The 57671-nt window shown below is 44.1% G+C and carries 53 protein-coding genes and 2 pseudogenes (1 of these 55 only partly in view); 45 read left to right on the top strand and 10 right to left on the bottom strand.

Annotated elements, in window-relative coordinates; all coding sequences use genetic code 11:
• Window positions 1–151 precede the first annotated feature (151 nt).
• Genes MKY75_RS13095 through MKY75_RS13080 form a run of 4 tightly spaced genes read left to right on the top strand, consistent with a single transcriptional unit; the run spans window position 152 to window position 2208 of the window.
• On the top strand, window positions 152–865 hold the full coding sequence (locus MKY75_RS13095) for a hypothetical protein (protein ID WP_029517468.1): 714 nt from the start codon (window positions 152–154) through the stop codon (window positions 863–865).
• Window positions 816–1364 carry an accessory gene regulator ArgB-like protein gene (locus tag MKY75_RS13090; RefSeq protein WP_029517469.1) on the top strand — a complete coding sequence of 183 codons (549 nt, stop codon included), beginning with the start codon at window positions 816–818 and terminating at the stop codon, window positions 1362–1364. Before MKY75_RS13095 ends, MKY75_RS13090 begins: the two co-directional genes overlap by 50 nt.
• On the top strand, window positions 1337–1468 hold the full coding sequence (locus MKY75_RS13085; RefSeq protein WP_256026089.1) for a hypothetical protein: 132 nt from the start codon (window positions 1337–1339) through the stop codon (window positions 1466–1468). The genes MKY75_RS13090 and MKY75_RS13085 overlap by 28 nt, the downstream gene beginning before the upstream one ends.
• A gap of 5 nt (window positions 1469–1473) precedes the next feature.
• Window positions 1474–2208 carry a hypothetical protein gene (locus MKY75_RS13080; protein ID WP_340885614.1) on the top strand — a complete coding sequence of 245 codons (735 nt, stop codon included), beginning with the start codon at window positions 1474–1476 and terminating at the stop codon, window positions 2206–2208.
• Between the two features lie 269 nt (window positions 2209–2477).
• On the opposite strand, the gene MKY75_RS13075 is transcribed toward MKY75_RS13080, so the two are convergent.
• Window positions 2478–2693, bottom strand: coding sequence for a helix-turn-helix transcriptional regulator (locus tag MKY75_RS13075; protein ID WP_016820733.1), 216 nt, complete (start codon window positions 2691–2693; stop codon window positions 2478–2480).
• Window positions 2694–2781: 88 nt separating this feature from the next.
• Here MKY75_RS13075 and MKY75_RS13070 point away from each other — a divergent pair, with 88 nt between their 5' ends.
• From MKY75_RS13070 to mobB, 3 genes are all read left to right on the top strand, one after another.
• On the top strand, window positions 2782–3021 hold the full coding sequence (locus MKY75_RS13070) for a helix-turn-helix domain-containing protein (protein WP_029517471.1): 240 nt from the start codon (window positions 2782–2784) through the stop codon (window positions 3019–3021).
• Between the two features lie 195 nt (window positions 3022–3216).
• A complete protein-coding gene (locus MKY75_RS13065; RefSeq protein WP_029517472.1) occupies window positions 3217–4494 on the top strand; it encodes a molybdopterin molybdotransferase MoeA in 1278 nt (425 codons plus the stop codon).
• Window positions 4491–5039 (top strand): molybdopterin-guanine dinucleotide biosynthesis protein B, encoded by a 549-nt coding sequence (gene mobB / locus MKY75_RS13060; protein WP_340885613.1) that lies wholly within the window; start codon window positions 4491–4493, stop codon window positions 5037–5039. Before MKY75_RS13065 ends, mobB begins: the two co-directional genes overlap by 4 nt.
• A gap of 4 nt (window positions 5040–5043) precedes the next feature.
• On the opposite strand, the gene xerS is transcribed toward mobB, so the two are convergent.
• Window positions 5044–6144 carry a tyrosine recombinase XerS gene (gene xerS / locus MKY75_RS13055; protein ID WP_340885612.1) on the bottom strand — a complete coding sequence of 367 codons (1101 nt, stop codon included), beginning with the start codon at window positions 6142–6144 and terminating at the stop codon, window positions 5044–5046.
• Window positions 6145–6260: 116 nt separating this feature from the next.
• Between xerS and MKY75_RS13050 the strand changes: the two genes are divergently transcribed.
• The 3 genes from MKY75_RS13050 (at window position 6261) to MKY75_RS13040 (ending at window position 11632) form a co-directional block, all read left to right on the top strand.
• The gene (locus tag MKY75_RS13050) at window positions 6261–6770 is read left to right on the top strand and encodes a GNAT family N-acetyltransferase (RefSeq protein WP_029517475.1); all 510 of its coding nucleotides are present in this window, start codon (window positions 6261–6263) and stop codon (window positions 6768–6770) included.
• 169 nt (window positions 6771–6939) lie between these two features.
• On the top strand, window positions 6940–8112 hold the full coding sequence (locus tag MKY75_RS13045; RefSeq protein ID WP_209947445.1) for a M20 metallopeptidase family protein: 1173 nt from the start codon (window positions 6940–6942) through the stop codon (window positions 8110–8112).
• A 448-nt stretch (window positions 8113–8560) separates the two neighbouring features.
• Window positions 8561–11632, top strand: coding sequence for a X2-like carbohydrate binding domain-containing protein (locus MKY75_RS13040; RefSeq protein WP_340885609.1), 3072 nt, complete (start codon window positions 8561–8563; stop codon window positions 11630–11632).
• A gap of 339 nt (window positions 11633–11971) precedes the next feature.
• Here the strand turns inward: MKY75_RS13040 and MKY75_RS13035 are convergent, their stop codons facing one another.
• Window positions 11972–12889 (bottom strand): AEC family transporter, encoded by a 918-nt coding sequence (locus MKY75_RS13035; protein WP_340885608.1) that lies wholly within the window; start codon window positions 12887–12889, stop codon window positions 11972–11974.
• Between the two features lie 251 nt (window positions 12890–13140).
• Here MKY75_RS13035 and MKY75_RS13030 point away from each other — a divergent pair, with 251 nt between their 5' ends.
• The gene (locus tag MKY75_RS13030; RefSeq protein WP_340885605.1) at window positions 13141–14142 is read left to right on the top strand and encodes a copper amine oxidase N-terminal domain-containing protein; all 1002 of its coding nucleotides are present in this window, start codon (window positions 13141–13143) and stop codon (window positions 14140–14142) included.
• 203 nt (window positions 14143–14345) lie between these two features.
• Window positions 14346–15134 (top strand): SDR family oxidoreductase, encoded by a 789-nt coding sequence (locus MKY75_RS13025; RefSeq protein WP_029517480.1) that lies wholly within the window; start codon window positions 14346–14348, stop codon window positions 15132–15134.
• A gap of 94 nt (window positions 15135–15228) precedes the next feature.
• Here the strand turns inward: MKY75_RS13025 and MKY75_RS13020 are convergent, their stop codons facing one another.
• Window positions 15229–15957, bottom strand: a complete 729-nt coding sequence (locus MKY75_RS13020; RefSeq protein WP_340885603.1) for a DsbA family oxidoreductase — start codon at window positions 15955–15957, stop codon at window positions 15229–15231.
• Window positions 15958–16169: 212 nt separating this feature from the next.
• On the opposite strand from MKY75_RS13020, the gene MKY75_RS13015 reads away from it, so the two are divergent.
• The 11 genes from MKY75_RS13015 (at window position 16170) to MKY75_RS12965 (ending at window position 28278) form a co-directional block, all read left to right on the top strand.
• The gene (locus MKY75_RS13015) at window positions 16170–17198 is read left to right on the top strand and encodes a LacI family DNA-binding transcriptional regulator (protein ID WP_069011760.1); all 1029 of its coding nucleotides are present in this window, start codon (window positions 16170–16172) and stop codon (window positions 17196–17198) included.
• Window positions 17191–18069 carry a ribokinase gene (gene rbsK, locus MKY75_RS13010; protein ID WP_340885601.1) on the top strand — a complete coding sequence of 293 codons (879 nt, stop codon included), beginning with the start codon at window positions 17191–17193 and terminating at the stop codon, window positions 18067–18069. The genes MKY75_RS13015 and rbsK overlap by 8 nt, the downstream gene beginning before the upstream one ends.
• Before the next feature lies 1 nt (window position 18070).
• Window positions 18071–18505 carry a D-ribose pyranase gene (gene rbsD, locus MKY75_RS13005; protein WP_340885599.1) on the top strand — a complete coding sequence of 145 codons (435 nt, stop codon included), beginning with the start codon at window positions 18071–18073 and terminating at the stop codon, window positions 18503–18505.
• Window positions 18506–18535: 30 nt separating this feature from the next.
• The gene (locus tag MKY75_RS13000; protein WP_340885597.1) at window positions 18536–20017 is read left to right on the top strand and encodes a sugar ABC transporter ATP-binding protein; all 1482 of its coding nucleotides are present in this window, start codon (window positions 18536–18538) and stop codon (window positions 20015–20017) included.
• Between the two features lies 1 nt (window position 20018).
• Window positions 20019–20987 carry an ABC transporter permease subunit gene (locus MKY75_RS12995; protein WP_013310465.1) on the top strand — a complete coding sequence of 323 codons (969 nt, stop codon included), beginning with the start codon at window positions 20019–20021 and terminating at the stop codon, window positions 20985–20987.
• Between the two features lie 34 nt (window positions 20988–21021).
• A complete protein-coding gene (rbsB, locus tag MKY75_RS12990) occupies window positions 21022–21942 on the top strand; it encodes a ribose ABC transporter substrate-binding protein RbsB (protein ID WP_165146578.1) in 921 nt (306 codons plus the stop codon).
• 220 nt (window positions 21943–22162) lie between these two features.
• Complete coding sequence (locus MKY75_RS12985) at window positions 22163–23170, top strand: ABC transporter substrate-binding protein (RefSeq protein WP_340885595.1); 1008 nt, start codon at window positions 22163–22165, stop codon at window positions 23168–23170.
• Between the two features lie 37 nt (window positions 23171–23207).
• Window positions 23208–24923: an ABC transporter ATP-binding protein gene (locus MKY75_RS12980; protein ID WP_340885593.1), complete on the top strand. Its 1716-nt coding sequence runs from the start codon at window positions 23208–23210 to the stop codon at window positions 24921–24923.
• Between the two features lie 37 nt (window positions 24924–24960).
• Entirely contained in the window at window positions 24961–25941 is a 981-nt protein-coding gene (locus MKY75_RS12975; RefSeq protein ID WP_322252711.1) for an ABC transporter substrate-binding protein, read from the top strand.
• Window positions 25942–26165: 224 nt separating this feature from the next.
• A complete protein-coding gene (locus MKY75_RS12970) occupies window positions 26166–27230 on the top strand; it encodes a FecCD family ABC transporter permease (protein ID WP_069011772.1) in 1065 nt (354 codons plus the stop codon).
• Window position 27231: 1 nt separating this feature from the next.
• Complete coding sequence (locus MKY75_RS12965; protein WP_322252709.1) at window positions 27232–28278, top strand: FecCD family ABC transporter permease; 1047 nt, start codon at window positions 27232–27234, stop codon at window positions 28276–28278.
• Window positions 28279–28394: 116 nt separating this feature from the next.
• On the opposite strand, the gene MKY75_RS12960 is transcribed toward MKY75_RS12965, so the two are convergent.
• The gene (locus MKY75_RS12960; RefSeq protein ID WP_340885592.1) at window positions 28395–28562 is read right to left on the bottom strand and encodes a hypothetical protein; all 168 of its coding nucleotides are present in this window, start codon (window positions 28560–28562) and stop codon (window positions 28395–28397) included.
• A gap of 298 nt (window positions 28563–28860) precedes the next feature.
• Here MKY75_RS12960 and MKY75_RS12955 point away from each other — a divergent pair.
• Window positions 28861–28983: pseudogene (locus tag MKY75_RS12955) on the top strand (type I methionyl aminopeptidase); the annotation flags it as partial.
• 302 nt (window positions 28984–29285) lie between these two features.
• Window positions 29286–30242 (top strand): tyrosine-type recombinase/integrase, encoded by a 957-nt coding sequence (locus MKY75_RS12950; protein WP_029517491.1) that lies wholly within the window; start codon window positions 29286–29288, stop codon window positions 30240–30242.
• Between the two features lie 149 nt (window positions 30243–30391).
• Here the strand turns inward: MKY75_RS12950 and MKY75_RS25600 are convergent, their stop codons facing one another.
• Together MKY75_RS25600 and MKY75_RS12945 are read right to left on the bottom strand one after the other, a co-directional pair.
• Window positions 30392–30784: a DinB family protein gene (locus MKY75_RS25600; RefSeq protein ID WP_445671529.1), complete on the bottom strand. Its 393-nt coding sequence runs from the start codon at window positions 30782–30784 to the stop codon at window positions 30392–30394.
• Window positions 30785–31315: 531 nt separating this feature from the next.
• The gene (locus tag MKY75_RS12945; RefSeq protein ID WP_209947454.1) at window positions 31316–33277 is read right to left on the bottom strand and encodes an endonuclease MutS2; all 1962 of its coding nucleotides are present in this window, start codon (window positions 33275–33277) and stop codon (window positions 31316–31318) included.
• A gap of 613 nt (window positions 33278–33890) precedes the next feature.
• Here MKY75_RS12945 and MKY75_RS12940 point away from each other — a divergent pair.
• A pseudogene (locus MKY75_RS12940) lies at window positions 33891–34109 on the top strand (ABC transporter ATP-binding protein); the annotation flags it as partial.
• A gap of 83 nt (window positions 34110–34192) precedes the next feature.
• On the opposite strand, the gene MKY75_RS12935 reads toward MKY75_RS12940, so the two are convergent.
• A complete protein-coding gene (locus tag MKY75_RS12935; RefSeq protein ID WP_322252707.1) occupies window positions 34193–35410 on the bottom strand; it encodes an MFS transporter in 1218 nt (405 codons plus the stop codon).
• A gap of 389 nt (window positions 35411–35799) precedes the next feature.
• On the opposite strand from MKY75_RS12935, the gene MKY75_RS12930 reads away from it, so the two are divergent.
• The gene (locus MKY75_RS12930; RefSeq protein ID WP_069011777.1) at window positions 35800–36903 is read left to right on the top strand and encodes a DUF3900 domain-containing protein; all 1104 of its coding nucleotides are present in this window, start codon (window positions 35800–35802) and stop codon (window positions 36901–36903) included.
• A gap of 118 nt (window positions 36904–37021) precedes the next feature.
• On the opposite strand, the gene MKY75_RS12925 is transcribed toward MKY75_RS12930, so the two are convergent.
• Complete coding sequence (locus tag MKY75_RS12925) at window positions 37022–37951, bottom strand: L-lactate dehydrogenase (RefSeq protein WP_069011779.1); 930 nt, start codon at window positions 37949–37951, stop codon at window positions 37022–37024.
• Between the two features lie 232 nt (window positions 37952–38183).
• Between MKY75_RS12925 and MKY75_RS12920 the strand changes: the two genes are divergently transcribed.
• The 11 genes from MKY75_RS12920 (at window position 38184) to MKY75_RS12870 (ending at window position 48546) form a co-directional block, all read left to right on the top strand.
• Window positions 38184–39575 (top strand): amino acid permease, encoded by a 1392-nt coding sequence (locus MKY75_RS12920; RefSeq protein WP_069011782.1) that lies wholly within the window; start codon window positions 38184–38186, stop codon window positions 39573–39575.
• Window positions 39576–39737: 162 nt separating this feature from the next.
• Window positions 39738–40988: a WD40/YVTN/BNR-like repeat-containing protein gene (locus tag MKY75_RS12915; RefSeq protein WP_029517498.1), complete on the top strand. Its 1251-nt coding sequence runs from the start codon at window positions 39738–39740 to the stop codon at window positions 40986–40988.
• A 153-nt stretch (window positions 40989–41141) separates the two neighbouring features.
• The gene (locus MKY75_RS12910) at window positions 41142–41324 is read left to right on the top strand and encodes a hypothetical protein (protein ID WP_029517499.1); all 183 of its coding nucleotides are present in this window, start codon (window positions 41142–41144) and stop codon (window positions 41322–41324) included.
• 188 nt (window positions 41325–41512) lie between these two features.
• The gene (locus MKY75_RS12905) at window positions 41513–41908 is read left to right on the top strand and encodes a DUF2500 domain-containing protein (RefSeq protein ID WP_013371386.1); all 396 of its coding nucleotides are present in this window, start codon (window positions 41513–41515) and stop codon (window positions 41906–41908) included.
• 135 nt (window positions 41909–42043) lie between these two features.
• A complete protein-coding gene (locus MKY75_RS12900) occupies window positions 42044–42793 on the top strand; it encodes an SDR family NAD(P)-dependent oxidoreductase (protein ID WP_165146563.1) in 750 nt (249 codons plus the stop codon).
• Between the two features lie 118 nt (window positions 42794–42911).
• Window positions 42912–43334, top strand: a complete 423-nt coding sequence (locus tag MKY75_RS12895; protein ID WP_165146560.1) for a cell wall hydrolase — start codon at window positions 42912–42914, stop codon at window positions 43332–43334.
• Between the two features lie 52 nt (window positions 43335–43386).
• Window positions 43387–43842 (top strand): spore coat protein GerQ, encoded by a 456-nt coding sequence (gene gerQ / locus MKY75_RS12890; RefSeq protein ID WP_103049198.1) that lies wholly within the window; start codon window positions 43387–43389, stop codon window positions 43840–43842.
• Between the two features lie 355 nt (window positions 43843–44197).
• On the top strand, window positions 44198–45532 hold the full coding sequence (locus MKY75_RS12885; RefSeq protein ID WP_049816987.1) for a CNNM domain-containing protein: 1335 nt from the start codon (window positions 44198–44200) through the stop codon (window positions 45530–45532).
• Window positions 45533–45737: 205 nt separating this feature from the next.
• Window positions 45738–46745, top strand: a complete 1008-nt coding sequence (gene bioB / locus MKY75_RS12880) for a biotin synthase BioB (protein ID WP_029517504.1) — start codon at window positions 45738–45740, stop codon at window positions 46743–46745.
• A 36-nt stretch (window positions 46746–46781) separates the two neighbouring features.
• Entirely contained in the window at window positions 46782–47900 is a 1119-nt protein-coding gene (locus MKY75_RS12875) for a glycerol dehydrogenase (protein WP_029517505.1), read from the top strand.
• Between the two features lie 154 nt (window positions 47901–48054).
• Entirely contained in the window at window positions 48055–48546 is a 492-nt protein-coding gene (locus MKY75_RS12870; protein ID WP_029517506.1) for a hypothetical protein, read from the top strand.
• A 72-nt stretch (window positions 48547–48618) separates the two neighbouring features.
• Here MKY75_RS12870 and MKY75_RS12865 read toward each other — a convergent pair whose 3' ends face one another.
• Window positions 48619–49851, bottom strand: coding sequence for an aminopeptidase (locus tag MKY75_RS12865; RefSeq protein WP_039273168.1), 1233 nt, complete (start codon window positions 49849–49851; stop codon window positions 48619–48621).
• A 162-nt stretch (window positions 49852–50013) separates the two neighbouring features.
• Between MKY75_RS12865 and MKY75_RS12860 the strand changes: the two genes are divergently transcribed.
• The 7 genes from MKY75_RS12860 to MKY75_RS12830 form a co-directional block, all read left to right on the top strand.
• A complete protein-coding gene (locus tag MKY75_RS12860) occupies window positions 50014–50310 on the top strand; it encodes a hypothetical protein (RefSeq protein ID WP_023988878.1) in 297 nt (98 codons plus the stop codon).
• Between the two features lie 126 nt (window positions 50311–50436).
• The gene (locus MKY75_RS12855; protein WP_039273163.1) at window positions 50437–51240 is read left to right on the top strand and encodes an MBL fold metallo-hydrolase; all 804 of its coding nucleotides are present in this window, start codon (window positions 50437–50439) and stop codon (window positions 51238–51240) included.
• A 137-nt stretch (window positions 51241–51377) separates the two neighbouring features.
• Window positions 51378–52397 carry an aldose 1-epimerase gene (locus MKY75_RS12850; RefSeq protein WP_340885591.1) on the top strand — a complete coding sequence of 340 codons (1020 nt, stop codon included), beginning with the start codon at window positions 51378–51380 and terminating at the stop codon, window positions 52395–52397.
• 155 nt (window positions 52398–52552) lie between these two features.
• Window positions 52553–53254, top strand: coding sequence for a FadR/GntR family transcriptional regulator (locus MKY75_RS12845; protein ID WP_340885588.1), 702 nt, complete (start codon window positions 52553–52555; stop codon window positions 53252–53254).
• Between the two features lie 94 nt (window positions 53255–53348).
• A complete protein-coding gene (locus MKY75_RS12840) occupies window positions 53349–54893 on the top strand; it encodes a 2-isopropylmalate synthase (RefSeq protein WP_165146545.1) in 1545 nt (514 codons plus the stop codon).
• Window positions 54894–55057: 164 nt separating this feature from the next.
• On the top strand, window positions 55058–56446 hold the full coding sequence (gene fumC, locus MKY75_RS12835; RefSeq protein ID WP_165146542.1) for a class II fumarate hydratase: 1389 nt from the start codon (window positions 55058–55060) through the stop codon (window positions 56444–56446).
• 199 nt (window positions 56447–56645) lie between these two features.
• Window positions 56646–57671, top strand: partial view of a potassium/proton antiporter gene (locus MKY75_RS12830; RefSeq protein ID WP_029517512.1) — the 5' portion only. It continues 441 nt past the right edge of the window; the window shows 1026 of its 1467 coding nt (coding positions 1–1026); it begins with the start codon at window positions 56646–56648; the stop codon falls past the right edge of the window.

The raw sequence follows: 57671 nt of genomic DNA, 5'->3' as shown, positions 1-57671 counted from the left end.
TAAATGGGTGTCGAGTTTGAAGAAGAAAGCCAGGGGAAGAAAATTCACCTCATATTTATACAAAAAAATCCAATTTACTAGATTATTTCATTGCCACATCTATTAGTAAAATATACAATTACATCAGGCGAAATAGGAGGATGGTGTAACTGTGTTATCTGCTTTTTTATATATTTTACTTGGTTTTTTCGATGCTTTAGCGGCAGTTACTTTGGTCTTGAAGATTTATATGCTCCCCGTGTGGGAAAATCGAAGAAAAATACTTCTCTATGCAATTGGCATAACTTTGTTTTCCTTTCTCATGAGAGAAGTAATAGGCATGCCTAAATTAGATTTTCCGCTTCAGTATTTGTTAATGGTTCTCTTTTTAAGATTTGGTTTAGGGATCAAAACATATCTTGCGGCTTTTTCTGCTGGTTCCGGTCTTACAGCTTACATTAACCTACAGCTATTTGTATATATATTTGCAAACTTTTTCGGAGTAGCACAGCCAGGTGTTATAAGTGATACAGCTGGCTCTTCTATATACGTTATACAGTTGTCTTCCATCCTTACTGCGTACTTTATTTCTTTTGTGATGGGTAAATATAACTTTGGATTCTCATTTATCATTCAACCCCCACATGATTTTTTGAAAGGTGAAAATTACCTAGCATCTCTAAATAAAATGTTCATTATAGGGTCCCTAATATCATTTGTCACTATTTTTGTTACTTTGTATATGCTCTATAACTCCAATACGATAGGATTACTTTCCATCTCATTACTAACTTTTGGAATATCGTACTTCTTATCAGAGAAAGGAGATTACGAGGATGCTAGAAACGCTATCGAGGCACATCGCATCAGAAATAAAGAAAGCTGATCCTGATGGACCCACAAGTGTTGAAGTGATGGAGTATGCGATTGGTATAAAAATTACCGAAATTTCAGCAGTGCTCATGGTCGCAGTTATAGGATGGATAACAGGACATTTTTGGGGGGCATTACTAGCTCTGGCTACGATCATGTTTGTAAGGAGATTTTCAGGAGGGGTACACTTCAGCAACCTTACACTTTGTGTCTTCTTTACAACGGCCATATGTGTAACTATACCTTTTGTCTCTTTAAGTTTAGCAACGATTTTGATAATTAACGCTTGTTCATTATTAGTGTTTGTACTATATGCTCCCAATCATTTTATCTATATTAATAAGACCAAACATCACAAATATTATAAAACGATATGTATTTTAGTTTGCATATTAAATTTTTTTATACAATCTCACATAATATGTTTAGCTTTAATTATACAAGCATTCAGTATTCTTCCTTTATGGAAAGGAGGTGAGCGAAAATGGATAAGAAATTGGCGAGAGCTTTAAGTATAAGCCTTGGTAAATACGCTAACGAGTCTACGAAAAAAGAAAAAACAATTTTTGGCGCTAAACCTGTACCAGCTGAGCTGAAGAAAACAGAAAAGAACTGAATTTAATGGAAGAGGGAAAGCGAATCCTAGCCACTCCATTGCTTGATGACAATTCACTTGGAGATTGCTCTTTTTTTTGTGAGAATTACCTAGTTGCGATTGAATTGTGGAAGCCTAAAAGCAATTATCACATTCCGCTTTTTCATACTTCTCATGGAAGATTTACAGTTCCCACCACCCTCCATGAATGTTCCGTAGGCTTACCCACTTTTTGCAATTTGGACGGATCTAATTTGGTTAACATCACACAAGTGGACAAGATCATTACGGGAGATTATGGAGGGGGGCAGGTTGTTTTTAAAAATCATGATATTAAGGAAAGTATAAATTCAGCAAATTTATCTCGGTGGAAACAAATATATGCAGATGCAATGAATGCCGATAGAGAATTTCGTTATATTTTCGGATCGGAAATTAAGGTAGTGGGTAAGGCAGCAGTGAGCGGTTTTTTTAAGGTAATGAATATGCATAGTGTGGATATGTGGGAACCTAAAAAAAATTATTATGTCCCGCGTTTCAACTCTGGAGATCGTTCTTATACAATCGGGCTAACCGCACAGGCTTGCAGGGAAGCTTTTCCGTATCTATATCCAGCTTATAAAGATACCCTGATAAATCTCGACTTGGTTTGTGAAATTGAGTCTAACGCATTTGGAGGGCTGGTACGATTCGAAGGATCTGACTTCACTTGCTCGATGTCTCATAATAAACTTAAAGCGCTTAAAAAACTGTGGAAATGACCCATGAAAATTCAGGGGTCATTTTTGTTACCAGATTTAAATGAATAAGTCAATAATCAGTTAGACTAGGATAAGCCGGACGGGTTCGATTTAATTCGACATATTTCCCGTTTTTAATCATTTTCCATGTGATAAAATTGATTATGAAAAAAATAACAATCTTTTAAATAAAGGTGAAAACAATCTACATATAAGAAAAGGAGGGTGAAAGCGGGATATATATTGTAAATGCCGGCATGTACAAATGCCCCGAAGGAAATGCCTGTTTGTCAGGCAAGTTCCCACTCATATAAGTCCTCAGCTTTACACTCCAATATCCTAGAAATGAGGACTGCCGCCTCGAATGACATTTTGTCACGTCCCGCGATCCAGTTGGATATTTGTTGCCGCGAATATCCAGTTCGTCGGGCGAGCCATGATTGAGTGCGTCCATGAGATTTGAGTTCCTCTTTCAAAAGGCATTTCCCCCGAGTAAGTTTTTGCACCTTACTTGCTCCTAACAGGGGAAAAGTGTTTCGTTCAGAGTATACAGGTAAATTACTTTTTTATCAATTATATTGTGGAGTTGATTGGATGGTTGCAGATAAAAATGAAAATGTAACTTGCACTAGCTTTTATACAATAAAGATGGCACGACTCGCTTCAGGATATAGTGAGTTAATAGCTTGCAATATACTTGGTATGTCAATGAATGAATTAAAACATATAGAGGAAGATTCATCCGATTTAACAATAGCTCGAGCACAGCAAATGTCCTCGTTATATGAGGTTTCAATAGATTCAATCTATTTCGGAAAAATTAATATAAACTAATAAAATAGAGAAATGACCGGATGATACGCAAAATTAAAAACTGAAATCTACCAAAAACAGCCGCGATATGATATCCAGGCTGTTTTTTGGCGGATAAAGACTTGGAGCAATTCAATAAATATCGTTTGGATTTGCCAGATAACGGTTTTAGCGTTATAACAGAAAGAGGGCATTTAAGAAGAACGGAGTGAAAATATGAATCATACATCATTAAACGCAGAAAAATTCCAGCGTAAAGCAGTTCAGGTGGAAGAGGCACAAAGCAGGATAGCTAGTCATGTTAAACAGGGTGAAAGGGAGGACGTAGGGCTTGAGCAAGCACATGGTCGCTATCTGGCGATGGATTTGACTGCGCCACATCCGTATCCCCGCTTTCGTCGTTCTGGTATGGACGGCTATGCGATACTTGCCTCGGACACTGAAGTCTGTTCGACCGGTCAGGAAATCTGGCTACACGTGATTGATGAAATTCCTTGTGGCACTGTATCGGACAAGCGGGTGGAGACGGGAATGGCAGCCCGCATCATGACAGGAGCACAACTACCTGAAGGAGCGGACACGGTGGTTATGCTGGAGGCGACACAGCTGCGTGAGGAAAATGGACAGACATATGTTGGCTTGAAGAAGCGTATGGAAGTTGGCAAAAATGTGACACAAATTGGTCATGAGATTAAGGAAGGTCAGCTTTTGCTCAGTAAGGGAACTTGCGTGGGAGCGGGGCATGTCTCAGTACTGGCTACTTTTGGTGTACATCGGGTGCCTGTTTACAGGAAGCCAAGGGTGGCTGTCTTTTCCACAGGGTCAGAATTGCTCGCAGTGGATGAGCCGTTACAACCGGGAAAAATTCGAAACAGTAATACATATATGCTGGCTTCTCAAATCAGAGAGGCAGGAGGAGAGCCGTTCATTTTACAAGCCATTCATGATGATTTGAGTCTTGCCCGTACCTCTGTACGTGAAGCCATAGCTGCCTATGATATCGTGGTCACGAGTGGAGGAGTATCAGTGGGGGATTTTGATATTATGGGTGACCTGGTACGACAGGAAGATGTGAATATGCTGTTCAACAAAGTTACGATGCGTCCAGGAAGTGTGACCACAGCCGCAGTGATTGACGGCAAGCTGTTATTTGCGCTTTCAGGCAACCCCGGTGCGTGCTTTGTAGGCTGTGAGCTGTTTGTACGGCCGACGATCCAAATGATGTTATCTTCGGCACATCCATATTTACAAACCTGGACGGCGAAGTTAGGCGCAGATTATACGAAGGTAAACAACTATACACGCTTTGTACGCAGCTCTTTGGAGATACGTGGTGGACAAGTATACGCGATTCCTGCGCGAGCAGATGAATCTAGTGTCATGGTGACCATTAAGGACAGCGACTGTCTGATCGTGATTCCTCCTACAACAGAAGGATTACGCAAAGGTGAAGAGGTGCGAGTACTGGTATTACAAGGTGGACAGGTAACGTGAATACGAAACATCCATTTGTATGTCAAATCGTCGGATTCAAAAATACGGGGAAAACGACCTTTCTCGGAGGGTTAATTCGTTATGTGCAGAAGTCAGGTCTACGCGTAGCAGTGATCAAGCATGATGGACATGAATTTGAAATGGATCATGAGGGTACTGATACGTATAAGCACCGACAGGCGGGTGCTGAAGGCGTAGCTATTGTTTCGGCTGGAAGAACAGCTATTTTAGAGGAGAATAGTCAGCCTGTCACCAGTCTGATACGGCATTTTCAGGCCTATGATTGTGTGTTGCTGGAAGGCTTCAAGCAGGAGGATTATCCGAAGCTGGTCATGGTGAAGGAACAATCGGATGCTCAGCTTACCGATAAGCTGACAAATGTACAGGGGGTAGCTGTTTGGGAGCGTCAAATGGATTGGGCTCAACATCACTACTCAGATGAAATGATACAAATATTTCCTGCTGAGGCCAACGGACCCGCAGGCCGCTGGCTACTCGAACAGATTCAAAAGCAGATAGAAGGAATGAGGAATAAGCAGGGGTGAGACATCAATCGGCTGAGTCGCTTAGAGTCTCTACCCGCCGTTCGATCGCCTGGGACATGGTTTTGTCAGTCAGGTGGGCATACACTTCTGTTGTTTCTGTCGAAGCGTGCCCCAGTTGTTCCTTTGTTTTGTAAATATCATTTTGTAAATAATAATCAGTAGCAAAGGAATGACGAAGCTTATGCACGGTAAGGTAAGGCTTACCGAAACGCTTGGCGTACTTGATGATCATTGCCTGAATCGCTCTTTTGGTCATCCGTTTGCCTTCTGTACTCCCGTTAGGACGTGTGACAAAGAGAGCCTTTTCTTTTTTTGGAGCGCGGTAACGGGTATGTCTCAGGGACAAATAAAGTACGAGATCATCTTTGGATTGCTCGCGGAAATACACCGGCGTTTTAAAGGTTTCGTCGTTATTGCCTTTGCGATACACATATAATAATTTATTGTTTATGTCTAAATCATCCAGATTCAGATTGACGATTTCAGATACGCGCAGGCCTGAGTTCAAAATGAGGCTGGCGATGCAGGCATCCCGTTCCTTATTTAGTTCATAGGAGTATAGCGCCTGCTTATTATCGGCCAAATCCTGACCATAGCCTTCATAAATATAACCGATGAATTCAAGCAATTCTTCCTCTTCCAGTATTTTACCTTTAAGCTTGGCCGCCGTATCCTTGGGTTTATGTATACGCTTGATTTCGACCTTGGCCATAATGTTGCGTTTGAGCAATGGATAAAAATTTTCATCTTCAGCGATCTGACTTAAATAATGAAAAAGCGAACGCAGAGACGACAGCTTACGTGAAATGGTTATACGGGAGTTGGAGCCTTCGCGCTTAGTAGACAGAAATAATCGAAAGCCTGTAATACTGTCCATGTGAAGTGTCTCCAACTCTTCAAGTGTAACTTGGGCATTCGTTTCTCCGGCAGACAAGCCTTCCGAGCGAAGCCATGAAAAGAAAGCTTCGTAATCCCGCACATATTCTAGTAGTGTGGAAGGGGACAGGTCGGGCAGCTTATAATCCATAAATTGCTGCACGTACCATGGTAATCCCGGCATTTTTTCATCTAGTTTGCGCCGGTCGATGATCTTTTGTATATTCATTGGGTTCCACCTCGTCCGGTCATAATATATATGTATTTTAGCATATTTTGAACAGCACTGGATGGGATGTAATTCGAAGTTAAAGAACGGATTGAACCGCCAAGAGAGGTGAAAGTATGGGGTATAATATCAAATCGGAACTGAAGCTGTCTATTAAGAGTGTACCGGAGTCGCAAAAGGACATTATTGTACAGCTCATGCAATTTTATTTATACGATTTTACAGCCTATCTGCGAATTGATGTCACTGAGAAGGGGACATTCCCGGCTTATCCAGACTTGTATCAATATTGGACGAGCGGCGAACAGAAGTTGCCTTTTCTGATTTGGAGACAGGATGTTCCTGTGGGCTTTGCACTCGTTGACCGAATGTCCAGCAATCGAGAAGCTGACTACTACATGGCTGAGTTCTTTGTACTTCGTCCTTATCGGCATAATGGGGTTGGGACTTGGGCGGCTCATGAGCTGTTTGGACGTTTTAACGGACGCTGGAAGGTGACCCAGATGAGTACGAATAGGCCGGCACAATCCTTTTGGCGTAAGGTGATTGGAAGCTATACGAAAGGTGAGTACAGGGAACAGACACATCCCGTAAGAGGAAACATTAGTCAGTTTTTCAATACCTGAAAAATTCTAAATAGATAAGTTAGTAATGAAAAAGAGTTGGGGAGAGTATCCTATCGGCTCTTTTTTGTTGTAAATTCAAGTCTTCTATGATAAGAGAGCTACATTCTACAGGCTGTTCATGGTAAGATAAGGATAGAAGTATATAAATTCAATAGGAAAAGAGGGTATTATGCTAGAAAAATGGGTTCAGGAATTAAAAGATGGTGAACAAGAGCTGATTGCGTGGAGAAGACATCTACATCAGCATCCCGAGCTTTCTTTTGAAGAAACGAATACATCTGCTTTTATCGCCGATCAATTGCGCTCTTTTGGTATTGAGGTAAGAACGAATGTGGGTGGAAACGGTGTGCTCGGGTTTTTAGAAGGCGGTCAGCCAGGTAGAACGATTGCATTTCGTGCTGATTTTGATGCACTTCCTATTCAGGATGAAAAGGAAGTGCCTTATAAATCGACCGTTCCGGGTGTTATGCATGCCTGCGGGCATGATGGTCACACGGCTGCATTACTTGGAGTGGCACGCGTGTTGAGCCATAACCGTGAGGCGCTGAAGGGAAAGCTTGTGTTTATTTTTCAACATGCAGAAGAAAAACCGCCTGGCGGAGCCAAGTTTATGATTGAGGATGGCTGTCTGGATGGGGTAGAGGCGGTGTATGGTATTCACCTCGCATCTGAAATTCCTTTTGGTAAAATTGGATTAAAGAGTGGGCCTGCGATGGCGGCTGTCGATGCGTTTACGATCCAGATCAACGGTAAAGGCGGGCATGGCGCACGACCGCACCAGACGGTAGACTCTATTGTTATCGGCAGTCAAATTGTGAACGGGTTGCAGCAGGTGGTTAGTCGCAGGGTGGACCCTATTGAATCAGCAGTGTTAACAATTGGGGTATTTCAAGCTGGAACTGCCTTTAATGTGATTGCAGATAAGGCCAAAATTGAAGGGACTGTACGTACGTTTAATAAGGAAGTGCGTAAGGAAGTCGAGAATGAAATTCGCAGTATCGTCAAGGGGTTGACTGAGGCTTATCATGCCGGATACGAAATGGACTATTTGAATGGCTATCCTTCTTTGGTGAATGCCGAAGCCGAAACGGAGCGTGTACGCGAGCTCATCGGCAGACTGTATGGAGCAGACGCTTTTTTGGATTTGAAGCCGGTCATGGGAGCAGAGGATTTTGCCTATTATTTGGAGCAACGACCGGGAGCCTTCATTCATGTAGGTGCCCGTAATGAGGATGAACGAACGCATTTTGCTCATCACCATCCTCACTTTGATTTTGATGAGCGGGCATTGCTCGTCTCAGGGCATATTTTTTTAGCTCTGGCGCTTGAATACTTGCAATAATATGCATTTGTTTATGACTAAAGCCAGTATTAACGGAAGTAACGGAAGCTGGAACCGCGCATAGCGCGGTTTTTTTGTTGTAAATCCAAGTATTTTGACACCCATAAAGAATGAAAATAAAGTAATTAATTCACTATGTGAAAAATTCATAATAGAAATAAATAAAAGGTGTTAACTCTGAAGGAAGTCTAAACCTCATACTATAAGCTGCGGAGCAGGAGATAATATCGCATGATCTTGATTTTTCGTACAAGGAAATGAAAAAAAGATGACGAATCTATTGAGCATGACAACAGTGTAAGCGATAACAAATTGGGTGTTGCACTATATTTATTGGGATGAATGGGGGTGAGTCTAAGAGAACATTTGTCAGAATTGTGAGAAGCAACGATAACGATAGGAACGAATTCGTATATTCAAATGATTATGAAGAAGGAGGTTGAATTCATTGACTAAGGCAAAAAACAGGTTGAAGATTGCTTGTTTGGCGCTTGTGGTAGCGGGTGCTTCCTGGACAGGAATGATAGCGCCGACTCATGCTGCTTCAAGTGACGATTACAGTTGGAAAAGTGTCGTTACGGGTGGAGGTGGTGGTTTTGTACCTGGCATTATTTTTAATGAAACGGAAAAAGACCTGATCTATGCACGTACAGATATTGGAGGGGCTTACCGGTGGAATGCTGCCAATGAGAGCTGGATTCCGCTGACGGATTCTGTGGGCTGGGAGGATTGGAACAAAAATGGTGTCGATGCACTAGCGACTGATCCTGTTGATCCAAACCGTGTATATATAGCTACAGGTACGTATACTAATTCATGGGATAAACAAAACGGGCAAATTATGCGTTCCACCGACAGGGGCAATACGTGGCAGACGACCAAGCTTCCTTTTAAGGTGGGGGGCAATATGCCGGGGCGCTCGATGGGGGAACGTCTGACGATTGATCCAAATAGGAATAATATTTTGTTCTTTGGAGCTCGAAGTGGTAATGGACTATGGAAAAGCTCTGATTTTGGAGCAACTTGGAGCAAGGTGAGCAGTTTCCCAAATCCAGGGACGTATGTACAGGACCCTTCCAATGAATATACCAGCGACATTGTCGGTTTAGCCTGGATCACCTTTGACAAAAAAACAGGCTCTTCGAGTAAAGCAACGCAGACGATCTATGTAGGTGTAGCAGATAAAAAGCAAAGTGTCTATCGCAGTACAGATGGCGGGACAACCTGGTCTGCTATAGCGGGACAGCCTACGGGCTATTTGCCACATCACGGTGTGTTATCACCGGACGGCAATCTGTATATTTCTTATAGCGATGGAGCAGGTCCATATGATGGATCAAAGGGTGAACTGTGGAAATTAAATACAGCCAGCGGGCAGTGGACTAACATTAGCCCCATAGGTAGCAGTAGCGCGGACAATCATTTTGGATATGGTGGACTGACGGTGGATGCCCAGAAGCCAGGTACACTTATGGTTGCTACGTTGAATGCCTGGTGGCCGGATGAAACGATTTACCGCAGCACGGACAGTGGGGCAACCTGGAGTCCTATTTGGGAATTTGATGGTTATCCGTCTCGCAAGCTGAAATATAATCTGGATATAAGCGGTGCGCCTTGGCTGACTTTCAATGCCAACCCGGCTCCACCGGAAGTATCGCCCAAGCTGGGGTGGATGATCGGTGATCTGGAGATAGATCCATTTAATTCAGACCATATGTTGTACGGCACCGGAGCTACGATTTATGGCTCTAAAAATCTAACCAATTGGGATAAAGGCGGAAAGCTGGATATTTCAGTAGCCGCTAAAGGGGTAGAGGAAACGGCGATTTTGGACCTGGTGAGCCCTCCAACCGGTGCGCCTTTGGTGAGCGCAGTAGGTGATGTCTCTGGATTCAGACATGACGATTTATTCAAGGCTCCAGCTAAAATGCTGGATAATCCGACCTTTACAAGCAGCGAAAGCATTGATTATGCCGAACTGAACCCTTCCTTTATGGCCCGGGTAGGTAAAGCAGATTACAAAAAAGATCCAAATGCCAAATCCATCGGTTTTTCCAATGATGGCGGAGCCAACTGGTATAAAGCAAATAGCGAGCCTTCAGGTACAGCAGGAGGAGGCAGTATCGCCGTAGCGGCTGATGGTAATGGCTTGCTGTGGAGTACATCAGACAAAGGTGTGTTTCACTCCAAAACTGGTGGCAACTCATGGACAGCAAGCACAGGGATTCCAGCGAATGCAAAGATCGTCTCTGACCGAGTGAACCCTAATAAATATTACGCATTTGCCTCCGGGAAAATATATGTGAGCACCAATGGTGGCGTATCCTTTACGCCTTCAGCGGTAACTGGCTTACCGACAGCAGGCAATGCTGATATTGATGCTGTACGAGGAGCAGAAGGAGATGTGTGGTTCGCCGGAGGCTCCGAGGATGGGGGGCCATATGGTTTATGGCATTCCAACGATTCCGGCGCTACGTTCACCAAGCTCTCTAATGTGCAGGAAGCGGATTTTGTAGGCTTTGGTAAGGCAGCGCCGAACCGCACGTATGCAGCGGTATTTATCGTTGGTAAAATAGATGGTACACGTGGATTTTACCGATCGGACGATGCTGGTGCAAACTGGGCGCGCATTAATGATGACAAACATCAATATGCTCGAGTGACCAAAATTATTGGGGACCCGCGGGTTTATGGACGTGCTTATCTGGGAACGAATGGCCGCGGCATTCTGGTGGCAGATCGTGTGGGTGGTGATCAGCCATCTACCGGGCAAGCAAGTATTACACCAACGACTGCAACCTATGGAGTGAATAACAACAATACAGATATTACTGTCAAGCTAACACTTAACGGCAATACGCTGGAAGCGATCAAGCAGGGGAGTGTGGTGTTGAACAAAGGTGAAGATTATACGCTTAGTGAGGAAACAGTCGTTCTTACCAACAAGTATTTATCTAAACTTCCTAAAGGAGAGACAGCACTAAACTTCCATTTTAGTACAGGCAATGATGTGTTGTTTACGATTACGGTGAAAGGGGATACGCCAAGTGAGCCGGGAACAGGCGAGGGCGTTCTGAAGGTGCAAACCTTCAATGGGAATGTATCCACCACAAGTAATACAATCAGTTCCAAATTTAAAATAACCAATACGGGAACCTCATCCATTTCCCTAGCAGATGTGACATTGCGTTATTATTACACCATTAACGGGGAGAAAACACAAAATTTCTTCACGGATTGGTCGAGCGTCGGTACAGGGAATGTGATTGCTAGCTTCAAAACATTATCCAATGCGAAGCCAGGGGCAGACTCTTATGCAGAAATTGGGTTTAAATCGGCTGCGGGTTCTTTAGAGCCTGGTCAAAGTGTGGATTTGCAAACCCGGATATCCAAAGAGGACTGGAGCAGTTACACACAGACCGATGATTATTCATTTAATCCTACAGCAAACAGTTTACAAGATTCTGCTAAAATAACCGCTTATCTGTCTGGAAGCAAGCAATGGGGAATTGAGCCCTAAACCTTAATAAGGATAATCCTAAGTCAGCCACTCTAATGAGTGAGCTGGCTTTATTTTTGACGATCTTATTGTCCGCATTCTTTTTTTAGGAAAAAGCAACGACAAGTTGAAAACAGCAACTAATAGAGATCAAATTATATAGTATAATTATTTCACTATATGAAAAATTCATAATAGAAAAAACTCTTGCTCGCATACGATCTCCACAAAACAAACACACCACCTTAAGTAGAAAAAAGAAGCACCGACAGGAACGTATGTTCTTTTATCTCGAAAAAGAAACGCTCCTGTCCTTAGACAAAAAGCGTCTCTAATCCATTTTTTATATTATCATACACCTCAAACAAGATGCCGGGATACTGAAATTAACAGTGTCATCGTAATGACATTCATAATCGTTGAAAGTAATACTGTTTGTGCGGCAAAATCGGGTTCATTTTTATATTCTTCCGCCAAAATACTTGTATTAACTCCGGTAGGCATACCCGATGCAATGAGCAAGGCTTGAGCGGGAATCCCCTTAAGACCCAGCAGCAAGACAAGCATAAAACCGACTATTGGACCAGCAATCAGGCGTAGTACCATACTGATGTACACGGCTGTACGGCGCAAGCGAAAGGGATATTGCACAATTTGTGCTCCCAAAGTAAGCAGAGCCACGGCAACCATCGACTGACTAATATAATTCAAAGGTTCAGCCAGTAAATTAGGCAACGGACTATGCAACAGATTTAGGAGCAAACCTAGTGCAAGTGCATAAGGTACAGGCATTTTCAAAAAATTAATTAAAATTTTTCGAGTGTTAGCCTTACCGTTCTGTACAACAAAAGTACCGTATGTAAATGTAACAAAGCTTTGAAAGGTCATAATCAGAGCCTGAACGGAAATGGCTAGCGGATCACCTTTGAACACCAACTGATTGATTGGTAGACCATAATTTCCTGAATTATCTAGCATTACACTGTTTGTAAAAGCTCCACGCATTCCAGGGCTGTATTTCAGCGATCTGGCGACGGTAGTACTGATTACGTACAGAATAGCTATGTACAAGGCATAAAAAAGTGAAATCTCACCCATGAGCATTAAAGAAATTTCCGAGTGATATAGACCCGTAAACACAACTGCGGGGGTGATATAATAAAAATTGATTTTAGCTAAGGTATACAAATCCAGTCGAAAATAATATTGCATGATACAACCAAAACCGATAAGTACAAAAATAGGTAAAACAACGTCCAAAAGAATGGTGCCGAACATGTCTGTTTCATCTTCTTTCTATTATGCGAATGTAAAGGCTGTTTCTTATAAATGCATGGGCATTTTCTCATTATACTGTGTAAATAGGTTAGGCGTATAATAAAATTTTATAGTGGTTTTGGTAATCTGGACTGCAGCTATAGTGGTGTCTCACACATTAAATAAAAAAAGATAAAAAATCAGCTTAGAGAAACCGTTAATACATCTAGGGACGATTGAGCCCGGTGTTTACTATAAGGAGGAATCGCATCATGAAAAACACTTGGACAGCTTTACTAGCGTGTATACTGGTCTTGGGATTGGCAGCGGGAACCGCTGAAGCCAAGCAGGGACGCGGAAATGATCAGGGGAACAAACAGGAAGCAAAGACGTCTGTTAAAGACGGGAATGAAAAGAGCGGGGAAGAGCTAATCAATCCCCATGACTCAGACAATGATCAGTCCAAAAAACAAAAGGACAAAGCATCCGGTAAAAAGGATGAAAACAGTAAAAAAGACAAACACGCAGAAATCAGAAAAACTGAACCTGTTGCAGTAACGGATGATACATACGGGGGGTCCAAAGACCATAATGGTCACAAGGGACGCAACGGTTACAAGGGTCTGCTTCACGCGGTAGAAAATACGAAGGATAAGCCGGCAGGAGCGGTTATTGCGAATCTGCTGCTTACGAAATACCCGGACCGTTTGACTTCGGAGCAGGTTGCTGAACTTGAATTGATCCGGAATTCTGGTAAAGCACTGACTGAGGCAGCTGAGCTACTGGCTGAAAACGGAAATGTGACAGATGCCGTTTACATGCAAGAGGAGGCGGTACTGGCTAATGTGTCCGATCTGGACAGCTACAAAAAGCTGGGTGAATTCTCGAAGAAGGCCGGACGGCCGTCGGGTATGAAGCTGTTCGTGAATGGTGAAGAATACGACGCCAAACCGATTAACCGCAATGGGACCACACTTGTTCCGTTTAGAACAGCTTCCGAAGCTTTGGATGCAAAGGTTTCCTGGGATCCGAAAGAAAAGGCTGTTACTGTCACCCGTAACGGCGTGTCCGTCAAATTATTTGTTAACAGTCCGAAAGCATATATTAACGGTCAGCCGTATTCTATCGAGCAGCCAGCATCCATAGTGGATGGGACGACAATGGTACCTGTAAGGGTAATCGGAGAGGTCTTGGGGACAAATGTTAAATGGGAGCCTGAGAGCCAGTCCGTTGTTGTATACGAGCAGCCAACAACACCTGCATCAACATCATAACGTGCTGTAACAAATATTTTGTAAACAAAAAGGGCCCCTGACTAAATGTCAGGCCTTTTTGTTTTACCTTGCAATGAATGATTCCGTATTCTTTTTAATGGTGAGAGGATAGATAGCCTTCATGATACTACCAAGCTATTCGCATTATGTGCTGGTCATGTGTACAATTAAATAGAGAACACTGACAAAAGGGAGTGTTATAGATGGATTTAGGATTAACGGGAAAAGCAGCCTTTGTTGCAGGTTCCAGTAAAGGACTCGGCAAGGCAAGCGCACGGGAGCTGGCACGCGAGGGTGCGAATGTCATCATTTCAGGACGGAACGAAGCAGAGCTTCAGCGGACGCAGGCGGAATTACTGGAAACAGCGAGTGGCCGCGTTGAATATGTAGTTTGCGATGTAACAAAACCAGAAGATATCTCCCAGGCCATCCGCCGTACAGCTGATTTGTTTGGCACTGTTGATATTTTGGTTAACAATGCGGGTGGGCCTCCTGCTGGTACCTTTGATGATTTTACTGATGAAGTGTGGATGCAGGCCTTTGAACAAAATTTACTTAGTCATATCCGGTTGATCCGTGAGGTGTTACCCTATATGAAAAAACAACAAAGCGGTAGGATTTTAAATATTGCTTCTTCCTCAGTTAAGCAGCCAATTCCGGGGCTAATCATTTCAAATACACTACGTACTGGAGTCGCTGGATTGGCAAAAACATTGTCTCTGGAATTAGCTCCTCATAATATTCTGGTACATACTGTAGCACCGGGGAGAATTGCAACCGATCGCGTGCGTAGCTTGGACGAGCATCGAGCTGAGAAAACCCAGCAAACGACGGATCAGGTTCGAAAACAAGCAGAAGAGGGCATTCCATTGGGGCGGTATGGAGAGCCTGAAGAGTTCGGTAAAGTTGTTGCTTTTCTGGCGTCTTCAGCTTCATCCTATTTGACAGGGAGCACCATCCTTGTGGATGGCGGAATGATTAAATCGTTATAAAATAAAGAAGCGTGCCGGCCTCAGGTTTAATGGGGTGCTGGCACGCTTTTTTAAAATTTATTTAGGGAGTTGGAAATGTTAATTCAAGGACTGTTCAGCTCTCGCGGCCTGGAAGCTCACAACCCTCATCGGTACATACACCACCTGCATCCTGTTTGGGCGAGTTGCCGCTTATCATGGTGAAAGGTGAGCGTTCATCCCATGCTTTTTGAAGCGCATCATGAAACACTTCCTCCGGCTGGGCACCAGAAACGGCAAATTTTCGATCAAATACAAAGAATGGTACACCCTGAACACCCAACTCAGCGCCTTCGGCTTCATCAGCTCTAACTTCGTCGGTAAAACGGTCACTGGCTAATATAGCAGCCGCTTCCTTTTGATCTAGACCAACTTCAGTAGCCAGCGCTGCCAGCACTTCATGATCCCCTGTATGCTTGCCTTCGATGAAAACAGCATGGAATAAGCGCTCGCTCAGCTCCAGCATTTTGCCTTGTGTTTGAGCCCAAAGTGTTAAGCGGTGAGCATCAAGAGAGTTCGTCGGCACCATGGCATGAATATTATACTCAAGACCCGCAGAGCGTGCATTTTCGTTCATTCGATCATTCATAGCCTGAGCCTCTTGCAGACTGACCCCATATTTAGCGGCTAATTCTTCATTGATCGTTTTACCACTATCTCTCACAGCACCCGGGTTCAATTCGAAACTCTTAAATGTCAATTGCACCTCATCGTGATGTGGAAATTTCTGTAACACTTGCTCCAAACGGCGTTTACCAATATAACAGAACGGACACATATAATCAGACCAAACTTCAATATTCATCAGGGATAAGCCTCCATGTATACGTATTTTATTGTGTAACCGGGAGCATTGCTCCTCACTTTAGAATGTGTATAAAGGTGGAACTTCACTAGTTACAATAAGAATTATAAAGCTAAAGGATTTAACGTGCAAATAATTAATGCTTGTCAAAAAATTAATGCTGTGATATTTTATATGTGTAACCGGTTACACATTGGAGTTGAACCTACACTATGACAACAATTAAAGAAGTCGCCAGCTTTGCAGGGGTTTCCGTAGCAACCGTATCCAGAGTTATTAATGAAACTGGGTACGTACACGAGGATACACGGCGAAAGGTTGAGGCTGCTGTGAAGCAGTTAAATTACAAGCCTAATGAAGTTGCACGTTCTTTGTATAAAAAGAAATCTAGATTAATCGGTCTTTTGCTGCCGGATATTACGAACCCTTACTTTCCCTTGTTAGCTCGTGGGGTGGAGGATCGAATGCAGGAAAATGACTTTCGGATTATTTTCGGTAATAGTGATGAAGATCGCCAAAAAGAATTGGATTACATGGATACTTTTGTTCAAAATAATGTCGTTGGTGTTATTTCTTCTACCAATGATCCCGATGCCGATTGTTACGCCAAACTGAAGATCCCGGTCGTTTTTCTCGATCGAACTTCCAGTGACAGCCTCTCCGTATATGCAGATGGAGCCCATGGCGGTTGCTTGGCTGCTCAAGAAATGGTTGCACGCGGCAGCAAGCAAATTACAGTCATGCAGGGCCCTGCACATATTCGTCCAGCACAAGATCGTTTTCGCGGGGCGGTTGAAGAGCTTCAGCAATCCGGAATTGCTTACCATGTGGTCGAGACAACGTCCTTTTCGTTCAAGGAGGCCGAGTCGTGGGCCAAAGAGCTGTTTAGCAAGTATCCCGATACGGACGGAGTTATCGCAAGTAATGATATCGTGGCTACAGCGGTGATGCATGAGGCACATAGATTAGGAAAGAAAATCCCGGATGATGTTCAAATTATCGGGTTTGATGATATACCACTAAGTAGTTTGTTATTCCCGCCTTTGTCAACGATTCGACAGCCTGCTTATGAAATGGGCTGGGAAGCAGCAGGACTACTCATTCAGTTGATTGAGCATTCGCAAGTAACGAAGTCAAGTGTACCTAATCTTCATTCGAAAGTACTTACCTATTCAAGCATACAATTGCCCGTCAAATTTATAGAACGGGATACAACGAGAAGGGTGGATAATGATGGCTAAAATTTCGATTATCGGAAGCAGTTCTATGGATCTCGTAGTTACTTCGTCTAAACGTCCCGGTGCTGGTGAAACGGTATTGGGTGAAAGCTTCACAACCGTACCTGGAGGTAAAGGAGCCAATCAGGCAGTAGCCGCAGCACGACTCGGAGCCGACGTTACGATGATTGGACGTGTAGGGGATGATCATTTTGGGAAGCAGATTTTACGTAATTTTGAAGAAAATCATGTTCATACCGATTATGTGAAACCGGTTACACATATGGAAAGCGGTACAGCGCATATTATACTAGCTGAAGGCGATAACAGTATTGTCGTGGTAAAAGCAGCGAATAATGAAGTGACACCCGCCTATGTGGAAGAAGCGCTTGACGTCATCCGAAGTTCGGATATTGTGCTAATTCAACAGGAAATACCAACAGAAACGGTTGTTTACGTAAGCGAGATTTGTGCGAAATACCAGATACCCTTGTTGCTGAATCCAGCCCCGGCTCGTGAAGTGGAGGAAAGCGTAATTGCGAATGCGACCTACATTACGCCTAATGAGCATGAAGCTGCCATTATGTTTAAGGATTTAAGTCTTCAAGAAGCGCTGCGCAAATATCCCAACAAGCTGTTTGTGACTGAGGGCAGCAACGGTGTACGGTTCTTCGACGGAGAACAGGAAGTCGTGGTTCCTACTTATAAAGTAGAAGCTATTGATACGACAGGTGCAGGAGATACGTTTAACGCTGCTTTTGCAGTGGCTTTAGCTGAAGGAAATTCGCTGGCAAACAGTGTGAAATTTGCTAATCGTGCTGCGTCATTATCCGTTACCAAATTTGGAGCCCAAGGTGGAATGCCAACCCGTCGTGAAGTGGAGGAGCAAATATAATATGAAGAAACATGGAATCCTAAACAGTCATATATCCAAAATACTGTCGGATCTCGGCCACACTGACTATATTGTCGTGGCTGATGCTGGCTTACCTGTTCCTGAAGGCGTTACCAAAATTGATTTGGCCCTTAAACTGGGTGTTCCATCCTTTCAGGACGTCGTTGATGTCATTGCAGCAGATATGGTGATCGAAAAAGTAACGCTGGCCGAAGAAATCAAACAAGAAAATGAACAAGCATTACAGTATATTATGCACAACTTTGTAGGGGAGCAATTAGAACAGCCACAGATTAGTAAGCAAGTTGCCGTCATTGAGTTTTGCTCTCATGAACAATTCAAAGAGTTGACCCGTTATGCAAAGGCGATCATTCGTACAGGAGAAGCTAAGCCGTATGCCAATTGTATTTTGCAGGCAGGAGTCCATTTTGGATAAATCAATATTGAATAAAAAGGAGGGTACAGCATGCAGATTCAAATGAAAGGAATTCACAAAGCCTTTGGAACCAATCAGGTACTGAGTGGTGTTCACTTTGATCTTCGTGAAGGAGAAGTACATGCCCTCATGGGTGAAAATGGTGCAGGCAAATCAACGCTGATGAATATTCTAATCGGACTGCATCGGCGAGATGAGGGAACGATCATCATTGACGGCCAGGAAACCTATTTTGCTGACCCCAAAGAAGCGGAGCAAAAAGGAATTGCTTTTATTCATCAGGAACTGAATGTGTGGCCGGAGATGACTGTGCTGGAAAATCTGTTTATCGGCAAGGAAATGACATCCAAGTGGGGCTTACTAGATAGCTCCAAAATGAAAGCGCTAGCAAATGAACAATTCAGCAAGCTTTCGGTAAACCTTCCATTGAACGGTGAAGCAGGCGAGTGTTCAGTGGGTCAACAGCAGATGATTGAAATTGCCAAAGCACTCATGACAGATGCTAAAGTTATCGTGATGGATGAGCCGACAGCCGCCTTAACCGAACGGGAAATTCAGAAGCTATTCGAGGTTATTACTTCCTTGAAAAAAGTTGGTGTTTCGATTGTGTATATTTCACATCGGATGGAGGAAATATTCGCGATCTGTGATCGGATTACCATCATGCGTGATGGGAAAACGGTGGATACTCAGGCGATTCCCGATACGAATTTTGATGAGGTTGTACGGAAAATGGTAGGTAGAGAGCTGACTGAACGCTACCCGGTAAGAACGCCTGCTTTGGGAGAAGTGGTGCTGGAGGTCAAAAATGCTTCGCATAAAGGGTTGTTTGAAAATGTGAATTTCACTGTACGATCTGGGGAAATTGTAGGTTTTTCAGGCTTGATGGGCTCGGGACGGACCGAGATCATGCGTGCGTTATTTGGACTGGATGCTTTGGATCGTGGTGAGATTCATGTGCGTGGAAAAAAGGTGTCTATTCGTAAACCGGATGATGCAGTGAAACTAGGGATTGGCTTCATTACAGAAGACCGAAAAGATGAGGGTTTGGTGCTGGATTTTTCTATCCGGGAAAATATGGTACTGCCGAATCTGTTCAGTTTTACTTCAAAAGGATTTATTTCAGGTAAAAAAGAGTTAGATTTTGTTAACACTTTAATTAAGCGCTTACAAATCAAAACCCAATCGGGCGAAACAACGGTTCGCAGTTTGTCAGGTGGTAACCAGCAAAAAGTGGTTATTGCCAAATGGGTAGGTATTGGTCCGAATGTACTTATCCTTGACGAACCGACGAGAGGTGTGGATGTGGGAGCCAAGCGGGAAATCTACCAGTTGATGAACGAGTTGACCGAACGTGGAGTCGCGATTATCATGGTATCCTCGGAACTCCCTGAGGTACTCGGCATGAGCGATCGTATTGTCGTGGTGCACGAGGGAAAGATCAGCGGAGAGCTGAGCAGGGAAGAAGCCACACAAGAAAATATTATGACGCTAGCTACAGGAGGACAGTAATATGACAACTATGAATGAATCAAAAAGCAGCAAAGGCTTTCAAATGTCACAAATCACACAGAAGCTTGGCCCATTGTTGGGGCTCATTATTTTGGTAATCATTGTATCGGTCTTAAATCCCAGCTTTTTGGAACCGCTTAATATTTTGAACTTATTGCGCCAGGTATCCATTAATGCGTTGATTGCGTTCGGTATGACCTTCGTTATTCTCACAGGCGGAATTGATTTGTCAGTCGGCTCCATATTAGCACTATCCAGTGCGTTTGTCGCAAATATGATGCTGGCCGGGTTCGATCCTATTTTGGCGATTATCATCGGTTGTGCATTGGGTGGCGTGATGGGGATGGTCAACGGCTTGATGATTACGAAAGGTAAAATGGCACCGTTTATTGCTACACTAGCAACCATGACTATTTTCAGAGGATTGACACTCGTTTATACCAACGGTAACCCTATTACAGGACTCGGAGACAGTCTGGTATTTCAATTGTTCGGACGTGGCTATCAGTTCGGTATTCCGGTTCCAGCGATTACGATGCTCATTACCTTTGCTGTTCTATGGATCATTTTGCATAAAACACCATTCGGACGCAAAACGTATGCCATTGGTGGTAACGAGAAGGCTTCAATTGTATCTGGTATTAAAGTACCGCGTGTAAAAATCTGGATTTATTCTCTGGCTGGAATGCTTTCCGCGTTGGCGGGAGCTATCTTGACTTCACGTTTGAACTCGGCGCAACCGACAGCAGGTACTTCTTATGAATTGGACGCCATTGCGGCTGTCGTATTAGGTGGAACAAGCCTCTCGGGAGGACGCGGACGAATCGTAGGTACATTAATTGGTGTGCTTATCATCGGTACGCTAAACAATGGCTTGAACTTGCTGGGGGTTAACTCATTTTATCAAATGGTGGTAAAAGGGATCGTCATCGCTATTGCTGTATTGATTGACCGTAAAAAATCCGCATAATACACCTAATCTGCGTAGAAGGAGACACATAAATATGAAAAAGCTTACATTAATTATGACTGCCTTGCTGCTCCTGCTCATGACAGGGTGTTCCTTGGAACCGCCCGAGTGGGCGAAACCTAAAACGGCTGCAAACCTGAAGGACATTAAAATCGGCTTATCGATCTCAACGCTGAATAATCCATTCTTCGTTTCTCTCAAAGACGGAGTTGTGACAGAGGCCAAAAAACAAGGAATGCAGGTCATTGTTGTGGATGCACAAAATGATTCGGCGAAACAAAGTAATGACGTGGATGATCTGATTCAACAGGGAGTAAACGCGTTACTCATTAATCCGACAGATTCTTCGGCCATTTCCACTGTGGTACAATCAGCGAATGCATTGAACATCCCGGTGATTACACTGGATCGTTCTGCTGACAAAGGCGATGTAAAAGCACTCGTCGCTTCAGACAACGTAGAGGGAGGACGAATGGCTGCCCGATATGTGATTGATCAAGTTGGAAAAGGTGCCAAGGTGATCGAGCTGGAAGGTGTTCCAGGAGCATCCGCTACCCGTGAACGTGGGAAAGGCTTCCATGAAGTAGCAGATAAGGATCTGAAAGTCATAGCTAAACAATCGGCCGATTTTGATCGGACGAAAGGTTTGAACGTGATGGAAAATCTGCTGCAAGGCAACCCGGACGTTCAGGCAGTATTTGCCCACAATGATGAAATGGCGTTGGGTGCGATCGAAGCAATCCAAAGCTCAGGTAAGAACATTCCAGTCATCGGTTTTGACGGTAACGAGGATGCGCTTAAATCAATTAAGGAAGGGAAACTGACAGCCACCGTAGCTCAGCAACCCGAGCTTATTGGTCAATTGGCGGTGCAGGCAGCCAAGGATGTACTTCAAGGTAAAACCGTGAAAACATCCATTCCCGCTAAGCTGGAGTTAGTGGATCAATCGAAATAAAAAGGACGCTTGACCTAACATATTAAGCTATTCGGACTGATGCTGTAATGCGCATCAGTTCTTTTTTTTGGCTATTCTACGATGACGATACATACACATAAATGGAAGTTTTTTATTTTTGTATTGTAAGAAGAGACGGTAAAAGATAGAATAACAATTATATGATAATGAGAATCACTATCATATTTTGAATTGTATATATCTAAGGAGGATGTATATTGTGCAACAAAGGTACAGATTAAAATGGGAATCCACGCTTTGTCTTGTGGTTCTTTTGATGGTTGTATTGAGTGCATGTGGAAACGCAGCTAGCAACAACCAGACAAACGACAAGACCAGCACTAATGATCCTTCCGGACAATCCAAAACGGTTGTCATGCGCGAATATACTGATGCTACTGGTAATAAGATCAGTATCCCTGCAAATCCACAGCGAGTTGTCACGACACAATATTTGGATGCTATGCTGGCCTTGGGAGTTAAGCCTGCTGGTGCTGCTTCCCATTTGTTGGAAGGCGACTATTTAAAAGGTAAGATTGACGGAGTTGCGGATATTGGGAACCCGACAAATGTAGAAAAGGTGCTGGAGTTACAACCGGACCTGATCATCACAACAGAATATACCACGCCAGAAGTGAAGGAGCAGCTGGAGAAAATTGCTCCAACCGTGGTCGTTTCGTTTGGAGAAGGCGACGTATTTGAGCAACTGCGGAATGTCGCAGCCGTGCTGGGTAAGGAGAAGGAAGCCGAGCAGTGGATCGCTAGTTTCAACAAAAAGGCTGAAGAAGGTCGAAAGAAGCTGGCTGGAAAATTCAAAAAAGATGAAACGGTTACGATTTATATGGCCTACGATAAGAATGTGTTAAGGGTATACGGAGCGCGGAATGTAGGACATGTTATTTACCGTTCACTGGAATTGAATCCTCCTGAGTACATACGCCAGAAGCTGGCGAAGGACCCGAGATTTAATTATGTTTATGATGTTATTTCAATGGAAAAGCTGCCTGAACTATCAGGAGACCGAATTATTATGCTGGTTTATGATGAAGCGAGCAAGGACGGAATGCTTAAGCAAATTGAACAAAGTGCACTGTGGAGAAATCTTCCGGCTGTCAAGAACCACAAAGTGTATTTCATCAAAGCAGATCCGTGGTTTACGTACTCACCGCTAGCCGTTGACCAATCTCTGGATGAGGCCGTTAAAATGTTTTCCGTAGATCCGAAGTGATCAGTTCAATTGAAATTAGAAAGGAGAAGTCATGACTATGCTTAGACGATTTTTTGAATACTACCGTCCTTACCGGACTTTGTTCATCATTGATTTCTCTTGTGCCTTGCTGGCAGCACTGCTGGAGTTAGCTTTTCCGCTTGCAGTCAACCGGGTGGTCGATGATTTGCTACCCAGTGGGAACTGGAAATGGATTTTATATGCCTGTCTAGCTCTACTCGGTATTTATGTCATAAGTGCTGCGCTGAATTACGTAGTTACCTATTGGGGACACAAGCTGGGTATTAACATCGAATCGGACATGCGTAAAAAGCTGTTTGATCGGGTACAAAAGCAATCTTTTCGCTTTTTTGACAATAACAAAACAGGGCATCTCGTTTCCCGTATGACCAACGACCTGATGGATATTGGGGAAATTGCCCACCACGGACCCGAAGATTTGTTCATCGCGTTGATGACACTGGGGGGAGCCTTTGGTATCATGCTCAGCATTAACTGGAAGCTGGCTGTACTGACTTTCATCATTGTACCCCTCATGATTTACTTGTCTCTTTATTTCAGCCGTAAAATGTCTGCTGCTTTCCATCGTATGTTTTCTGATATTGCAGATTATAACGCTCGCATTGAAAATAATGTCAGCGGGATTCGCGTTGTTCAAGCGTTCTCCAACGAAGCACATGAAATGGAACGTTTTGCTGAGAATAATGGACGTTTTCGTAAAACGAAGCTGATCGCGTACCGGATTATGGCCTGGAATTCCTCGATTAGTTTTATACTAATGAAGCTGGTTTCATTGTTTGTGCTTGTGTGTGGAACATGGTTTGTTATCGAAGGGCAGATGACCTACGGGGAATTTATCGCATTTGTGATGCTGTCTAATGTATTCCTGGGGCCAATTAAACAAATTAATTCTGTCATCGAAACGTATCCGAAAGGGATTGCCGGCTTCCGACGGTACCTGGATTTGCTGGAAAGTGAATCGGATGTAGAAGATCTGCCTGGGGCCAAGGCGGTTAGCCATCTTAACGGAGATATTCAATTTGAAGGTGTAACGTTTGGTTACGAGAACAAAGATAAGGTATTACGCAAAGTAGACCTATCTATCCATGCAGGTGAAACCGTAGCACTTGTAGGTCCTTCAGGAGCAGGTAAAACGACACTTTGCAGTTTGTTGCCTCGCTTCTACGATGTTGAGGAAGGTAGCATTACCATTGATGGGATGGATATCCGTGAAATGAAGCTGGATTCGCTGCGATCCATGATTGGTATCGTACAGCAGGATGTATTCCTCTTTGATGGAACGATTCGTGAAAATATTGCTTACGGTAAGCTTGATGCTTCGGAAGAAGAAATCTGGGATGCTGCTCGTCGAGCTCAGATTGAAGACCTTGTTCGCTCATATCCGGATGGTCTGGGTACAATGATCGGTGAGCGAGGTGTAAAGCTCTCCGGTGGTCAAAAGCAACGTTTGTCTATTGCCCGGATGTTCCTTAAAAATCCGCCTATTCTCATTTTAGATGAAGCGACATCAGCGTTGGATACAGAGACAGAAGCCGCGATTCAGCAGGCGCTGACAGAGCTTTCCCAAGGTCGCACGACACTCGTTATCGCCCATCGTCTGGCAACAGTCAAAAATGCTGACCGCATTATCGTAGTTGCAGATCAAGGAATTGCCGAGCAAGGCAGACATGAAGAGTTATTGGCAGTAAAAGGAGCGTATAGTCGCCTGCACCAAGCTCAATATGGAACGTAAATAGGCCGATATGACACCGTAAATAGAGAGAGGAAGATTGGGCTTGACAAAGAAAATGTGGATTGTGATGATGCTTCTGTCAGTCATTTTAGTTCTTACCGCCTGTAGTGGAAACGTGAAGCAACCGGATGAAAAGCAGAATCAAACTTCTAGTGAACAAAAGTCAGAGGAAATGAAAACAGTCAAAACGATTCATGGAGATATTAAGATTCCGGTTCACCCTCAGCGGATTGTAGTAGATATGTACCAGAATGATTTACTAGCACTAGGGATTAAACCTGTGGGAAGTGTTAAATATTATCTGGATAATCCGTTTTCGAAGGAGCTTGTGCAGGGCATTGCAAGCATTGGAGATCGCGGCAGCGTATCCATTGAAACAGTATTGACTCTGGAGCCTGACTTGATTCTAATTGGTTCCAAAGATGCTTCTGAATATGAAAAATATAGTAAAATTGCTCCGACCATCGTCATTCCTTATGGAACGTATAAAAATGTGCATGAGGAACTGACAGCTTTTGGTGAGCTACTTGGAAAAGAACAGGAAGCCAAAACATGGCTTGCCCAATACGATCAGCGGATGCAGGCTGCACGTGACAAGCTAAAGGGTATTATTCAGCCTGAGGATACGTTCACCGTAATGGAAGCTTCGGATAAAGAATACTATGTATATGGTGATAATTTTGGCAGAGGAGGACAGGCCGTATACAGAGGACTCAATTTGACACCTCCGCCGCTTGTCCAAAAAGAATTATTAGGTGAGACTCAATGGAAGTCGGTGTCAAAAGAAGTCATTAATCAATATGCAGGCTCTTATATCTTTCTGACGGTTAACAAGGATTTGAGGGGTTACAAAGGAGACAGCATATGGAAATCACTGAATGCGGTCCGGCAAGGTAAGGTTTTTGAGCTTCAGGAGGATCGATATTGGTACTTCGACCCGATTGCCATTGTAGGACAAGCTGAGGAAATCGCAGATATGATCGTCCAGCGGAATAAAGAGAACGCCGCACAGAAGTAGTCGTTTCGGTGTTGTTCGCAGCCCTTTGGTATTTATGCCGAAGGGCTTTATTTTTTCACAATAGGGTAGAGCATTAGGCACTCCTCGAAATTTGCTATTGAAGCTATTGCCACATTAATTTACAATAGTAAAGATTGCGTGATAATAATTCTCATTATCAACATCATCTTCAACACAGTTCGTGATAGCTACATACTATTCAACAGTAAGGGTGAACAATAGTTATGAAATTATCAGAATCATCAGATGGCCCCGCTCAAAGTAAACATAACCAGTCGCCGACTCAATTCCACTCGCGACCTTGGGCGGCTACGCTTATCCTGACAGTTGGGCTTGGAATTTTAGCGTTCGGTATCGCGCTATCCCTATCTTTTGGTGCAGCCTCTATTAGGCTAGAAGAGGTATGGAACGCTGTTTTTCATTTTAAACCCGAGTTGCAAAACCATCAAATTATTTGGGAAATCCGTCTACCTCGAATTCTGGGTGGGGTTTTAATCGGTGTTTGCTTTGCCGTTGCAGGTGCAATTATGCAAGGAATGACTCGAAATCCACTTGCTGACTCGGGCTTGCTTGGACTGAACTCGGGAGCCAGCTTGGCGATGGCGATTTGCTTTGCACTTTTTCCGGGTTCTTCTTTTTTACAATTAATGTTGTATTCCTTCGTTGGTGCAGCTCTGGCTGTTGTGATGGTATATGGTACAAGTTCTATATCCAAATCAGGTCTCACGCCAGTTCGTCTTGTATTGGCGGGTGCAGCTGTCACGGCATTGCTGTCTGCCTTAGGAGATGCGATCAGTTTGTACTTTAATGTTGGACAGGATTTGGCTTTTTGGTATGCCGGAGGGCTTAGTGGAACCAAGTGGGTTCAGCTCGGTATAGTTTTGCCTTGGGTTGTGGCAGCTTTTATCGGCGCTCTCATGTTGTCGCGCTCCATTACGCTGCTTAGTCTGGGAGACGAAATTGCATTGAGTCTTGGTCAGCGAACTGGGGTGGTAAAGGTAGTCGGGATGATTCTTGTTCTGATTCTGGCGGGTGCAGCGGTGTCATTGGTTGGCTCTATAGGTTTTGTGGGATTGATTATTCCCCATATAACCCGCAAGCTGGTTGGCGTCGATTATCGCTGGATTATTCCGTGCTCGGCCATTATGGGAGCTTTACTCATTGTGTTTGCCGACCTGGCAGCCCGTATGATTAATGCGCCTGAGGAGACACCAGTGGGTGTACTTATTGCCTTAATTGGGGTTCCGTTCTTCCTTTATCTGGCACGTATGGAAAGGAGGGCACTGTAAAATGAATAACGTTACGAATGGGGCTATTGCCAAAGCTAGTCATCGTAAAAAAATCCATGATTGGATGGTTGTTGTCATTCTGCTCATATTGCTCATTGCTGCGTTCACCATAAGTGCAAATACGGGAACCATCCGGCTTTCGCCAATGGAGCTATTTAGAACTTTATTTGGGCAAGGGACTCCACAGCAGGAATTAATCCTATTTGAATTCCGATTGCCACGAATGGTTATTTCCCTTCTAATCGGTGCAGGCCTCGCTGTTTCTGGCTGCATTATGCAGGGAGTTTCGCGTAACGGTCTAGCGGACCCTGGTATTCTGGGGATTAATGCGGGCGCCGGGCTGATGGTCATGCTGTTTGTATTGCTTTTTCCATCAATGCAAACTACAAATTCATTGTTTTTACTTCCCGCTCTTGCGCTGATTGGATCAGGAGCAGCTGCTATTCTCATCTACGCGCTTTCTTACAAGAAAGGCGAAGGGATTTCCCCGACACGACTACTGCTGAGCGGAATTGGCGTAGCGGCGGGTATCAGTGCTGCGATGATCATTATGACTCTTAAGCTGACACCTGAAAGCTACACGTTTGTAGCTAATTGGTTAGCAGGAAGCATCTGGGGCTCAAACTGGAAATTCGTAATGGCTCTGTTGCCTTGGCTGATTGTATTACTTCCTTTCGCATACTACAAAGCAAATGTGATGAATGTGCTTAATCTGGGGGATCAGACGGCATCGGGGTTGGGTACACCTATCGAAAAGGAACGTATTCTCCTTCTCGCTGCTGCGGTTGGGTTGGCCAGTTCTAGTGTTTCGGTTAGTGGCGGTATCGGCTTTGTCGGTTTGGTGGCTCCACATTTGGCGAGAAAGCTGGTGGGTCCGAAGCATAAAATGCTGCTGGTAACCTGTGCTTTAGTCGGAGCACTCCTGGTACTTGTAGCGGATACGATCACACGATCTTTACCTTTACAGAAAGAAATTCCGACAGGTTTGATTGTAGCCATCCTTGGTGCGCCATACTTCTTATATCTGCTGAGTCGCTCCAAAGGGTAACATCACGAAAGAGTACCACCTGTCAATTAAAGGATACGCAAACAAATAACCTTCAACACCACTAAGCAAGTGGGGCTGAAGGTTATTTGTTTCATTTAATTTAGCAGCCTTTCATCTCAACGGGAAGTATTCAAGGCATGAGAGGTTTGATGCAGCTCTCTGATCATTTTATGCAACGTGTAATTTTCCTGACGTGTCACGCCGTGTTGATTTTCCTGAACCAGCAATTGATGGATGTTTCGTTTTAGAATTTCACTTCGACGTTCCAGCATTTCGGTATTCATAAATAAATGAACACTCCCTTTGTCATGAATAAACCTACATTTTTGAAATGAGCATAGGCCGAATATAAGGTTGCCTTTCGACTTCTTTAAGTATATCGTGCTGAATGATCAAGGGAAAACGGAGCGAGACTGCAAATTACTTTTTCTCATCATCCATGCCGTGTCGACAGCGACTCACCCCATGAGTTCTTAGATATACTTCCTGATGCTGGCGATAACAAGGGATTAGGGGCAATTAACTTAATGTATATAATTTGACTGTCTCATGTTTTCTGATTTAAAGGCTATCATGGGGAGTTGGGGTTCTTGTGTGGAACATGACGGTTGGACAGCTCGAATAATAGATCATTCGATTTGTGTTCAATATGAACATACAGTTGCGATTACAGAGGATGGTCCTCAAATTCTGACACTGCTATAAAGTAGTAGTGCCTTTCTGGTTACTGGCGAACAAAATTATAACGAATAAGAATCGCATAAATGCGGTTCTTTTTTAATGCTAAAGCTTTCGCTCGGATGCTAAACAAGAGGAAAAACGCTCTATTTGCCCTTGAAAAGCGTTAAAAAAACAGCGTATAATATAAATTATACGCTGTTTAGGTTTAAAACGACTTTTGGAATCTCTTCTGCGTAAGATGTCGATTGAATTTTCGATAAAAATAAGACGAAAATGATCGTTTTACAGTATATTTCGGAATATGAACTGAATTGGAGGCGAGCGGGATGAAAAAAGAGTTGCGACATGTGGAGCTCGATACAACAGAAGAAATTGATGAAATATATACTGAGGAGCTGGAAGCTTTTTTGATTTGGATGAAGGATGCTGGATATACGATACATACGCAAAAAAATTATATAGGGGATGTGAAGCAGTTTTTACGCACGTTGCGTGATAAACCACTCGATCAGGTGAAGAAGATTCATGTTATGTCGTATTTGTCTAAAGCGCGGGAGGGAGGAGCCGGAGATAGTACGCGGAACCGGAAGCATGCAGCGGTGAACAGTTTTTTTAAAGCGCTACAGGAATTTGAGTTATGCAGCACAAATCCGGCAGCGGGAATTAAAAAAGCAAAGACTGAAAAGAATCGTATGCCCGTCTATCTGGATGAAAAGGATATTCATCCGTTTTTGCTCGCGGTGGAGGGGAAATATGCAAATCGTAATATGGCAATTTTTCTGCTGATGGTCTACATGGGATTGCGGGTGGGGGAGGTTCACTCATTGAATGTCTCGGATTACAGTCGAGAAAGACGTACCTTAGATGTGTTCGGTAAAGGACGTAAGTGGCGTACTCTCCCGGTACCGGAAGCCGTGTGTGATTTTGTGGAGCATGCGTTGGAGGAAAGATTGACGCCGTGGAGAGGTAAAGAGGATGCGATGTTTGTATCCCAAAAAGGTCGCCGTCTGGCAGTGCGCACCATTCAACAGATCGCTACAGAAACGTTCGAAAGATTCCAGCAAGATAAGAGTATAGAACGCCGGGAGGCTTATTCCAGCCATAAGCTGAGACATACATTTGCGACAATGCTATTGCGTAAGGGAGCAGATCTGCGTACCGTACAGGAGCTGCTAGGGCATTCATCCATTCAGACAACCACAGTATACACACATGTCACTGATCGGGAAAAAGAAAAAGCAATGGATAAGCTGGATATTCAGATACCAATATCAGGATTATAAGTACAGCGTGAAAGTTGAGATTAAATGAAAATGAGTTTACATAATAATAATTATGTAAACTCATTGGGCAGAATTACATCCTGACTTGAAAATCACATCAACGGCATTAGGTCATTACAATCATGAACGTAGTATTCTTTTTCATAGCGTTAGTCTTGTTTTTGATTGATTTGTTCCAAATGATGCCGCAAATGCTGAATATAATCGTCAACTAGCCACTGTAATGTTTCGGTGGAGTGGTCATCTTTTTGAAATCTTTTCTTAGAATCGAATGATGTACATGAGTTTAAAACATTTATGATTTGCTTATTCAATAGTTTCCATAGATGTATGACATCCACGTAAGAGAACACTTCCTGATACTGATTAGCTGCCACCCATTCATTTTGCGCATACGATTCAATTTTGATAGGGGATGTTGAATGCTTAATCATGATAAATCTTCGATGATTATTAGAAGCGGAGTCGCATAGATGTCCTAGTATTTCTTTTTTGGACCATTTCTCCGAGAACGGTTTGGCATTAAATTCATGTTCTGTGATCGAAAAAATTCTTTTTCATAATCCTCGATGATTCTCGCCAGTTCTTCAACAGCATTCTTCAATAGACTAGCCTCCTTATTTTAATGATCGTCTTATGATTAGCATTAGAATAATTCAAAATAAGCTGGAAAGAAATGGTGAATTAAAGGTTAGTATGATATTGCCTTGACGAAAGCTAACACAAATTTATTTAAAGAAATAAATTTGAACCTGGTACTATGGTAGTTAATTTAAATGAGGACGTTCTCATGAAAGAAGAACATCCCTATCAATTTTTGGAATCCTACAAATCTAAGCATAAGATGCCTTTGTATCCTAACGTTAGAATGATAACAAAAGTGATTATTCGATGAGTGCCGGATTGAGTAATACAAATAAGAGGGAAACCGTCTAGTTTACATAATATATATTATGTTTTCCGTTGGTAGAATCTGCAAGTGGATCGCTCTTGTTAAGTGTCCGCTTGCAGATTCAAGTTTCACTGACAATATAAAAATAGCTTATTTTTCAGTTGAGAATATACCCGTGCGTCTACATTTCATTTTCTGGGGGAGATTCGATCATCACTCCTTCGACATGCTTGCGTCTCAGCAGTTTCCGTTTTTTGCGGTTTTCCTTGGTTTCTAAAACAATATCCAGATCATAGTCGTCAGGATACAGTTCAGTAGCAGCGATGTGAAGGACGAGCCTCTTTTTGTTAATGCTCAGTTTTTGTCCTTGGATCAAAATTCCGACATTCCCCCGTTCATCCTCGGTTTTGTATACAATTCCAGTTCGATCCAGGTAGCCTACATAAACACTATCACCAAGGGCAAATGGCTTGGTTTTGAGAGGAAGTTCTTGTTTCCTCCGTTTTGTGGCTGTATCGTCAAAAGCCGCTTTTTTAGGAAGAGACTTATTTGCATCATCAGACATTTCATCATCAACACAAGGGGGAATAACAAACGATTCCTGTGTATTTTGAGATGCTCTGCCCGCAGAAATGGCCTCGGAACGCTCGATAATACGTGTCCACATGCCCAGCTTCAGGGCAATTGCATATGCGTAGCTTTCTCCGGCCTCTCCAATGCGAAGTCGGTACAAAGGCTGTAGCGTTTCGGTATCAAACTCCATACGAGCATTCTGAAATCCCGGTGTATTTTCAGCAAAATGCTTAATTTCGCTAAAGTGCGTTGTAGCCACTACTGTCGCCCGGCGACGATGGAATTCTTCTAGCAACGCGATAGAGAGACCTACTCCTTCTCCCGGATCGGTGCCGGATGCCATTTCATCAATCAGGATCAGAGTAGAGTTGCCTGTTGTCTCTAATATGCTAATCATGTTGCGGATGTGTGCAGAAAAGGTGCTCAAAGCATGTTCAATGCTTTGCCCATCCCCGATGTCTACCACAATTTCCTCGAATACAGCCATTCGGCTGCCATGCAAAACAGGTACCAGTAGCCCCGATTGCACCATTAGTGTTAAAAGACCGACGCTTTTGAGGGCCATCGTTTTTCCGCCTGTGTTCGGTCCGGTGATGATGAGTGAGGAATATCCTTCGCCAATTGAGAAATCAAGCGGCACCATGGTATGGGACATCAACGGGTGACGTGCACCTTGGATGTCTATAATCCCGTTAAGGTTAAGTTCGACAGGGATAGCATCCAGAGTCATGGCGTATTTGGCTTTTGCCAATAAAAAATCCAATACACCTACTGTCTCTGTATTGATGCTTAGTTCCCGGTTGTATGACTCAGCCATTGCCGTCAGGTCTCCCAGCACTTTCATTTCTTCTTTTGATTCTTCTGCCATGTTCGCGCTCTGATCGAATTGCAGATTCGTAATCTCGGCAGGTTCAACGTAAACCGTTTGACCACTTCCTGATTCATCCAGTACATTACCTTTCACTTGTTTACGGAATTCTTTTTTGATTGGAAGCACGTAACGGCCATTGCGCTGACTAATCATATTTTCTTGCATAATGGATCGGTGACGGCTGGTGAGAGAGTCAAGTTTTCTCTTGATACGTTCTTCAGTAACCGCAATTTTTTTGCGAATTTTAGCTAGTTCTTTACTGGCCATATCCGTCACACGTCCCGAATGAATACATCTTTCGATTTCGGATAAAAGTGGCTCCATGCTATACATGGAAGATGCATAAGCGCTGACGGTTGGAGCAGCGTCCGCCTTGGAATGCATATATTTTATCAGTTGAATACAGCTTCGAATGAATTGAGCCATATGAGAAAAATCACGCTCGCTGAACATATACCCGGTTCCGAGCAGTTGAAGAATGTGCTCCATACCTTCCAACGAAGGAACAGGAACGCTTGCTCCGTGGCGAATGATCTGTAACGCTTCGTTCGTTTCGTCAAGACGAATCTTAATGGTACGGATATCAGTAATTGGCCGCATAGTAGCAGCGTGACGCTTACCCAGGTAAGAAAAAGCACATTCAGAAACTCTTGTTTTAATTTGATCATATTCCAAACGCAGCATTGTAGTTTCGTTCATGAATAAATCTCTCCTTTGGTTGTGTGGTGTAAGGATTTAGAAAACCTTGCTGTTAAAATAAAAAAGGGCGGAGAATGAACAAAACGTTCATTCTCCGCCCTTAAGGAAAGAGGGAATTTATCTTCAAATAAGCCTGTTATTCAACTTTTGTAGTTCCGAGTTCCGTGTTTCCAATTCATTCACGCAATAGTTCTTTGCTAAGCTATTGGGATCGTGAAAGGAAGACGTTTAAAGGGAAGTTACAAAATCTGAAAACAAAAAAACCGCGCTGAACACAGCACGGAATAGAGCCTGGATGAAGATAATCCCGAAGGCGATTTATGATATCCGCATGTTCTTAACTAATATCAGGGTAACAACACGGCAACAAACAAACCTGTCCCCGAAGGGTACAAGCGCCTGATGATACTCCCTGAATATGCAATTGCTTAGTTAAGAACATTCACCGACATCAAAATCTCTCCCTTAATTGAAGATATAACCATACTATACGATTGGACAGGCGTTGAAGTCAAGTCCTACTTCTTTAATACGCTACAATGGTGATCATTATATTAACATAACATATATTATGTAAACTCGATATCTAATAAAGTTTTGTTATCTATTAAATGATAATGAGAAGGATATTCAACAGGCTATTAACCGCCTTGTCCAAGGTGGAACGGTCATTGCTATTGCTCATCGCCTCAAAACGATACGAAACGCGGACCGTATTGTAGTATTGGACAAAGGAATGGCCGTAGGGCAGGGACAACATGATGAGCTGTTGGATGATAACGGCCTGGATGCACGATTGTGGAAAAGACAGCATGAAGGAAGAGAGTCATAATCCGTCTGAAATTATGATACAAACATTAAGAAACCGCCCCGGAGGATGGCATATCACCTCTCCAGGGGCGGTTTCTTGTGCTGCTATTCAGAATCATCGGCTATGACAGCTTGTACAGGCCGCCTGTCACGAAGCAATGGTAACAACAGCGTCGCTCCGACCAAAAACAAGCCGGCGCTCACGGTATATACGGTGTTCAGGGAGGATTCGTGTTTGAGTGTTCCGCCAATACTCATACCGACGACCATCATCCCGGAGAACAGGGGAGAGAGGGCACCACCGACGCGGCCGATAAAAGCAGCTTCGGCGTTTTTCATCATCATTGTGTTGATACCGATATGAATGCAAGGATAAAATAGGCCGCTGAAAACTTGTAGTGCCATGGTCAGCACAATATTGTGCGACCATCCGACTCCAAAGGTTGTCAGTGTGCTGACCAAAAGTCCGACCACCAGCAGTAATTGCGGCTGTACTTTTTTGGCAACCCCCATAATCAGACCGCCTCCCACCAGCATAGCCGCTCCGTTCGCCATTAATGGCCATTGCAGGAATTCCTTGTTTTGTCCAAGGTTCTCGATGGCGATAAAAACCATTAATGGTTGAATAAGTCCGACCGCTAGCCCAATTACGGTGAATGTTCCCCCAAGCGTGCGAAGTGTGCGGTTATTCCATACATAACGTATTCCTTCTTTAAGCTCTTGAATGAAATGAGGGGGTTGATCATCTATCTCAAGTGCTTGTTCATCTTGTGGAATACGAGTCAGGACAAGCGCCGAGATGAGAAACAATATTCCGGTTATAGACATTGAAATGAAAATTCCAAAGTGTTGATAAATAAATGTACCGATAACGGGGCCGATAACCATAAATAATGCCATGAGAGATTGAAAAAGGGCCATCACTCCCTGAAGCTGTTCTGGTGCTACATGCTGCTTAAATATCTTCATCGCAGACGGCTGAGAAAATTGAGATAGAATGGCCGAAAAGAAAGTGGACAGCAAAAGCACCTGCCATGACCCGTACCATAATGCCAACAAGACAATAAAAATAGAGGCAGCGGACAGCAAATCGCAACTAATCATGGTCCGTTTGGGCCGCCAACGGTCCGCGAATGTTCCTCCAATGATAGCGAACAGAAAAATAGGCATGAATTCAGCAACTGAAATGAGCGACACGTATACGGGATCATTATGAGTCAAATCTGTTACATACAACAGTATGGCAAAGTTGCGCACCCAAATGCCCAAATTTAGCAGCGCATTGGAGGCGATTATGGTCCTTATATATGGATTATTAAACAACTACAAACTCTCCTTTCCTTTTCCAGGGTACAAGATCCTTGAGATGTCATTTTAAATAAACAAAAAATATTTTTGTCTATGTAATAATAGATAATATAATAAATTAACTACTATTTAGTCAAATGTTTTTTGAATCATGAAGAAAGTAGAGCATAGAAAATAAAGAGGTCAATGATCGTTAAGAACGTGAAATAGAATAGTAGTAAAAGTACTCACTTTAAACTTGTGAATTAGGAATGATATCTAATCGAAAAATTAATTTACATAATAAATATTATGTTAACTAAAAATATTTATCTTAATAATAGGCGGCTGAATCCGATGTACCTTTTAAAATCATAGTGATATAATTACGCGTACATGCCTGAAAAGGAGCGAATGGAACGTAAATGAACTTTCAAGTGGATTTTTTATCTTTTTTTGTAATTCAGGTAGATGGAAAAGAAGGACAGGGTGGTAAGTCCTATAAGCATTACGCTACGATGGACGACTACGATTATGACGAAAGCGATGTTAAAAAATTTCTGGACGGGGAATTTACTCGTATTAGCAAGCGGAAGGTTGAAAAAAATCCCAGCACAGAGCAGGCACCGACCAAAATCGGCCGCTTTATCGTCGAACCGGAGCATGAATTGAGCAGTAATCCGAATTTTAATATGTTCGCCCGACTGCGGGCAGCAGAGGATAAGGAAGATTTTAAAAATGCTTGTGACGATCTGGTGCGGATGTATCTGGATACGAGCGCAGTACGCGGCGGAGCGCTGATCATTGTACAGGCAACCTTGAATACACACTCGGATGATCCGTTTATTTTTGTGCTTAAATGTGATTTCGAGCCTAAAATTGCCAGAATTACTGAAAGCAGTCTGGTGAGTGAGGTCGAAATGGCTATTTCTGCCCGTAATATGAAATCCATCATGTATCCTTACATGCTTGAGGAGGGGATGAACGATGAGTGGGAGCTTAAAATTCACCAGTCTTCGCATGCCCGGTATTTTGAGGATTTTTTGAAATTCGTGACCTATGAGCAATCCATGCCGGAAATCGTCAATGAGCATGTCATGGGCTTCGTTCAGAACTATGTAGAAACCAAATGGCCGGATGCATCTAATGAGGAAAGACAGCAGGAAGAGCGCGATCTGGAATTGTGGGCGGCGAGCGAAAAACGGGATTTGCAAGGGAAATGGGAACCACTCCAGGTCGTAGAGGCTGCACAGCATATTGTCGAGCTGAAACCAGAGATTGAAGTGCGTTTCAAACTAGATGATACGGCCGTGCGTGGGCTACTGTCCGACTTTGGCGCCAAGCTGCATATCACGAAACTTCATGATCGATATGCACTTATTATTGAAGGTGACGCATTTACGTTTGAAAAGGGATTTTCACCGATTGAGCTGCTTCAACCTGAATCGTTTGAAACGGTGGCTGAGCGGCTAAAAGAGAAACGCCAGCATGAAAATGAGTATGTGGATGGCGATACGCCACCTTGGTAATTTGAATGCATAGCAGGACGACAAACTGAACTTTTACATTATAACGACTAAAAAACTGGCCTCTCAACGGATATTACCGCTGTGGAGGCCAGTTTTGTTTAGCTTTTATGTTCCCGATCTACACATGAACTTTGCTAATTTGATCTTTCAGCTTGTCCGCAGATTGAAGCAACTTTGCACGTTCCTCGTCATTGAGCGGAAGATCCAAAATTTCACGTACTCCATTGTGATCTACGATACTTGGAACGCCTAAATATACGTCAGATACTCCGTTATAATTTTCCAGCAAGGTGGACACATTAAGTACCGACCCCTCGTCTCCGAGAATGGCGGCTACAATTCGGTCGAGAGCCAGCCCGATAGCATAAGAAGTTGCGCCTTTAGCATCTATAATTTCATAGGCAGCATTCTTGGTATTTTCAAAAATTTCATTTTTCGTTTCTTCACCCAGTTCAAGCGGAGTTCCAGCAACGTTGGCTGTGCTCCATACAGGTAACTCGGAGTCACCGTGTTCTCCAATAATATGAGCGTGGATGCTTCGTGGATCGATGCCCTTTTGCTTCCCGATCAAATAGCGGAAGCGTGCGCTGTCCAGCAACGTTCCTGATCCAATGACTCTACTTGAAGGCCAACCACTGCGTTTCCAAGAGATGTAGGAGAGAATGTCCACTGGATTGGTTGCGATCAGCAAAATGCCGTGTGTATTGACCTTGACAATATTATCAATAATACTTTCAAAAATTTCGGCATTACGCTTCAGCAAATCAATGCGCGTTTCTCCCGGCTTTTGTGAAGCGCCTGCTGTAACAATAATGATATCTGCATCACGGCAGTCTTCATAATCACCCGCCCACACTTTGACACCGCCGAGAAAGGGAAGCCCATGATTCATATCGAGCATTTCCCCCTTCGCCTTTTTGACGTTGACATCAATAAAGACAAGTTCTGACATGCGTTGGCGCAGCAGTAGGGTATAGCCGGTTGTTGTGCCAACCGCTCCCATGCCGACAATGGCCACTCTACTTCGTTTGTAAGGTTTTAAGCTCATAAAATCCTCATCTCCTTCTCGGGTTGTATACCTTTTCATTTTGGGGTATTACTTAAAAATTTATCTTTCCAACTTAGTGTACCGTATATATTTACCCACGGCAAAGAAATATGACATTTTTCCTTGACTTCAAAGGCGAGCTCGCTAATAATTAATCGAATGATAAGAACACGCACTAAAGCGTTGCAGCACCGATATTGACGTATGAAATTATGGAAAGAGGATTCGGCATATGGACTTATTTCGAAAAAAAACAGGACTGCTCCCGCATGAGGAAAGCGGATCTACAGGTCACTTAAAGAGAACAATGGGTGCCTTTGATCTCACCATGCTAGGTGTAGGATGTATTATCGGTACCGGGATTTTTGTTATTACTGGCAAGGCAGCAGCAGAAAATGCAGGTCCTGGATTGATGCTCTCCTTTGTTATTGCAGGTATTGCCTGCGTACTAGCAGCCTTATGTTATGCGGAGCTATCATCTACAGTTCCCGCAGCTGGGAGCGCTTATGCGTATAGTTATATTGTATTTGGAGAAATTTTGGCCTGGGTACTGGGTTGGGACCTGATTCTGGAATATGGAGTGGCGGCCGCCTCTGTGAGTAGTGGATGGTCTGCATACTTTCAAGGCTTGCTGGCTGGATTTGATATACATTTACCGCTGGCTTTAACCGCAGCCTTCGATTCGACCAAGGGAACCATTATTGATCTACCAGCCGTGTGCATCATTATGCTCATCACACTGTTACTGAGTCTCGGAGCCAAGGAGACGGTTCGATTCAATTTAATAATGGTTTGTGTTAAAGTCGGAGTTGTATTGCTATTTATTGCAATCGGTATCTTTTATGTTAAGCCTGACAACTGGACACCATTTTTGCCTTATGGATTTTCTGGTGTTTTGAGTGCTGCGGCAATCGTATTTTTTGCTTATCTGGGTTTCGATGCCATCTCAACTGCAGCCGAAGAAGTTCGCAATCCGCAGCGGAATATGCCCATCGGCATTATTTCTTCTCTTGCGATCTGCACGGTATTGTACATTGCCGTTTCAGTTGTGCTAACGGGAATGGTACCTTATACGCAGTTGGGGGTAAGTGATCCTGTTGCGTTTGCCCTCCGTTTTATTCATCAGGATTTCGTAGCCGGATTGATTTCAGTCGGAGCGATTGCGGGGATGACCACCGTTTTACTGGTGCTGTTGTTTGGTCAAACACGGTTGATTTTCTCCATGTCACGTGATGGTCTTTTACCCGTTTTTTTATCTAAAATAAATGCCAAAACTCAAACACCGATTCGAAGCACTTGGCTGGTAGGTAGTATTATCGCATTGGCTAGTGGATTGTTCCCGTTACATGCACTGACCAATTTGACGAGTATTGGAACCCTGTTCGCTTTTGCTGTGGTATCGGTAGGGGTTATCGTTCTGCGCAAGAAACGCCCTGATTTGAAAAGAGGCTTTACTGTGCCGTGGGTTCCGTTGCTCCCGCTTTTAAGTGCGTTGGTTTGCATCGGTCTGATGCTTCAGCTTCATATTAGCACCTGGATTGGATTCATTGTGTGGCTCCTGCTTGGATTGCTGATCTATTTCTTCTATGGATACCACAAAAGTTTGTTGAACCGTAAATCCTAATAAATTTTAGTATAAAAAGCCGGCATCCTGCACTTTTGTGAAGGGGCCGGTTTTTTTTGTCATTACGCGAAATGTGTCACATAGAGGCGTTTATGGTATAATTCTGTTTCAGATAAGCTTTTGGCACGTGATTACAGCATGCCATCGAGGGAGGATTTTTATATGAAACTGCGCTGGCGTGCGCTCTTGGGGGGAGTACTACTGCTGATAGGTATTCTGCTGACTGCCTGTTCTGCTGAAGCCCCAGAAACGTTAACAAAACCTCCGATTGAGGAACCTGATGATCAGGGTCAGACGATTACTATTAATCCACCAGTGACTCCAAAGGTGGGCGATCCCAACGCCAAATATGTAGTTCAGACGCGAATAGCGGATTTTCATTTGATTGATAATAATAAAGGGTTAGTTTGGGGAGTTACCCATAATGAGCTCCGACTTTATGATACTCATGATGGCGGAAAGACATGGAATAATATTTCCCCCTCCGAAAACGTCCAATTTCAAGACAAACTTGAATATGGAAAGGACATCAGTTTCACTGATTCGCGTCACGGTTGGGTTGTCCGCCAAAATTTGGACAAAACAGCAACCGTCATTCTGAGAACAGCAGATGGAGGACAGAGCTGGGATGTTTCAGCGCTTCCAAGCGGGGATCATGTGAGCTCGATCCAATATGTAAATCCAACTACTGGCTGGATCATGGCATATGTAAAACTGAATGAGCAGGATCAACAAAAACTGTTGTATCACACCACTGACGGTGGAGCCACGTGGAATAAAGTTGCGCAAAGTTCTGGTATGACATCCAACAAATCAGGCTCAGGTTTACCCGATCGGGGCAGTCTGGCCGGGATGAGCTTTTCTTCCAACAAGCAGGGATTTGTAGCGATCAATCTAGATAACAGTGTTAAGTTGTACAAGACTTTGAATCAAGGGAAAACCTGGACGCCGGTAGCTAACAGAATTCAGGGCTGCCCTCAGGCCAAAGCAGAAGCCCAGCAGTCTCTGAAAGGGAGCAGTACCTCGTACTGGATTCCAGTTCTTTGCTCTGGGGTTAACGGCACAAAATATAATGGACTGTTTACAAATGATACAGGGGCCCAATGGAGCGATGTATCTTTGGGTCTGAGTAGCAACATTAATTCTATTATCCCTGGCCGTACGTTTCTAAACGAAAAGGAAGGGTGGATCATAACCGAAACCGGATTGACCCGTACATTGGATGGGGGGAAGACGTGGACAAGTCTCACAGGCAACAAAGTGCTACCCTTGAAGCTAAAAGACTACCCACGATCGGTCAAGCTCCGTTTCGCCTCTTCTTCGGTGGGTTGGCTGCTTCTGGAACGCCTTGATGACAAGAAGTCACTGCTGCTGAAAACGACGGACGGCGGTGCGAACTGGAGAATTTTATAATCGCTATAAAGGCGATTGCCCTGGGGTATTTTTCTCAGGGCGTTTTATTTTTAAAAAATTTAAATTTTATACGACTATATGTGAAAAAAATCACAAACTAACGAATAAGCCGCTGTTATACTAAACCTGTAAACAACGATAGGAGTGATAATCATGAGAGCGAATCAGGATCATATGTTAACCCAATACTACCTACAATTTTGTTATACTTGCCAGGATGCCTATGGTTGCACGACTGAAGAGGACTGCAAGCAGTGTGCAGAGCGTTACGCTGAAGACGAAGATCATGAAGCTCTGGATGAAACACAACGTTATCTCCAGCTTGTACATGTGTAAATCAATGAATCATTCTGATATCGCCATATCTTGAGCCTCCCGGATTATTCCGTGGGGGCTCTTGGCGTTCTTGAGGGTTGCTATCAAATTTGGGCAGGAACATACATATACTGTTATGGAAAGCTTAGGTCAGGTCAGGATGCCCGGTCGTTTCCCTGTGGAATGCCTGGCGGAGAGGAGTGCGGTGCATGGGTTTTGAATCATTATGGATGTTCGATTGGCTGGGCACGGTACTGCCCGTATTTTTCGTTGTCGTGTTGGGTATTGTCGTGTTGTCTGCAGGCAGGGAAGTCATGGAATGGAGTCGGAATAAAAGGCAGCCTGTACTGACGGTCGGTTCCCGAATTACGGCCAGAAGGACACATCTCCAACAGAGGCGGCAGGAGGAACAAGGGACTCGCACCTATACTTTCTATTACGTAACCTTCGAAGTGGAAAGTGGCGACCGGATGGAGTTTAAGGTATCTGGGGAAGAATATGGTCAATGCGCTGAAGGGGATGAGGGACGGCTTACTTTTCAGGGTACAAGGTATATCGGGTTTCAGCGTCTTAATCGCTATAGCTTGGAACAGGTTAAAATGTAGAATTCAGTCTAATTATTTTTGGATTCATTTACAGCCTTCTGTAAGAAACCAGGGTAGGGGGCTGTAGATGTTTCTTGTTCGACACATTTTGGTACATATATATTAGAACAGAGTAGTTCAGAGGAGGAATGATTCGTGTCATTTGAGGGACAAGTTGTTATTGTAACAGGAGCGGCGCATGGCATCGGGAAAGAGGTCGCTTTTGCCTACGCTGCTCAGGGTGCCCATGTTGTATTTGCGGACTACAATGAGGAAGAGGGTGCCGCAGCCGCTGCAGCAGCCCGGAACGAGGGCTATCAGGCCATTTTTATTCCTTGTGATGTACGGAAGGAAGAAGATATTGTGGCGCTAATCCGTGCCACGGTAGAAGAATACGGCACGATTCATACGCTAATTAACAACGCAGGCGTATCCAAATGGAAATCTCCATATGAGTTAACGCTAGCAGAATGGGATGACATTTTGAATACTAACGTACGCAGCTGTTTTATTGCCACTAGGGAAGCAGCTAAGGTGATGAAACGAAACGCAGAAGGTGGCTCTGTGGTCAATATGACCTCTACACGAGCTTTCATGTCAGAACCGGATACAGAAGCCTACGCGGCATCCAAAGGAGCTATTGCGGCCCTTACACACGCGATGGCTATATCGCTAGGAAAGGACGGGATTCAGGTCAATTGCATCAGTCCAGGGTGGATTGAAACCGGGGATTATGAGCAACTGCGTGCAGAAGACCATCAACAGCATCCGTCTGGGCGAGTAGGAACCCCTAAGGACATCGCACGGGCCTGTCTGTATTTGACACAACCCGGCAATGATTTTGTAACAGGCACGAATCTGGTAGTAGACGGTGGCATGACACGTAAAATGATTTACGAGCCATAATAAAATCCTAAATGAGTAGTCCCAATCTAGGGGCTATTTTTTTGTTTCTGGACTGTCACCCATTGGGCATTTGTACCATACGATAGGGTATGTGATGGAGAAGCGAGGAGGGGACGCGTTGGCTGTAATCAAGACCAACTCAGAGGATGTAAGGACACTCGCCCGATTGATGCGGGCAGAGGCCGAAGGAGAAGGAGAGCAGGGGATGCTCATGGTTGGCAATGTCGGAGTAAATAGGATTTTGGGCAATTGTCTGGATTTTCGGGGAGTTCGTCTTATGAACGATATGGTGTTTCAGAGTCCAGGCGGATTTGAAGCTACCCAAAAGGGGTACTTTTATCAAAGAGCTCGTGACCGTGACATTCGTCTTGCCCGGCGTGTCATTAATGGGGAAAAAATACGCCCGGCGTCCAATGCATTATGGTTTTTCAGACCGGCAGGAGACTGTCCGGACACCTGGTATAACCAGACCAATACTGGACGTTTTAAAGCCCATTGCTTTTTTAGCCCGACTGTACAGGATTGTCCTGCCGTCTTTTAGAACGCTTCAACATGAGTTTGAATAATTTAAAACCATTTTAGGAGGAATTTACATGATTTCACAGCAAGCTTACCGTCCTGTTTCTTATCCTGCTGGTGGCGGGTATCCCGAATGGCCCAGAGGGATGAATCCGGTCGGAACTATGCAGCCCATCAGCACCTTCCCCCCTCAGGTTAACAGCGGTAGTGCGATGACACCGGCTGGTATGGTGGTACAGAGCCAGACTCCACAATTTGAGCAATCATATATTGAAAACATTTTGCGCTTGAACTTGGGTAAAACAGGTACCTTTTATATGACGTATGAAAATAACCGGGAATGGAATGCGAAAATATTCAAAGGTATTCTGGAAGCAGCGGGTCGTGACCACATTATTATCAGTGATCCGGCTACGGGCAAGCGGACGATTTTGCTGATGGTGAATCTGGACTATGCTACTTTTGATGAGCCATTGTTGTACCAATATCCCGGCGTCATCGGGAATCCGGGTGCATCCCCGGTTCGCTGATGCCTTTATATATATGAGTCTACATCCTCTGCCAGACGGCAGGGGATGTATTTTGTTTATAATCTTTCTCAAATATAGTAGCTTTCTTGGTGGTAAGCGGCGAAAACGAGAGCTTTACGACCTAAATGATAGTGGAGCTGTTTTTTCTGACATTGCTTGTGGTTTGACTGTATAGAGTATAGTTATATAATTAAATATAAGCTGATGAATAATCTAATCATTTATGCGGAATATGGCTTTGGAAGCCGGAAGGAGTGAATGTGTTGGGAAGTTGACGCTGCTTATGATGTGTTATCGTTCTGTCTATGATGAAACTATCCGAAGGAGGTGCGCCTGTCTGCCGTAATGACGGCTGATGGGGAGCATATTGAGTGACCCTTTACCGAGTATGTTTAACTTATTTATTGTTTTTGCATTAGTACTATTGAATGGTTTTTTTGTATCTGCGGAATTTGCCATGGTGAAGGTCAGAGGCAGCCGTATTGAGACTTTGGTGGAGGCGGGCAATAAAAAGGCCGTATACGCCGCCAATATGTTACACAACTTGGACGCTTATTTGTCTGCCTGCCAGTTGGGTATTACACTGGCATCGTTGGGACTAGGATGGATCGGAGAGCCGGCCATCGCACATTTGATCGAACCTGTATTTACAGCCGCTGGATTAGGAGCGGTATATGTGCACGGTACTGCCGTGGTTATTGCATTTATTGTTATTACGATTCTGCATATTGTGTTGGGTGAATTGGCGCCCAAAACGATAGCTATTCGTAAATCTGAGACCATTACGCTGTATTCAGCCATGCTGATGACTTGGTTTTACAAGTTGATGTATCCATTCATATGGGCGTTAAATGGAATGGCGAACAGCCTGCTGCGTTTATTCCGTCTGGAGCCGGTATCCGAGAATGACGATTCCGCACATACCGGAGATGAAATACGCATTCTGATGAAAGAAAGCAATAAGAGCGGACTAATTGATAATACGGAATTGGCGCTTGTTGATAATATATTTGATTTTACCGACACGACCGCCAGGGAAATCATGATTCCGCGAACTGAGATGATCTGCTTATACAGTAATGAGTCCACAGAAGAAAATCTCGCGATTGCGACGGAAAGCATGAGAACCCGTTATCCAATCTGCGCCGAAGATAAGGACCATATTATCGGCTTTATCCATATTAAGGACCTTCTGCGGGCGAACACACTGGATACCCGTACGATGATTCGACCGATTCTTGCTGTCCCTGAATCTACGCAAATTAGTGATCTGCTCAAACGCATGCAGCGTAGCAAGACGCAAATCGCAATTTTGATTGATGAATATGGCGGTACATCGGGTATGGTAACGCTGGAAGATATTATGGAAGAAATCGTTGGTGAAATTCAGGATGAGTTCGATCAGGAACGTCCGAGTTGTGAGCAGATTAATGACGAGGAATTTTCCATTGACGGCATGTTATTAATTGATGAAGTGAACGACCGCTTTGGGCTGGATCTTGATCATGAGGATTATGATACGGTAGGGGGCTGGCTATACTCACATGTCGAGGTTATTCCCCCACAGCCTGGTCAGACTGTAATGTTTGAGGGATGTATGTTCACGGTAGAAGAAGTTGAAAACAAGCGGATTTCACGTATTCGGCTGATAAAACAGCCTATCGTCGTGGAAGAAGCAGGAGTCTCATAACGGAATAAACCTAGAGAGCGACCTTGAACGATGTGGGGTCGCTTTTTATTTTGTCTCCTTTACAGAATGGACATGAATTGATATGATGTTCGTGTGATTGTCAACCTAATTATAATTATTTGGGTTGACAATAAAAAAGGAACTTCCTCTTCGTTGAAAATCTTATCCATTTACATGATCATTAAATTTTGGGAGGCAAGAAGGTATGAATTTACTAAACGAGGTTATAGATTGGGGCTCGTTGGCTGAAAAAGCAATACACGGCAGCCGTGTATCGCTGGAAGAAGGCATAGCGGTACTGGAAGCCGATGATGAGGAGTTATTACCGATTATGCAAGCTGCATTTCGAGTACGACACCATTTTTACGAAAAAAAAGTAAAGCTCAACATGATCATGAACGCCAAAAGTGGCCTGTGCCCAGAGGATTGCGGTTATTGCTCACAATCTATCGTATCCACGGCGCCTGTGAACAAGTATAGTATGTTGGACAAGGAATCACTGTTGGCTGGAGCTAGGGAAGCAGTTGCACGGAGAGCAGGGACGTATTGCATCGTAGCTTCGGGCAAGGGCCCAACAGATCGGGAGCTGGATCAGGTGATTGAGGCTGTACAAGAAATTACTCATACAATGCCACTCAAAATTTGCGCTTGCTTAGGGATTCTCAAGGGAGATCAGGCACGGCGGTTGGCAGAGGCTGGGGTACATCGATACAATCATAATTTAAATACAAGTAAGGCCAACTATCCCTCGATTACAACCACACATACATACGATCAACGCGTCGAAACTGTGAAAATGGCACAATCTCACGGAATGTCTCCATGCTCTGGCGTTATTATCGGGATGGGGGAAACGAATGAGGAAATCGTTCAAATGGCTTATGCCTTACGGGAGTTGGATGCTGACTCTATTCCGGTTAACTTCTTGAATCCAGTCCCCGGAACCCCATTGGAGGGAGCAAAGCGAATATCACCTATCCAAGCTTTGAAAGTGCTGGCACTGTTCCGATTCATCTGTCCATCCAAAGAAATACGCGTTGCAGGTGGACGAGAGTTGAATTTACGCTCATTACAACCGTTATGCCTGTATGCAGCGAATTCAATTTTTGTTGGAGATTATTTAACGACAGAAGGCCAAGAGGTCACATTTGATCATCAAATGATTGAAGATCTTGGTTTTGAAATTGAGATGTGTGCCCTTTCAACCGTATAATAGAAATTGTACAAACTTGGAAGGGAGAGTTAAACAATGAGCGAAAAAGTATTTATTAGTCCAGGTAAATATGTGCAAGGGAAAAATGTGATTGATAAAACAGGTGAGTATGTTAAGCCATTAGGCCGTACTGCCTTGGTTATTGCGGACAAGCTGGTTTGGGAGATTGCAGCCGACCGCGTGGTAAAAAGTCTGGAACTGGCTGATATTACAGCAGTTAAAATTGAATTTCAAGGGGAAGCCTCCAAAAACGAAGTCAACCGTATTGTGGATCAGGGACGAAGCGCCCAGGTCGACATTGTCATTGGTGTAGGTGGCGGTAAAACGCTGGATACCGCTAAAGCTGTAAATGAACTTCTCGGTTCCTCAGTTGTGATTATTCCAACGACTGCTTCTACAGATGCCCCTACTAGTGCACTATCTGTTTTGTACACCGACGAAGGTGCATTTGATACGTATTCCTTTTTCAGTAAAAATCCGAGCCTGATCCTAGTGGACACAAAAGTCATATCTCAAGCACCGCCCTTATTCCTCTCCTCAGGCATTGCAGATGCCATGGCGACGTGGATTGAAGCCCGTGCGGTCATTGAAGCTCGCGCAACGACAATGGCTGGTGGTTTGCCAACTTTGGCGGCAGAAGCCATTGCGTCCAAGTGTGAGGAAGTTCTTTTCGATTACGGACTGCAGGCTTACGAATCCGTGAAACGCAAAGTCGTCACACCTGCGCTTGAAGCGGTAGTGGAGGCGAATACGTTGCTAAGCGGTTTGGGCTTTGAAAGCGGCGGTTTGGCAGGCGCACATGCGATTCACAATGGTTTTACCGTTCTGGAAGGAGATATTCATCACCTAACACATGGTCAGAAGGTAGCTTTTGGCACCTTAGTCCAGCTTGCCTTGGAAAAAAGACCTTTGTCCGAGGTGGAGCGGTATATTGACTTTTATCTAAAACTCGATCTGCCTGTCACGCTGGAAGACATTAAGCTACAGGAAACTTCCCGAGAGGATTTGTACCGGGTAGCTCAGGCTGCTACCAAAGAAGGCGAAACTGCTCACAATCTACCATTTGCTGTCACAGCGGATGATGTGCTTGATGCAATTTTAGCGGCTGACCAGTATTCACTTGCCTATAAGGCCAAAATTGGACATAGAAACTAACTCCATACGAAATAAAGTAGATTCAAAGGCCGCTGATCAGCGGCCTTTTTTCCATTATTTAACTTGCAACTTATGTTATGATTTTTATGGTACATAATCAGGAAATGCCGGGAGTATATTTAGGGCTCCCCTAAAATTTGAGAGGAGTTTAGCGATGGCAAAATGGAACGTAGAAGATCAAGGTATTCAATATACTATTGAGTACAAGCGTAGCTTAACTGGCGGGAGAATTATTGTGAATGGAAGCGAGCAGAAGGTTAAAAGCCAGAATGCATTTTTGAACTTGATTGATTTTCCTATTAAATTGAAAGAAAAAGCTGTAAATGTTGTTGTCATTGGTAACAAAGCGGATTTAGCTGTGGACGGTGTATATCTTGGGTCCAATCAACCTTATGTTCCTGTGAGTAAAGTTCCGGGCTGGAGTTGGGCTTTTGTCGTGGTCAGCTTGGTTATAGGATTGCTATTTTCGGGGATTTTCGGTGTGTGTATAGGAATATTGGGCAGCATGTTTTACGTGAAATCATCTTTATCCATGCATCAAACCACCAATCGAAGAGTTGTAAATTGCTTTATTGTCTTTTTCATCATCAGCGTGATACAAATTGTTTTTGGAATTGCAGCGAATTCTTGGATTAACACGTTGTAAAATAGATCAACTTAGCCTAAGGTTGAAGCAAGAAGGCTCTCACGCATGAAGCGGTGAGAGCCTTTTGCTGTGTTAGATCGCCCAATTTCCTTTACGGAAGATAGGTTCCTCAGTACCGTCCTCAGTAACGCCGTTGATGTCCATTTCACCTGAACCGATCATAAAGTCGACGTGAGTCAGACTGGAATTCAGGCCGTTGGCAGCCAACTGCTCTTGAGTCATATCCTTGCCGCCTTTAAGGTTAAATGCATAAGCATTACCGATGGCCAAGTGGTTAGAGGCATTTTCATCAAACAACGTATTATAGAATAAAATATTTTTATCAGAGATAGGTGACTTGTGAGGTACAAGAGCAACCTCACCCAGGTAGTGTGAACCTTCATCCATTTCTACGAGATGCTGAAGAGTTTCCAAACCGGTTTCTGCCTGTACATCGACAATACGTCCATTTTCAAAAGTCAGTGAAAAGTTGTCGATGATATTTCCGCTGTAGCTAAGTGGCTTGGTGCTGCTGACCTTACCGTTCACTCCCGTTTTAAGCGGAGCTGTAAACACTTCCTCAGTAGGCATATTGGCTACAAAAGTATGTCCCTGTTGGTTGACGCTTTCAGCCGCTACCCACAGATGATCTTTTGCCAATTCGATGGTGAGATCTGTGCCTGGAGCCAGATAATGCAGCTTTTTATAGCGTTTGGCATTTAAAATATCAGATTTACTGGAAAGGGTTTTCAAATGCTCTTTCCATGCCTCCACGGGGTTATCCAGATCCACACGCACGGTGCTGAAAATGGCATCCCACAGTTTATCCATTTGCTCGGAAGCTGGCAGATCAGGGAATACTTTGGCAGCCCATTCTGCAGAAGGATAAGCAATCAGAGACCAACTGAATTTGTCAGCCATTTGATATTCGCGGTATTGACGTAATTCATGTGACCGCACGCGCTGAGCAGCAGTAATTCGGCTGGACGGAATCCCCTGAAGCAAATCCGGATTTTCTGCAATGACATGGAGGACAGCTGCGCCATTTTCGACCTCTTCAGTCATTTCGGCTGCGTACCATTTGGGAGCAATATTAAAAGTTTCATCAGGAGCTAGTTCATACTGTAATCGAGTAATGGTCTCATCACTCCATTTTACTGTAACCAGCTTGGCTCCGGCAGTATACGCTGATTTGACGATAAGTCTCACGAGTTCGGCGGACAAAATTGGTGCATGAACGATGAGTGTCTGCCCAGGATGGACATTGGCGCCGACCCGAACGGCTAACTCGGCATATTTTTGCAATTTTTGTTGAAAATCTGACATGTAACTTTCCTCCATTTCACGAAAAGCCTTAAATAAGGCTTGGGTAACTTGCACAGTTTTTTTGCAAATTCCACACATAGCTTATATATTGTACAATGTAACGAAAAGGTTCACAAATTAGTTTTGGTACTATTTAGTGAAAATGAAAGGGCGGATAGATGAATGACAGAGCAAAATTCACCTCAGGAAGTGAAAGAAGTACATATTCAACAGGCACAAATGACAAGAGATGAGAATGGTGCTTATTTGGGCCAAGTGGTATTTGGAGTAGACGGGCAGAGTTCTGTATATGAAATCACATTCCACAGTAAAAGGGGAAAGGAATGGGATTACAGTCTCCATTTTGCGGGAGAGCCACGGGTGGAGGAAGAGATGCTGCAAATGGATAGCTGGATTGAAGAGAACGATGATTTATTCGACTATTTGCTAGATACGGCATGGAGCAAATTACCCGAGTAATGTAAACATGGTCTATTTTCGTGACAAGCGGATTATATTTAGCAGTGTCCGCATAATCTGCTGACATGGGGGAAGCCTAAAGGTCGATATTAACAGTAAATTCCATGTGAATAGGAGGGTGAAGCTTTGGCAAATCATCTGTTCACCGAAGGAATGACGGCAAATGAAGAGGCTGCTCCCGATCTCCTGAGCTTACGGACGCTATTTGTAAATATGTGTTTTATTGGGGAGCCAGGAAGCCGTTCCTGGGTGCTGGTGGATACGGGGATGACAGGATTTACGGACTCGATTATACGCCTGGCAGAGGAACGGTTCACTGGCCCTCCGATCGCTATTGTGCTTACACATGGTCATTTTGATCATGTAGGTTCGGTTATTGAGTTGGTACAGCATTGGGGTACACCTGTTTATGCACATCCTTTGGAATTACCTTATTTGACGGGAATGAAGGATTATCAAAAACCTGACCCTAGTGTAGGGGGAGGTTTAATGTCGGGCATTTCCTTCTTATACCCCAGTGATGCTATAGATCTCGATGATCGTATCACCTCCCTGCCCCAAGATGGCAGTGTCCCTGGTGCCCCTGGTTGGAAGTGGCTGCACACGCCAGGACATACGCCTGGTCATGTATCGCTTTTTCATGAGCGAAGAAGGTTAATGGTGGCCGGTGACGCTTTTATTACGGTGAAACAGGAATCGGCACTGGCCGTTATTTTACAGGAAAAAGAAATACACGGGCCTCCTGCGTATTTTACAACAGATTGGCAAGCTGCGCAGCGCTCGGTGGAAATGCTGGCCAAGTTAAAGCCTGAGATTGCAGTTACAGGACATGGTCATTACATGCATGGTGCTGAGCTGACAGATCAGCTAGAGCGACTGGCAGGAGATTTTGAGCACATGGCTGTACCCAAACAAGGGCGTTATGTGTAGTCATGTGTGAAGGACGATGCCTTGCGGGGCATCGTTTTTTTTGTGGACGTGGAATTTTTTTGCTCAGCATGGTATAGTCAAGCCAAAAGCTAAACGCTTTCATTAAACATCGTCATTTCATCAAGGAGGATTTTTTGATGACACAACAACATGCTGCAATTGGTGATCTTTATTATGGAATACCGGCGATTCGTCTTAAATTTGGACGATATGAAGCGGTTGCCCTGCCGGGAAACGGCGCAAATCTGATTTCTTTTCGTGACAATGAAACGGGATATTCTTTTCTGCGTGAGCCAGATGCTGAGAGCATAGAGGCTTTTAAGCAAAGCCCGTCCGTTTACGGAATTCCTTTCCTGTTCCCTCCGAATCGGTATGAGGATGGAAAATTCCTGTGGAATGGTGTTACATATGAGCTGCCGATAAATGAAGAGGCGACCCACAACCATCTGCACGGCTTTTTACACACTGTTCGGTGGGAGGTCGAGGACTACGGTTCCGGGGAGCAGGGCAGCTATGTGGTAATGAATCAGCATGTAAGGGAAGGACATCCCATGTTCCGCTATTTACCCTTCACCTTTACCATGAAACTAACGTACAGTCTGGACGAATTTGGCCTGCATCAGCGTTATGTGATCCATAACGAGGGCGATCAACCGATCCCCAATTTATTTGCCTTTCACACAGCGATTCGCGTTCCGTTCGTACCCGATAGCTCGCCTGAGGACTACAAGATTAAGGTCACAATCGGTGAGCGTCGTGAGCTGACGGAACGGTTGTTGGCCACAGGTCAGTTCCAGCCTTTATCTCCGGAAGAGGAACTGCTGAAGACGACGGGAGTTAGTCCTTATTTTGCCTCTATGGATAATCATTACACGGCAGCTCCGCAAAATGGACGCAACTACATGGAACTGACACACAGTAAGACAGGTGCTACCCTCGTATACGATGTAGGTACAGCTTATAAGCATTGGATGATCTGGAATAACAAAGCGAACAAGGAATTCGTCTGTCCTGAGCCGCAAATGAACATGATCAATGCACCGAATCGTCCGGACTTGCCTGCGGAGGAGATCGGATTGATAGCACTGGCTCCAGGCCATATTTTTGAAGCAACCAGCCGTTTGTATTGTGTTACACCTAATAAATCGAAATCCTAGCATTTAAATTTATCCTTATAGGCCTGTATCGTGTCCAACGGTGCAGGCTTTATTTGGGGTTGTAAAGCACAGGTAAGGGCCAATGGGGAAGGAGGACGAAAAAGGTTGCAGAATGCCAAGCAGTCATAGTATGATACGAAACAGGAGATGATCAGATGAATTTTCCTTTTCAAGCCGTCAAACGCAAGCAAATCGCCGATGAAGTAGCTGAACAGCTGCAACGAAAAATTGCTGCTGGTGAATGGGATGTGGGCACTAAGATTCCAAGCGAACCTGAGCTCATGAAGCTATTCGGAGTCGGGCGATCTACAGTACGTGAAGCGGTTAGCGTTCTGGTGCATGCCGGTCTATTAGAGAAAAAGCAAGGACACGGAACTTTTGTTTGCCAACCGACAACTTCTCATGAGCCATTGGATTACCGTCTAAGCCGTGCTGAAATTATTGAGGTTTATGAAGTGCGGAGTGTGTTGGAACTAGAGATTGCCAGATTGGCTGCGTTACGTCGTAAAGACGAGGATCTACGCTTGATGCGTGAGGCGCTGGATCGTCGTGCTGCAACCCTGGCCGCTGGAGATATGAACGGGTATTTGGATGCGGATATCACTTTTCACTTGGCTGTTGCCGGAGCTACACGCAATAAGGTGCTTACAGATGTATATGGCAGCTTTGTAGAGGCCATTCGCAAGGCGTTGAACAATCTCATTACCGATCCGGCGATGCAAAATCATTTTACTGTGCAGCATGAAAAAATATATGAAGCAATCCGGGATCAGGATGGCAAGGCTGCCGAGCTGTATAGTATTCAACATTTGGACGGCACCAAGCTGGAGCTGCAAAAGCATATGGGAAGTTCATAATTTTTTTACTTTTAAACATCAGATGATCTGATGAATAAAATCTTTAACCTTCTACTTGAGCATCTCCTAAAATCAAACCAAAGGTGGTATCTGTATGCGCAAAATATGGGTGTTGGACACAACGTTAAGAGATGGAGAACAATCACCAGGAGTTAGCTTAACTAGCACGGAAAAGGTGGAAATTGCCCTTCAGCTGCAAAAATTAGGCGTAGATCGGATTGAGACCGGCTTTCCAGCAACCTCGCCTGGTGAGATCACCAGCATGCAGGAGATTGCCAAACAGGTTACCCAAGCGACACTGGTTGGTTTTGCGCGCTCGAAAGAACAGGATATTGATGCGGTCAGAGAGGCGCTACGAGGAGCAGAGGATGCCTGTCTTCATTTGTTTCTGGCTACCTCACCTATTCACCGCCACCATAAGCTTCGAATGGATAAAACGAAAGTATTAGAGACCGCTGCTGCTGCCATTCGTTATGGACGCAAGTATTTCAGCAAGGTAGAATTTTCAGCAGAGGACGCCAGTCGTACCGAACTGGACTTTATTTGTGAGGTCGTAGATATGGCGATTCGTGCTGGAGCGACAGTCGTCAATTTACCGGATACGGTGGGATATGCCTCGCCGGATCAGTTCGGTGAAATGTTTAGAATTGTAAAACAACAAGTGCCCGGTATCGAAAAAATACAACTTAGCACACATTGTCATGATGATCTTGGTATGGCAACAGCTAACACGCTGGCGGCCATCCGTAATGGTGTAGACCAATTTGAAGGTACCATCAATGGCATCGGTGAGCGAGCCGGAAATACACCTATCGAAGAAGTTGCACTGGCCCTTGACACCAGAACCGAGCTTTATGGTGCACAAACGAGTCTGGTTTTGGAGGAACTGTATGCTACCAGTCGCCTGGTGAGCAAACGAACGGGGATGTCGGTGCCGGGAAACAAGGCCATTGTTGGAGCCAATGCGTTTGCTCACGAGTCTGGTATACACCAAGACGGAATGCTTAAAGAGCGTACAACATATGAGATCGTGTCCCCTGAGCGTATTGGTCTGAAGACGAGTAAACTTGTGTTGGGCAAGCACTCGGGTCGACATGCATTTAAAGAAAAACTGGCGGACATGGGCTTTGATGCTTTGACGGAGGAACAGCTGCAAGAGACGTTCCGCAAATTCAAAGCATTGACGGATAAGAAAAAACAGGTGTTGGATGAAGACTTGCTCGTCCTGATGGACGAAAGCCGCAATGCCTCGCCTCAAATGTACACACTGGATTCCATTCAGGTGTCTTATGGTAATCAGTCGGTTCCAGTCGCATCCATTCGATTGGGTAAACAAGATGGGACAGCAATTGATGAAGTGGCAATGGGTAACGGTTCTGTAGATGCGATTTTCCATGCTATAGACAAGGCCAGTGGTGAAGAGGTGGAGTTGGAGGATTATTCGATCCAATCTGTAACTTATGGCAAAGACGCATTGGGGGAAGTGCACGCCATTTTGAGGCAAGGAGAGTACACAGCTCTGGGAAGAGGCACAAGTACTGATATTTTGGAAGCTAGCGCCAAAGCTTACATCGATGCGCTGAACAAGCTACTGGGCAGAAAAGAAGTGCATGCCAAAAGCAATATCACCATTAGTTGATCCTAGTGGTCAGGCTTGTAGACGAATTTTCCTTCTTCCTCCTCTGGACTCATCGTAAAAAAGCGCTTGCAAAATAAATGATAACATTTGAAATTTAATGTATAATAGGCAAGAGAGATCACCATATTTTGTCTGAATTACATAGGCCAAGAGGAGGAAATGAGTTGAACTACCGCATTGAAAAGGATACGTTGGGCGAAATCAAAGTACCGGCAGACCGTCTGTGGGGAGCGCAAACACAGCGCAGCAAGGAAAATTTCCCGATTGGCTCGGAGAAAATGCCATTAGAGGTCATACAGGCGTTCGCGGTGCTTAAAAAGAGCGCGGCGATCAGTAACTATAAGCTGGGTAAGTTATCACAGGAGAAGCAGGACGCCATTATTTATGCAGCGGACGAGATTCTCGCAGGGCGGGTTGATGACCATTTCCCGTTGGTTGTATGGCAGACAGGGAGCGGAACGCAGTCCAATATGAATGTGAATGAAGTGATTGCTCATCTGGGAAGCCAATGGTTACAAGAGCAGGGAAAAGATACGAAGCTGCATCCCAATGACGATGTTAACATGTCGCAAAGCTCAAATGATACGTTTCCTACGGCGCTTCATGTAGCGGGTGTCATTGCAGTGGAGGACCGTTTGTTGCCTGCTATCGATAAGCTCAAAGAGACTTTTCAACAGAAGTCAGAGCAATTCAAGGATATTATAAAAATTGGGCGAACCCATTTACAAGATGCGACACCGCTTACGCTGGGTCAGGAAATAAGTGGTTGGTATGCAATGTTAGACAAGAGCAAGCGAATGATAATCGACACGGTGCAATACATGAAGGAGCTGGCGATTGGCGGTACAGCGGTGGGGACTGGAATTAATGCTCATCCAGAGTTTGGCTCCCGAACCTCAGCGGAAATTTCCAGTTTCACTGGCAAAACGTTCACTTCCGCACCCAATAAATTTCATGCACTGACTAGCCACGATGAAGTGGTGGCCGTACATGGAGCAGTCAAAGCGCTCGCTGCCGATTTGATGAAAATCGCCAATGATGTTCGTTGGCTGGCAAGTGGTCCGCGTAGTGGCTTGGGCGAAATCACGATTCCTGCTAACGAGCCAGGTAGCTCCATCATGCCCGGCAAGGTAAATCCGACCCAGAGTGAAGCACTGACGATGGTCGCTACGCAAGTCATGGGTAATGATGCAGCTATCGGCTTTGCAGCAAGTCAGGGTAATTTTGAACTGAACGTGTTTAAGCCAGTAATCATATACAATTTTTTGCAGTCTGTTCATCTGCTGGCCGATTCCATCATTGCTTTTAATGACAACTGTGCCGTTGGCATTGAGCCTGATCTCACGAAGATTGAGCACAATTTGAATAATTCACTGATGCTGGTGACGGCATTGAATCCACATATCGGATATGAAAATGCCGCTAAAATCGCCAAACTTGCACATGCAGAAGGGCTGTCCCTAAAAGAAGCGGCACTCCGCAGCGGACTGTTGACTGAAGAACAGTTCGATCAATATGTTGTACCTGCGCATATGATTCATCCTAAAGCCTAAAGCACGACGATTGTCTCTGCTTAAGCCTTATAAAAAATATACAAACCAGCTCATGGAGTGCGATTTAGCACAAACCATGAGCTGGATTTTTTATTTTATTATATAATTTTTTGTTTAGAATTAGTATTCTGTGTGATTTGAGGGTATATAGATAAAAGGCGAAAAATTGAACATCTATTTTCAAGATAGGAGAAGCCGTATGGAACAGACAACCGTTATTAATTTTATTGTGCTTTTGCTGTCCGGCTTGCTGCTGGTCGGTGTGCTGACTACCAAATTTTCCAGCCGTTTCGGTATGCCTGCGCTTGTTTTGTTTATTGCCGTAGGCATGGTGCTCAGTCAGTTTATTTATTTTGATAATGCCTTTATCACACAACTAGTTGGCATTCTCGCGCTCATTGTAATCTTGTTTGAAGGCGGGATGCAGACAAAGTTTGCAGATGTTAAGCCAGTTATTCGACCTGCGTTGTCATTATCAACCTTGGGGGTCATCATTACGACTGTCGTCATTGGCGTCTGCGCCAAGTTTATTTTAGGCGTAAGCTGGATGGAATCCATGCTGTTTGGCGCTATTGTTGGTTCGACGGATGCGGCAGCCGTGTTTTCCGTTCTAGGAGGTAAAAACATCAAAAAGCGAATTACCTCGACGCTTGAAGCGGAATCCGGTAGTAATGACCCGATGGCTGTATTTCTCACAGTAACATTGATTGAGCTGATACATCACCCTGAGCAATCCATTTGGATACATATCTTGTTATTTTTATGGGAAATGGGCTTTGGTTTAGCCGTTGGTTTTGTACTCGGACGCTTAGGTGTATATGCCATTAATAAAATGAATTTTGATTCATCCGGTTTGTATCCTGTGATGGCATTGGCATTTGCGGTCTTGACGTATGCGGCGGCGTCGTTACTAGAGGCAAGCGGATTGCTGGCGGTGTATGTCATGGCGATTGTATTGGGAAATTCCGACTTGACCTACAAGCGATCTATTATTCATTTTAACAATGGCTTCGCCTGGATGGTGCAGATTATGATGTTTGTCCTGCTCGGGTTATTGGTCTTTCCCGATCAATTGCTGGGCATTGCGTGGCAAAGCTTGGCGCTCTCCTTCATCCTCATGCTCGTGGCTCGTCCAATAGGCGTGTTCCTAAGCTTGCTTTTTTCCAGGTACTCTGTGCGCGAGAAAACACTGTTATCCTGGGCAGGACTGCGTGGGGCGGTACCT

This window comes from Paenibacillus sp. FSL L8-0663, assembly GCF_038008125.1.
Lineage (GTDB): Bacteria > Bacillota > Bacilli > Paenibacillales > Paenibacillaceae > Paenibacillus > Paenibacillus polymyxa_D.
This window is presented reverse-complemented; position numbering and strand designations above follow the sequence as displayed.

Coding starts and splice junctions, on each gene's coding strand:
- MKY75_RS13065 (WP_029517472.1), top strand. CDS start 3,217: ATGAATCATACATCATTAAACGCAGAAAAATTCCAGCGTAAAGCAGTT.
- MKY75_RS12920 (WP_069011782.1), top strand. CDS start 38,184: ATGGACTTATTTCGAAAAAAAACAGGACTGCTCCCGCATGAGGAAAGC.
- MKY75_RS13015 (WP_069011760.1), top strand. CDS start 16,170: ATGACAACAATTAAAGAAGTCGCCAGCTTTGCAGGGGTTTCCGTAGCA.
- MKY75_RS12930 (WP_069011777.1), top strand. CDS start 35,800: ATGAACTTTCAAGTGGATTTTTTATCTTTTTTTGTAATTCAGGTAGAT.
- MKY75_RS12970 (WP_069011772.1), top strand. CDS start 26,166: ATGAAATTATCAGAATCATCAGATGGCCCCGCTCAAAGTAAACATAAC.
- MKY75_RS12965 (WP_322252709.1), top strand. CDS start 27,232: ATGAATAACGTTACGAATGGGGCTATTGCCAAAGCTAGTCATCGTAAA.
- MKY75_RS12870 (WP_029517506.1), top strand. CDS start 48,055: ATGGCAAAATGGAACGTAGAAGATCAAGGTATTCAATATACTATTGAG.
- MKY75_RS13070 (WP_029517471.1), top strand. CDS start 2,782: ATGGTTGCAGATAAAAATGAAAATGTAACTTGCACTAGCTTTTATACA.
- MKY75_RS12865 (WP_039273168.1), bottom strand. CDS start 49,851: ATGTCAGATTTTCAACAAAAATTGCAAAAATATGCCGAGTTAGCCGTT.
- rbsD (WP_340885599.1), top strand. CDS start 18,071: ATGAAGAAACATGGAATCCTAAACAGTCATATATCCAAAATACTGTCG.
- MKY75_RS12875 (WP_029517505.1), top strand. CDS start 46,782: ATGAGCGAAAAAGTATTTATTAGTCCAGGTAAATATGTGCAAGGGAAA.
- MKY75_RS12885 (WP_049816987.1), top strand. CDS start 44,198: ATGGGGAGCATATTGAGTGACCCTTTACCGAGTATGTTTAACTTATTT.
- MKY75_RS12845 (WP_340885588.1), top strand. CDS start 52,553: ATGAATTTTCCTTTTCAAGCCGTCAAACGCAAGCAAATCGCCGATGAA.
- MKY75_RS12915 (WP_029517498.1), top strand. CDS start 39,738: ATGAAACTGCGCTGGCGTGCGCTCTTGGGGGGAGTACTACTGCTGATA.
- MKY75_RS12960 (WP_340885592.1), bottom strand. CDS start 28,562: ATGAATACCGAAATGCTGGAACGTCGAAGTGAAATTCTAAAACGAAAC.
- MKY75_RS12950 (WP_029517491.1), top strand. CDS start 29,286: ATGAAAAAAGAGTTGCGACATGTGGAGCTCGATACAACAGAAGAAATT.
- MKY75_RS12905 (WP_013371386.1), top strand. CDS start 41,513: ATGGGTTTTGAATCATTATGGATGTTCGATTGGCTGGGCACGGTACTG.
- MKY75_RS13050 (WP_029517475.1), top strand. CDS start 6,261: ATGGGGTATAATATCAAATCGGAACTGAAGCTGTCTATTAAGAGTGTA.
- gerQ (WP_103049198.1), top strand. CDS start 43,387: ATGATTTCACAGCAAGCTTACCGTCCTGTTTCTTATCCTGCTGGTGGC.
- MKY75_RS12945 (WP_209947454.1), bottom strand. CDS start 33,277: ATGAACGAAACTACAATGCTGCGTTTGGAATATGATCAAATTAAAACA.
- MKY75_RS12840 (WP_165146545.1), top strand. CDS start 53,349: ATGCGCAAAATATGGGTGTTGGACACAACGTTAAGAGATGGAGAACAA.
- MKY75_RS13080 (WP_340885614.1), top strand. CDS start 1,474: ATGGAAGAGGGAAAGCGAATCCTAGCCACTCCATTGCTTGATGACAAT.
- xerS (WP_340885612.1), bottom strand. CDS start 6,144: ATGAATATACAAAAGATCATCGACCGGCGCAAACTAGATGAAAAAATG.
- MKY75_RS12850 (WP_340885591.1), top strand. CDS start 51,378: ATGACACAACAACATGCTGCAATTGGTGATCTTTATTATGGAATACCG.
- MKY75_RS12860 (WP_023988878.1), top strand. CDS start 50,014: ATGACAGAGCAAAATTCACCTCAGGAAGTGAAAGAAGTACATATTCAA.
- MKY75_RS12910 (WP_029517499.1), top strand. CDS start 41,142: ATGAGAGCGAATCAGGATCATATGTTAACCCAATACTACCTACAATTT.
- bioB (WP_029517504.1), top strand. CDS start 45,738: ATGAATTTACTAAACGAGGTTATAGATTGGGGCTCGTTGGCTGAAAAA.
- MKY75_RS13020 (WP_340885603.1), bottom strand. CDS start 15,957: ATGAATATTGAAGTTTGGTCTGATTATATGTGTCCGTTCTGTTATATT.
- MKY75_RS12995 (WP_013310465.1), top strand. CDS start 20,019: ATGACAACTATGAATGAATCAAAAAGCAGCAAAGGCTTTCAAATGTCA.
- MKY75_RS13000 (WP_340885597.1), top strand. CDS start 18,536: ATGCAGATTCAAATGAAAGGAATTCACAAAGCCTTTGGAACCAATCAG.
- MKY75_RS13090 (WP_029517469.1), top strand. CDS start 816: ATGCTAGAAACGCTATCGAGGCACATCGCATCAGAAATAAAGAAAGCT.
- rbsB (WP_165146578.1), top strand. CDS start 21,022: ATGAAAAAGCTTACATTAATTATGACTGCCTTGCTGCTCCTGCTCATG.
- MKY75_RS13025 (WP_029517480.1), top strand. CDS start 14,346: ATGGATTTAGGATTAACGGGAAAAGCAGCCTTTGTTGCAGGTTCCAGT.
- MKY75_RS13045 (WP_209947445.1), top strand. CDS start 6,940: ATGCTAGAAAAATGGGTTCAGGAATTAAAAGATGGTGAACAAGAGCTG.
- MKY75_RS12925 (WP_069011779.1), bottom strand. CDS start 37,951: ATGAGCTTAAAACCTTACAAACGAAGTAGAGTGGCCATTGTCGGCATG.
- rbsK (WP_340885601.1), top strand. CDS start 17,191: ATGGCTAAAATTTCGATTATCGGAAGCAGTTCTATGGATCTCGTAGTT.
- MKY75_RS12980 (WP_340885593.1), top strand. CDS start 23,208: ATGCTTAGACGATTTTTTGAATACTACCGTCCTTACCGGACTTTGTTC.
- MKY75_RS13030 (WP_340885605.1), top strand. CDS start 13,141: ATGAAAAACACTTGGACAGCTTTACTAGCGTGTATACTGGTCTTGGGA.
- MKY75_RS13035 (WP_340885608.1), bottom strand. CDS start 12,889: ATGTTCGGCACCATTCTTTTGGACGTTGTTTTACCTATTTTTGTACTT.
- MKY75_RS13085 (WP_256026089.1), top strand. CDS start 1,337: ATGGATAAGAAATTGGCGAGAGCTTTAAGTATAAGCCTTGGTAAATAC.